Origin of the sequence: Amycolatopsis mongoliensis (genome assembly GCF_030285665.1) — a bacterium.
In the GTDB taxonomy this organism is placed as follows: domain Bacteria; phylum Actinomycetota; class Actinomycetes; order Mycobacteriales; family Pseudonocardiaceae; genus Amycolatopsis; species Amycolatopsis mongoliensis.
Genome location: NZ_CP127295.1, coordinates 7,997,281 through 8,052,099 on the forward strand (window position 1 = coordinate 7,997,281; position 54,819 = coordinate 8,052,099).

Genomic DNA, 54,819 nt, shown 5'->3' on the forward strand with positions numbered 1-54,819 from the left:
GCCTTGATCTTCTCCGAGACGGGAGCGTCGTCGACGCCGGCGCACGCCGCGTCCACCACCGGGCGGCCGCCTTCGAGGGTTTCGGCCGCGGCGGCGGCGTGGCTGCCGTGGCAGAAGCGGCATTCGTTGCCGTTCGACACCACGGCCGCGATCAGCTCGCGCTCGCCGATCGTCAGCGTGCTCGGCCCGCGCAGGAGGGTCTGTGCCAGGTGGTTCAGCGGCACCGCGGTCTCCGGGCGGTAGGCCATCAGCGCCCGGATCCCGGGTAGCTGGGGGTCGAGCGGGATGTGCGGCATCGGTTCCTCCTCGCGGGGGTGACGATCTTCCCGTGGAGTCTTTCGGGTGGCGGCGGCCCGGCCAACCTCCGCGTTGCGCAACCGGGCCGCCGCCGAAAGGCTCAGCCGACGGTGAAGTCGTCGGCGTAGAGGGCACTTTGGCCGTACCAGCCGTGGACGTACACCGTGCCGCGGCGTACCACGGCGAGAACGTCTTCAGGGTTGGATCAGACCACTATCGACGTCAAGGTCTAGACCACTAAACCGGCCGGACGGCGGCACGCGTTGCTCATTCCCCAGTGGACCGCCGATGACGGCGAGTGAGCAACAATCGGATACAAAAACGTGCCAACTCCTGCGGTCTGCCGGTAACGTGCGCGTCCATGCGGGTGAAATGGGGGATGAATGGACAACGCAGAGTGACCAAGCCGTGGCGTGCGGCCCCGAAGGCCGCCCTCTCCAGCCCGCTCACACTGATCGTCGCGGCGGTGACCTCACTGCTCGCCTGCTTCCTCGGCACCGCCGCGATCCTGCAGGCCTCCGCGGCCGGCGGCGCGACGATCGCCTACCAGACCGGGATCACCTGCCCCGACAGCTACGGACCCGGGTTCGGCAAGGGCAACATCCCCGTCCAGGACATCCCGGCACTGACCGGCGCGGTGCAGCGCCACGCACCCGCGCACGGCTTCGGCCCGCCGGTCGTCGGCCAGTACACCACCGTCCTGCCCGGCACCCAGTTCAACGGCGACCCGAACTACAAGATCCGCCTCGCCTACCGCGACCAGGCCGGTCTGGACAACCTGACGCTCCAGCAGGGCACCCGCGCGCCGGGGCTGTGGCTGGGCAACGTCGTCGCCGACGCCGAGCACATCGGCGTCGGGACGAAACCCAGCATCCAGGGCATCGGGCTGCCGCCGGTCACCGGCATCTACCGCGACCTGCTCGACCCGCCGCCGCGCTGGTGGTGCTCGCAGCAGTCCGGCGCCGTCGTCGACCGGCTGGCCAACGACCCCATCGACTCGATCGTCTTCGCCACCGACCGCAAGACCTTCGACGACACCGTCAAGGCCCTCGGCCTGACCAGGCTGCAGTACTTCCACATCTCGTTCTACGAACCGGCGCCGACCACGCTCAGCGCGGCCGAAGACCTCCTGCAGCGCTCCCGCGACCTCATCGCCGACGTCCGCGCGGACCTCACCGCCCAGGGGCTCGGGAACCTGGTCGCCGCCGACGTCCCGACGTTCGACCGTTCGGTGCAAATCGCCCGCCAGGCCCAGGACAACGTGTTCGTCTCGATCCTGCCGCTCGCGCTGATCAGCGTCCTGGTCGGCTGCGCCGGCCTCGGCACCGTCGCCCTCCAGTGGTACCAGCGCCGGCACGCGCAGCTGCGGCTGCTCGCCGCCCGCGGCAGCGGCCCCGGCGCCCTCGGCGGCCTCGCCGTCGCCGAACTGGGCCTGCCGATCCTGCTCGGCGGCGCCCTCGGCGCGGTCGCGGCCCGGCTGCTGCTCGGCGTGTACGGCCCACCCGGCACCCCCGACCCCGAAGCGGAGCTGCGCGCCGGTGCCGTCGCGGCGGGCGTGCTGGTCGTGTCGTTCGCGCTGCTGGCCCTGGTCGTCGCCGTCCGGGCCCACCGGGAGTTCGAACTCGGCCGCATCCGCCGCGAAGGCAACCGGATGCGGCTGCTGGGCTACTTCCCGTGGGAGCTCGCGACGGCCGGCATGGCGTGGCTCGGCTGGACCCGCCTGGCCCACTACAGCACCGGCTCACGGCTCGGAAATCCATTACCCCAGGTCGACCCGCTGGCCCTGACCTACCCGGTGTTCGTCGTGCTGACCGTCGGCCTGCTGACCGCCCGGCTGGCGTGGCTGGCCCTGCACGCGTCCCACCGGACGCGGATCTGGTCGCGCCCGGCACTGCAGCTGGCGATCCGGCGGCTGGCCGGCGCCCGCGCCCCGGTGACCGGCGTCCTGGTCATCGGCACCCTCGCCATCGGCACGCTGGCCACCGGCATCGGCATCGCCAACGGCCAGGAAGCCGCGCTCGACACGAAGTCGTCGATCTTCGTCGGCAGCAACGCCCGCCTCGACACCGACAGCCCGATCGGGATGGGCACCGTCCCGATGCCCGCCGCACTGGCCGGCACCAGCACCGTCGTCGGCGAGCTGACCGGCACCGGCAGCGTCGTGCTGGTGGTCGACCCCGCGACCTTCACCCAGGGCGCCGCCGTCGGCGACATCCCGGCCGGCGACCTCGACGCGCTGCTGCGGCAGATCTCGCAACCGGACCCGAAGGGCACCCCGGTGATCCGCATCGGCCACACCGCCAAGCAGCGCCCGCAACTGCCGGACGGACTGCGCGACGCCGTCCCGGTCGCCGACCTGCCGGTGTTCCCGATGGTCGGCACCTCACCCGGCTACATCGTCTCCCGCACCGCGCTCGACCACGGGCAGCTGGACCGGATCCCGAAGTGGAGCGTCCTCACGACCGCGACGATGGCCGACGCCACCGCCGCACTGCGCGCCGCGGGCGTGTTCATCCCGAACCGGACCAGCCGCGAAACCGCCCTGGACGGCCTGCCGTTCTTCGTCGTGTCGTGGACGTTCTCGTTCGTGGCGCTGCTCGGCGCGGTCCTCGGGGTCGTGGCGATCCTCGCGCTGCTGGTGGCGGTCGAGGTCCGGCGGCGGCAGAACGCCCTCGCCGGAGCGCTCGTGCTGCGCATGGGCATGCGCCCGCGGACGCTGCTGGCGAGCCACCTGATGGAACTGGGCGCCCTCAGCGGACTGGCGATCATCGTCGGCGTCGTGTGCGGGATCTCGGTGGCGGGACTGTCGGTGCCGCGGTTCGACCCCGCGACCTTCCTCGCCCCACGCTCGGAACTGCCCGACCCGCTGCCGTTCGTGCTGACCGTTCTCGCCGTCGGCGTCCTGGTCGTGGGCCTGGCCGGCTGGATCGCGGTGCGCTCGGTGCGCACCGCCCGGACCGCGGAGCTGATCCGTGCCTGACAAACCGATCTTCTCCCTCCGCGGCATCGGCGTCGACTACCCGACCCCGGCCGGGATCGTCACCGGCGTCGACGACGTCACCTTCGACGTCCCCGCACGCGGCATGACCGTCTTCGCCGGGCCGTCCGGCTCCGGGAAGTCGACCCTGCTGCGCGTGCTGGGCCTGTTCGAACAGCCCGCCCGCGGCACGCTGACGTTCCAAGGCGCCGACGTCCGCAAGCTCAAGCACCGCGAACGGCGCGCGCTGCGACGCCACCACCTCGGACTGGTGTTCCAGAACCCGTCCGACAACCTGCTCGGCTACCTGTCGGTGGCCGAGAACCTGCGTGCCGCGGCCGAAGCCGCCGGAACCGACTGCGCCGCCGACGACATCCTCGGACAGCTCGGCCTGCACGGCACCGGCGACTGGAAGATCTCCGCGCTCTCGGGCGGGCAGCAGCAACGGCTCGCCTTCGGATGCGTACTCGCCGCGCGCTCGACGGTGATCCTCGCCGACGAACCGACCTCCCAGCTGGACGAAGCGTCGGCCGACCTCGTACTGGACACGCTGCAGTACCTGGTGGACCAGGACTTCGCAGTACTGGTCGCCTCGCACGACGAACGCCTCATCGACCTCGGCGTGCGCGTGGCCCGGCTGCACAAGGGCACGCTCGAAGGCATCGAAGAACGGGAGCCCCAGCCGTGACCGAGTCCCTCCTGGAAGCCGTCGGCCTGCGCCGCAGCTTCACCCACCCCAGCGGGGACATCGAGGTCCTGCGCGGGCTCGAACTGCGCGTCGGCGCCGGCGAGCTCGTCACGGTCTCGGGCCGCTCCGGTTCCGGCAAGAGCGCCCTGCTGGCACTGCTGTGCGGGTTCGACTCCCCCGACTCCGGCTGCGTGCTGCTCGACGGCGTCCCGATCAGCGGCGCCCCACCGTGGCACACCTGCGCCGTCCTGCCGCAGGCCCTCGGGCTCGCCAACGAGCTGACGATCGCCGAGAACGTCGCCCTCCCGCTGCGGCTGCGCTCGGACGTCCCCCGCCCCTCCCCCGCGGCGATCCACGAGCGGGTCACCGAACTCCTCGGCGAACTGGGCATCGGCGAACTCGGCGACCGCTACCCCCTCGAAGTCTCCTTCGGCCAGCAACAGCGCGTCGCCCTGGCCCGCGCGGTCGCCGGCCGGCCCCGGGTCCTGCTCACCGACGAACCGACCGCCCACCTGGACGCCGGCAGCACACCCCGGGTCCTGCGGCTGCTGCGCCGCTGCGCGTCCGAAGGCGCGGCCGTGATCGTCGCGACCCACGACGACGAAGTGCACCGCATCGCCGACCGCCGCGTCCGCCTCCTCGACGGAGTGCTCACCGCGCTGCTGGACTAACCGATCAGGAATCGAGAAGCGCTGGTCAACGGCCGCGAATAGCGTCGACGCCGTACCGCACCACCGACTTCAGGAGCACCACGATGAGCACCCAGGGGATCAAGACCGTTCTCCACCCCGTCACCGACCTGACCGCCGCCAAGGCCGTCTACACCGCCCTGCTCGGCATCGAACCCCAGGCCGACGCGCCCTACTACGTCGGCTACGACACCGAGGGCCAGCACATCGGCTTGGTGCCCAACGGCGCGCAGCAGCAGGGCATGACCGGCCCGGTGAGCTACTGGCACGTCAGCGACATCGCAGCGAAGCTCGCCGAGGTCACCGCCGCGGGCGCGAAGGTCAAGGACGAGCCGAAGGACGTCGGCAACGGCCGCTTGGTCGCGACCTTCACCGACGCCGACGGCAACGTCCTCGGCCTCCTGCAGGACCCCGCCTAGTCCAGCGCGGTCGCCCGGCTGACCTCCTCCCAGGCGGCCAGGTCCGCCGCCAGCGCCCGGTGCTGAGCGCGGATCGCCTCCACGGCGTCCGCGCCCAGCGCGAGGTGCAGCGGCGCGTCGGCACTGCCGACCGCCCGCACGATCGCCGCGGCCGCCTTGGCCGGGTCGCCCGGCTGGGTGCCGTCCATCGACTCGACCGCGTCCCGCGTCCCCGACGTCGACACCGCGTAGGCGTCGATCGTGCGGGAGCGGTGCATCCGGTCGCCGCCGAACTCCGTGCGGAACGCACCCGGCTCCACGATCAGCACCTGCACCCCGAACGGCTTCACCTCTTCGGCGAGCGCCTCGGACAGGCCTTCCAGCGCGTACTTCGCCGCGCTGTAGGCACCGAACCCGGGCATCGACAGCTGCCCACCCATCGAGCTGATCTGCACCACCGTGCCACCACCCTGCGCCCGCAGGTGCGGCAGCACCGCCTTCGTCACCGCCACCGCCCCGAAGAACATCACCTCCATCAGCGCGCGCAGCTCCTCCAGCGTCAGCTCCTCGACCGCGCCGACCGAGCCGTTGCCGGCGTTGTTGACCACCACGTCGATCCGGCCGAACTCCTCGAGCGCGGTCTTCACCGCCGCGTCGACCTGACCGGCATCGGTGACGTCCAGCGCCGCCGTCCGGACCCGGTCCCCGCCACGATCCCGCAGGTCGGCCAGGGTCTCCGGGCGCCGCGCGGTGGCCAGCACCCGGTCACCCGCGGCCAGCGCGGCCAGCGCGATCTCCCGGCCGAACCCGGCCGAGCAGCCGGTGACCAGCCAGACGCGGCCGTCGGTGTTCGTCATCTTCGCGTTCCTCCCAGTGGTTTCCTCCCCGCCATCCTGGGGACGATCACCACCGCACCGCCAACACCGATCTCCTGCCGGGGCTACAGTCCGAGCCTGTGACCCCCAAGTTGCGCCAGCTTCGCTACTTCGTCGCCGTCGCCGACGAAACCAGCTTCACGCGCGCCGCCGCCGGCCTGCACATCGCCCAACAGTCGCTCTCCCAGCAGATCACCGTCCTCGAACGAAGCCTGGGCGCGCGGCTGTTCGACCGCGACGCGCGCGGGACCCGCCTCACCGCCGTCGGCGAGCTCTTCCTGCCGGAAGCCCGCGCGGTCCTGGCCCGCGCCGACGAAGCCGTCGCGACGCTCGGGCGGGCCGTACGCGGCGAAATCGGCACCGTGCGCCTCGCGTTCCTCACCACCACGGCGAACTACCTGCTGCCGCCGATCGTCCGCGCCGTCCGCGAACGGTTCCCCGACCTCACGGTCACGACGGCCGAAGCCTCGATCGCCGAACTCGTCGACGGCCTGCGCGAACGCCGCTTCGACCTCGCGTTCACCCGGCCGCCCCTGGTCGAAGGACTGACGTCCCGCACATTGCTGACCGAAGAAGTGTGCGCCGTCCTCCCGGCCGACCACCCGCTGGCCGGGCGCACATCGCTCAAGCTGGCGGACCTGGCCGGGGAACCGTGGGTCCTGACCCCGCGCAGCAGCTGGGAACCCTGGCACCGCAGCTACGACGCCGACTTCGCCGCCGCCGGCTTCACCCCGCGCGTCGTCCAGCGAGCCGCCACCGTGCAGGGACTCCTGGGTCTCGTCGCGGCCGGGGTCGGCGTCACGAGGCTGACCCGCTCGTCGCACAGCCTGCGGCGCAGCGGCGTGGCGTTCGTGCCCCTCGAGGACGACGTCGCCCGGACCGAACTGGTGTGGGTACCCGGCCACGACAACCCGGCGGTCCCGGTGATCGCGGACGTCGCCGCCGAACTGGCGGCGACCACCGACCTGACCGAAGCGGGCTAGCGCCTCGCCGGAATCGCGTGGGATGCCCGCTCTCGCCGGGTTCACATCGAAAGTTGATCGACAAGCCCATTTGGTTGACGAGCATCCTCACCTTTTCTTGTTGACGCCCAACCGGCAACGCCAATAGCCTGTGCAATGTCAACGAATGAATTGCTTCGTTCTGGGGAAATCGGTTTCAGCGAAGGAGCCGCGGGATGAACTCGCCCGAAGTCCGCCCACCCTCACTGGAAGACGGCGGCGCCGCGCTGTTCGCGTGGGTCGACGAGATGCGCGAGAACCACCCGGTCATCGAGGACGACGACGACACCTGGCACGTATTCCGGCACGCCGACGTCCGCCGCATTTTCACCGATCACCAGACATTCTCCTCCGACCCGGGATTGCTGCTCCCGGACACCGCCGAAGCCGTCCGCGGCAATATGGCCGCCGTCGACCCGCCGGTCCACCACCGCCTCCGGAAACTCGTCAGCAAAGCCTTCACCCCGAAAGTCGTCGCCGACCTCGAACCGCGGATCGTGACCGCCACCGACACCCTCATCACCGAAATGGCCGAACGGGACGACCCCGACCTCATCCGGGACCTCGCCTACGCACTACCCGTCGTGGTCATCGGCGACCTGATCGGCATCCCACCCGAGGACCGCACCCTCTACCGCGGCTGGGCCGACGCCCTGCTCGCCGGCGGCGGCCCCCAAGAAGACGGCACCTCGCTGACCGAAGTCATGGAGAACTACCTCTCCGCCCTGCTCGCCCAACGCCGCCGCACTCCCGAAGACGACCTCTTCAGCGCCCTCGCCCACGCCGAAGTCGACGGCGAACACCTCGCCGACCACGAGGTGCTCAACTTCGCCTCCCTGCTGCTGGCCGCCGGCCACATCACCACCACCATGATGCTCGGCAACACCGTGCTGTCCCTGCACGAGTTCCCCGAAGCCGCCGCCGCGGTCCGCCGCGACCCCAGTCTGGTACCCAGCCTCCTCGAAGAGGTCACCCGTCACCGCCCGCCGATCATGCGCCTGCTGCGGATCAGCACGACCGACGTCGAACTCGGCGGCGTCACCATCCCCGCCAAATCCATGGTCACCCCCTGGGTACTCGGCGCCAACCGCGACCCCCGCCACCACACGCGCCCGGCCGAATTCGACCCACGCCCCCGCAAGCAAACCAACCTCGCCTTCGGCGGCGGCGTCCACTTCTGCCTCGGCGCCCCGCTGGCCAGGCTCGAAGGACGAGTGGTGTTCGAACAGCTGCTGGACCGCTTCGCCGACATCCGCGTCCGCGACGGCGTCCAGGTCGGCTACCCCTCACCGATGATCTTCGGCGTCCGCGAGCTGCCGGTCGAACTGGTCCCCCGCCACACCATCGCGCGCTCGGCGTGACCGGTGACGCACCCCCGCCCGATCACTGATCCGTAGACTCGACGACGATGCGACGTCTTCGGTGGTACTGGGGGGCACTGGTCCTCGCGTGCGTGGTCCTGCTGGCCGGCTTGTTCGTCTTCTTCGGCTCCGAAAGCAAACTCGGGCAACCCCAGCCACGGCAGGGCCCACCGGGCACCGGGCCGCTCACCGTCGTCGCGATGGGAGACAGCACTGTCTCCGGCGAAGGCGCCGGCCAGTACACCGCCACCACCAACGGCCAGGGCGGCAACTGGTGCCACCGCTCCCCCAACGCCTTCGTGGACAAGATCGCCATCCCCGGCATCACCGCGCACGTCAACCTCGGCTGCTCCGGCGCACCCGCCGAACAGGTCGCGCTCGGCGACGTCAAGCAGTGGACCGAGCCTTCACAGGCGCAGCAGCTGGCCGCGCTGGTCAAGGACCACCGCGTCGCCGCGGTGGTCATCGCCGTCGGCGCCAACGACGAGCCGAAGTTCTCCAACCAGGTGACCGACTGCTTCAAGGCGTGGTTCAACGTCGGCGGCCCACCCTGCAGCACCGCACTGAAGCAGACCTGGCAGTCCAAAGTGGACGCAATGGTGCCGAAGGTCGCCACCGCCGTGTCGGACGTCAAGAAGGTGCTGGCTTCCGCCGGGTACGTCCCGGCGGACTACCAGCTGATCCTGCAGTCCTACGCCGCCCCGATCGGACCGGACCTGCCGGAGGACCTGCGCAGCCTCAACGGCTGCCCGTTCCGCGTCGAGGACCTGCGGTGGATCTCCCAGACCGGGATCGGCGTGCTGTCGGCGGGCCTCAAGTCGGCCGCCCAGCAGACCGGCGCGCGGTTCCTGGACCTGGCGAAGGCAGGGGTCAAGCACGAGGCGTGCAGCGGCGGCGCCAACCCGGCGACGGAGTGGTTCACGCGGCTGACGCTCCAGCTGGCGGACCTCGGCCAGGCCGACCGGGCGGGCCACGCGCTGCAGGAGTCGTTCCACCCCAACGCGGCCGGCCACGCGGCGATCGCGAACTGCCTGACGGAGTTCATCGCCGCCCGCGACGGCAACGCGTCCTGCCTCGCGGGCGCGGACGGCAAGCTGCACGCGGCCCCGGAGGTCGTGGCGCGCTGACTCCCCTCGTCTTTTGCGGCTTTGAGGGTGACATATGCGCTTACCGGACCGCTGTTTTCCTACCTGGACCCACGGTATAGGTCGTTATACATTCAGAGATCGAGAGCTGCTCGCAGCGCGATGTCGATGCGCTCCTGGACGTCCAGGTCGATCTCCGCGATGCGCTCGTCGAACCACGGCCGGTAGAGCCGGGTCAGGTTGAGCGTCGACACCCAGTACCGGGCGTCGATCGCCACGCCGAGGATGTCCTGCGGGTCGCGTTCCAGGAGTTCGGTGCCGAGCAGCCAGGGGCGCTCGGACTCGTTCACCCCGTCCGAGGACAGCAGCACCACCGTGCGCTGCCGGGCCGGTTCGGTCGGGGGGTGGTACGTCCAGACTTCACCCCTGCGCACGCAGATCCTTTTCCGCCGCGCTGCGCTCGGCCTCGTCCGACTCCGCGAAGACCGGTTCCGGCTTCTGCGGGGTGTATCCCGTGCGAACCGCCTCGCGCCGGGCCGCCTTCGACAGCCAGGACGAGACCGAAATCCCGTGTGCCTTCGCGGCGCGTTCGGCGAATTCCAGCGCGCCGCTGTCCAGCGAAAGAGTCACCTTACGTGTTGCCATACCTTTTACCGTACCAGCGCCCCGGCCGCCGGGCGGGGCGCCGGGGTCAGAACGTCGGCGAACGTCCCTCGAACGGCGTAGAGAGCACCACCGTGGTCCTCGTCGACACCTTCGCAGCCTCCCGGATCCGGCGCAGCAGGTCCTCCAGGGCCAGCGGCGACTGGACGCGCACCAGCAGGATGTAGGACTCGTCGCCGGCCACGGAGTAGCACGACTCGATCTCCTTGATGTGCTGGATCCGCTGCGGGTAGTCGTCCGGCGCCCCCGGGTCGTTCGGCGTCAGCGAGATCAGCGCCGTCAGCGGCAGCCCGATCTGCTCGCCGTCGAGCCGCGCGGTGTAGCCGAGGATGACCCCGCGCTGCTCGAGGCGGCGCACCCGCTGGTGCACCGCCGACACCGACAGCCCGACCCGTTCGGCGAGGTCGGTGAAGCTGCGCCGCCCGTCGGCCGCGAGTTCCTGGACGATCGACTGGTCCAGCGGTTCCAGTCCGCCGAGCGTCATGCGTTCAGCACGACGAGCTCGTGCGGCTGGTTGTTGACGGACTCGACGCCGTCTTCGGTGACGATCACGATGTCTTCGATGCGGGCGCCCCACCGGCCCGGCTGGTAGATGCCCGGCTCGACGCTGAAGGCCATGCCCGGCTCCAGCGGCAGCGCGTTGCCGGCGATGATGTACGGCTCTTCGTGCACGTCCAGGCCGATGCCGTGGCCGGTGCGGTGGATGAAGTACTCGCCGAAGCCTGCCTCGGTGATGACGTCGCGGGCGGCCGCGTCGATCGCCTCGGCGGTGACGCCCGGCTTCACCGCGGCCACCGCGGCGGCCTGGGCACGCTGCAGCACCGCGTACGTCTCGGCCACGTCGGCGTCACGCGGCGTGCCGACCGCGTAGGTGCGGGTGGAGTCGGAGTTGTAGCCGGCCGGCAGCGGGCCGCCGATGTCGACGACCACGACGTCACCCTTCTCGATGACGCGGTCGGAGACGTCGTGGTGCGGGCTCGCGCCGTTCGGGCCGGACCCGACGATCACGAAGTCCGCCTGGACGTGGCCCTCCTCGACGATGGCCGCGGCGATGTCGGCGCCGACCTCGGCCTCGGTGCGGCCGGGCCGCAGCCACTCGTGGACCCGGGCGTGCACCCGGTCGATGGCCGCGCCGGCGTCCCGCAGCGACGCGACCTCCGCGGCGTCCTTGCGCATCCGCAGCTCCCGCACCACTGGCCCGGCGAGGGTCTGCTCGGCCGCACCGAGCGCACTCCGCAGGGCGAGCACGTGCAGCGCCGGGGTGAAGTCGCTGACCGCGACACGGCCGGGCTTGCCGAGCCGGTCCGCGACGAGCTCGTACGGGTCGACGCCGTCCACCCAGGTGAGCAGCTCGACGCCGAGCTCGTCGGTCGGCACGTCGGCGTAACCGGGTGCCTCCAGCTTCGGCACGACCAGCGCGGGAGTGCCGTCGGCCGGGATCACGAGGGTGGTGAGGCGCTCGAACGAGCCGCCGGCCTGGCCGATGAGGTAGCGCAGGTCGGAGCCGGGCGCGATCAACAGGGCGTCGGTGTCCGCGGCGGCCGCGGCGGCGCGGGCGCGGTCCAGGCGGGCGCGGAGTGCGGCGGCGTCGGGGGCGGGCGTGTGGAGGGAACGGCGCGACATGAAGCCGAGCCTAGCCGGGTGGCCCGGGTGATCGGCTCGCCCGGGGCCACGACATGCCGGTCCGGCACCGCTCCCCCGGCCGCACCTGCGGGCATGCCGGATCGGGCGGCGCCCCGCCCGGCTCCCTCCCTCTCCCCCGGTGCTCTTCTTCCGCACCGCGGGTGCGTGGCGCATCCCCCGCGACGGCCGGGCGTGGCAGGCTGAGCGGGTGACCGGACCCCTTGCCCTGCTCGACTCCGCGAGCCTCTACTTCCGTTCGTTCTTCGCCCTGCCCGACTCGATGCGCGCCGCCGACGGCACGCAGGTCAACGCGGTGCGCGGGTTCGCCGACACGATCGCGCGGATCCTCACCGACCGGCACCCGTCGCGGCTCGTCTGCTGCCTCGACGCCGACTGGCGGCCGAAGTTCCGCACCGACCTGCTGCCCAGCTACAAGGCGCACCGGGTGGCCGAGGAGACCGGCGGCGGCAGCCCCGACGTCGAAGAGGTGCCCGACACGCTCACCCCGCAGGTCCCGATCATCCTGGACCTCCTGGAGGCGTTCGGGTTCGCCACGGCGGAGGCGGCCGGCTACGAGGCCGACGACGTCATCGGCGCGCTGGCCACCCGCGAGAAGGACGCCCCGGTCGAGGTGATCACCGGCGACCGGGACCTGTTCCAGCTGGTGCGCACCGAGCCGACGCCCACGTCGGTCATCTACGTCGGCAAGGGCTGGGCCAAGGCCGAGGTGCTCGGGCCGGCCGAGATCGCCGAGCGCTACAGCCTCCCCCGCGAGACCGCCGGACCGGCGTACGCGGACATGTCCATGATGCGCGGCGACCCGTCCGACGGGCTCCCCGGCGTCGCCGGCATCGGCGAGAAGACCGCGGCCAAGCTGATCACGCAGTTCGGCTCGCTCGACGCCCTCCTCGAAGCGTCGGCCGCGAGCGATCCCCGCGTCCCCCTCAAGACACGGCTGCGGCTCGCCGACGCCGCCGACTACCTCGCCGTCGCGCCGACCGTGGTCCGGGTCGCCGTCGACGCGCCGGTGGAGCAGTCCCGCCCCGACACCGTGCCCGCGACACCCGCCGACCCGGACCGCGTCGCCGAGCTGGCCGAGCGGTGGAACCTCGGCAACTCCGTCGAGCGGCTCCTCAAGGCCCTCCCCGGCGCCTAGAAGAACGTGCCGCACCACGGCGCGGCGAGGGTGGTGAACAGCTCGTCGGCACGGGCGGCCGCGGCCGCGTCGCGGACCTCGACACGGCCGGCCTGCGCCAGCTCGGTCGCACTCCACTGCCCCAGGTACAGCATGCCGAGGGTGTCGACGTCGAGCGCCAGGTCCGCGGCGGCGTCCGTGCGGCGGGCGCCACCGGGAGAGACCTCGTAGTGCCCGGTGTTGGCCGGCAGCATCCGGTCGGTCACCGCGAGCACGACCGGATCGGCCGCCCGGTACGTCCGGGCGCCGAGCGCGGCGGCGACGTCGACCGGCCGAAGCCACAGGTCGTCCTCGATGTCGGTGGTGCGGGCGTGCCGGTGGTCGGCCAGCATCAGGGCCAGCGGCTCGTCGACCGGACGGTAGCGGGCCCGCACCCCCGAGACGAGGTCGACCGACAGCAGGAACCGCCAGAGCGCGGCCCGCGCGACCGGGTCCGCGGCGTGCAGCTCGCGGACCTTCAGCACGGCCCCTTCGTCGGGCGACTCCAGGGTGCGGCGGTCCACGGTGTCGTACACGACGAACCCGTCGTCGCCGTCAGGTCCACTGTGGACGACCACGACGTGGCTGCCGTGCGGCCCGGCGATGCGGTCGTGCGCGATCGGCCACCACCCGGCGGGCCGGCCGATCATCCCGGCCCGGTGCAGCCCGATCCGCCGGTACAGCGCGGGAATCTCCTTCACGGCCTCCTCCGGCGTGAGCATCCGGACGTCCCCGCCCACCGGCACGCGCTCGTGGAGCCGGGACGCGGGCACCGGCAGCCACACCGTCTTGCCCAGCGCGGCCGAGCCGTAGCCGAACCGGCCGTAGATGGTGGGTTCACTGGCGTGCAGGGCGGCCAGGGGGATCCCGCGCGCGGCGAAGTCCTCCAGCTGTGCCGCCATCATCGCGGTGAGGACGCCGCGGCGGGTGCGGTCGGCGCGGACACCGACGCCGTCGACCGCACCCAGCGGCAGGACGGCGCCGCCGGGGACCGCGATCTCGGTGTCGAAGGCACTGGCGATCCCGATCGGCGTGTGGCCGTCGAACGCGCCGAACTTGTGCGCCGCGGGCCACGAATCCCCGTACCGCGCCCAGGACTCGTCGCTGATCCGGTCGCTGTGCAGCGAGCGGCCCAGCAGGTCGAACGTGGCGCGGCGCTCATCCTCGGCCACGGGCCGGACGTCGAAGTCGGTCATGGCGCCGATCCTGCCGTCCGGCCCCGGCCGAGGCATCCCGATTTCAGCCGCCGGCTCAGAAGTGCGTGCCGCTCCACGCCGCCACCCGTGTCCCGAACAGCACGTCGGCGTTCGCCGCGGCTTCCGGGTCACGGACCTCGATCCGGCCCGCATCGGCCAGCGCGGACGGCCGCCACGTGCCGAAGTGGACCATCGCGAGAGTCGTGACGTCGAGACGAAGCCCGGCCGGCTCGCCGGTGCGCTCGGCACCGCCGGCAGTGATCCGGTACCTGCCGCTGTTGCCGGGCAGCAGCGGATCGGCCACCTCGACGACGACCGGCGCGGCGGTCCCGTACTCGCGGGCGGCCAACGCCGCCGGGACGTCGACGAGCCGGACCCAGTGCTCGTCGCCGATCCGTTCGACGGTGCTGCGGCGGTGGTCGGCGAGGATCAGCTCGATCGGCTCGTCGAGCGGACGCGCCTCCGCGACGATCCGGTCGACCAGGTCGATGCCCAGCAGGAACCGCCACAGCCCGGCGAACGCGGCCGGCGTACCCGGGAACAGGTCCACCAGGTGCAGGCTCTTCGTCCACGGGTGCGCCTGCAGACCGTCGACGAAGTAGGTGGCGAAGCCGTCGGGCCCGTCCGGCCCGTGGTGCACGGCCGCCTTGACCGGCTGGGGGTTGCGGCGCGCCTGGCCCTCGTACAGCCGCCACAGCACCTCCGGCCGGGACATCGCCCCGGGACGGCGCGGCAGGCTGTCGTAGACGCCCGGAAGCACCTTCAGCGCCTCGTCCAGCTCCAGCAGCTGCACCTCGCCGGTCGCCGGCGCATCGGGGTGCAACCGCGCGCGGTGCCGGTCGACGGAGTAGGTGCGGTACCGCGTGGCCAGCCCGTAGCCGAACCGGCCGTAGATCGGCGCCTCGGACGCGAGCAGGCTCGCGAACACGACACCACGCCCGGCGAAGTCCTCGAGCTGCGCGGCCATCATCGCCCGGAGCACACCCCGGCGGGTCCGGTCGGCCCGCACCGCGACCCCGGTGACCCCCGCCATCGGCCGCCGCGCACCCCCGGGAACCGTCAACTCGGCGTCGAACGAGCGGGCCGTGCCGATCAGGTCCGGGTCGAACGCGCCGATCGTCCCGCCGGGCTGGAACACGCGGGACGCGTGCTCCCAGTCCGTGTCGTCGCTCGGCGGCACGTGCAGGCTCGCGCGGAAGAGGTTGCTCGCCGCGCGGTGCTCACCGGGGTCCAGCGTCCGGATCTCGAAGTCGCTCATCCCCGGATCATCTCCGGAAACGACGAGGTCCGGCCACCGCAATTCTGCGGCGACCGGACCTCGTGCACACAGCTACTTCGTGGCGGGCGGGGAAACCTCGTAGTTCCCGCCGTCACCCTTCACCGTGATCGGGATCTGCTGCGGCTTGCCCGCGATCGTCGCGGTGCACTCGAACTTCGCCCCGTCCTCGACCTTCTGCTCGGCCGGGCAGGTCACCCCGGTGACGCCGTCGATCTTGTAGGTCTCGGTGAGCAGCTTCTGCACGTCGGTCTGCATCTGCGTGTTGTTGAAGACCTGCGTCTTGAAGAACCCGGGCGCCACGAACCCGAGGATGCCGACCACGGCCACCACCACGACCAGCGCGACGATGCCGATCAGCAGGCCCTTCTTGGACTTCGCCGGCTGCTCCCCCTCCGGTGCACCCTGGCCGGGGAACTGCTGCTGGCCGTAGTCGTACTGGCCCTGCGGCGGCTGCTGTCCGTACTGAGGCTGCTGCTGCGGGCCGCTCTGCGGGTACGCCCCGCCGGGCTGCTGCCCGTACTGCGGCTGCGCCTGCGGGCCGCTCGGCGGATACCCGCCGCCGGGCTGCTGCCCGTAGGGCGGCGGCTGCTGGCCCCACTGCGGCTGCTGCGGCGGCGTGTACCCACCCGGCTGCTGGCCGTACGGCGACGGCTGCTGGGGCTGCTGCGGCTGACCACCCCACTGCTGCTGGTTCGGGTCGTACGAAGGCGGCTGCTGCCCCCACTGCGGCTGCTCCTGCGGGCCGCTCGGCGGGTACGCGCCGCCCGGCTGCTGCCCGTACTGGGGCTGCTGTGGGTCGTTGCCGCCATACGGCGTGCTCATCGTCTGCCTCCGCCTGCTTCGCTCATCTCGCTGTCCACCCCGAAACCGCCGTAAAGCCGCGTACACACGGTCTTGCAGGCGATCCAACCACAGGTCGGAGCCGAGCACACGTGTCCACGCCCTCCGCCCGCCCCACCGGCGAGCAGGCCTAACACGGAGTTCACGCGGCGCCCGCGGCGACGACCCCCCGCCGCAGCGCCTTCACCGCCTCGGCCGCCGCCGCACCCACCGGATCGCCCTTGCCGAGCACGTCGCGGATCTGGTCGAGCAGGTCGATGACCTGACGCGACCAGCGCACGAAGTCACCCGCCGACAGCTCCTGCCCGTTGGCCTCGGCCGCCGTGAGCACCTTCTCCAGCGACTCGCCGCGCGCCCAGCGGTAGACCGGCCACGCGAACCCCGCGTCCGGCTCCCGGGTGCGGTCGAGCCGGTGCCGCCGCTCGTCCTCGGTGAGGTCCACCCACAGCTTCACCGTCTCCTGCCACGCCTCCGGCACCGCGCCGCCGGGCAGCCGCGGCTCCCCGGCGGTGTCCCGGCGAGCCTCGAAGACCAGCGTCGAAACGACCGCGGCCAGCTCGGCCGGACCGAGCCCGCGCCACACGCCGTGCCGGATGCACTCCGCGGCCAGCAGATCGGACTCGCTGTAGAGCCGGGTCAGGCGCCGGCCGTGCTCGGTGACGCGGTCCTCGCCGTCACCCGCCGACTCCGGCCCGAGGTACCCGCGTTCGCCGAGCAGCGCCAGGATCCGGTCGAACGCCCGCGCCAGCGAGTGCGTCGTCGCCGCGACCTTCCGCTCCAGCTGCTGGGTTTCCGCCGCCAGCCGTTCGTACCGCTCGACCCAGCGCAGGTTCGCCTCGCGCTCGGCCAGCCCGTGGCACGGGTGCGCCCGCAACGCCCGCCGCAACGCCGCCAGCTCACCGTCCTCGTTCGCTCCGGACCGCCGCTTCTGCCTGCCCGGCAGCGAAATCCCCGCGTTGCGCAGCGTCGAAGCGATGTCCCGGCGCGTCTTCGGCGACCGCAGCTCGATGTGCTTGGGCAGCTTGATCCGTCCCAGCGCCTCGACCGGCGCCGGGAAGTCGGCCACCGACAACGGACCCGACCACCGGTCCTCGGTCACCACGACCGGACGCGGCTCGCGGATCGGGTCGAGCCCCGGGTCGACGACCACCGCCAGCCCCGCCCGCCGGCCCGCCGGCACCGCGATGACGTCACCCTTGCGCAGCTTCTCCAGCGACTCCGCGGTCCCGGCCCGCCGGGTCGCCGTGTTCTGCCGGGACAACGCCTTCTCCCGCGTCGAGATCTTCGCCCGCAGCTCCACGTACTCGAGCATCTCGTCGAAGTCGCCGGTGATGGCGGCCGCATACCCCTTGAGGGCTTCCTTGTTCCGCTCGATCCGGCGCGCCGTGCCGACCACCGACCGGTCGGCCTGGAACTGCGCGAACGACTGTTCCAGCAGCTCACGGGCCTCCGCCGCACCGACCTGGGCGACCAGGTTCACCGCCATGTTGTAGCCGGGCCGGAACGACGACCGCAGCGGGTAGGTCCGCGTCGAGGCCAGCCCGGCGACCTGCTTCGGATCGACCCCCGGCTGCCACGCGACGACCGCGTGCCCCTCGACGTCGATCCCGCGCCGCCCGGCCCGGCCGGTCAGCTGGGTGTACTCCCCCGGCGTCAGGTCGACGTGCGCCTCGCCGTTGTACTTGACCAGCCGTTCGAGCACGACCGTGCGGGCCGGCATGTTGATCCCGAGCGCGAGCGTCTCGGTGGCGAAGACGACCTTCACCAGACCGCGGACGAACAGCTCTTCGACGGTCTCCTTGAACGCCGGCAGCAACCCGGCGTGGTGCCCGGCGATCCCGCGCTCCAGCGCCTCCCGCCACTCCCAGTAGCCAAGCACGCCCAGGTCGCCCTCGGGCAGCTCCGACGTGCGCTCCTCGATGATCCGGCGGATCTCCTCGACCTCGCCCGGCCCGTTGAGCCGCAGGCCCGACCGCACGCACTGGCCCACGGCGGCATCGCACCCGGCCCGGGAGAAGATGAACACGATCGCCGGCAGCAGCCCCGCCCGGTCCAGCTGCTCGACGACGTCCACCCGCGACGGCGGCCGGAACCGCGGCATCCGCGACGGCGCGCCCCGGCGCCCGCGCGGCCCGCGGAGCCCGGCGGGCGCGTACTGGCGGCCGATCTCTTCGGTGCGGCGCAGCAGGGTCGGGTTGATCCGCAGCTCGGCGCCCGGCGCGTGGACGTCGTCGCCGGCGAACAGGTCGAGCAGCCGGTTCCCGACGAGCATGTGCTGCCAGAGCGGTACCGGCCGGTGCTCGTCGACGACGACGGTCGTGTCGCCGCGGACCTCGACCAGCCACTCGCCGAACTCCTCGGCGTTGCTGACCGTGGCCGACAGCCCGACCACGCGGACGTGCTCCGGCAGGTGCAGGATCACCTCTTCCCACACCGCCCCGCGGAACCGGTCGGCGAGGTAGTGGACCTCGTCCATGACCACGTAGCCGAGGTCGATGATCGTCGAGGAGCCGGCGTAGAGCATGTTGCGCAGCACCTCGGTGGTCATCACGACCACCTGCGCGTTGCCGTTGATCGAGGTGTCCCCGGTCAGCAGGCCGACGGCATCCGGGCCGTACCGGGCCACCAGGTCGCCGTACTTCTGGTTCGACAGCGCCTTGATCGGCGTGGTGTAGAAGCACTTTCGGCCCTCGGCCAGCGCCAGGTGCACGGCGAACTCGCCGACGATCGTCTTGCCGGCTCCGGTCGGCGCGCAGACGAGCACGCCGTGACCGCCCTCGAGGGCCTCGCACCCGCGGATCTGGAACTCGTCGAACTCGAAGGACGCTTCCGCGGCGAAGCGCGTCAGCTGGGGGTACTTCCCTCGACGCGAGGAGGCCGCATAGGCCTCGGCCGGGGACTGAGAAGGGCTACTGGCCACCTCGTCAGGGTTTCACATCCCCCTGACGGTCCGCACGCGGCGTGACCGACGGCGGTGGTCGTCCTTGCGGGTTCTTCTTCGGGCTTGCGGCCGAGTGACGGCTACAAGCCCGAACATCGCCATGCCGTATAGGGCGTTATACACCGATCATCCGGCGGAACCGGCCCCGGGTGGGCCACGTCGGAGGCTGCATGACGGATCCGTGCCCCAGCTGCGGGCTGGTGGACCAGGTGCAGCACGTGCCCGCGGTCTACCAGGGCGGCCACTCCTTCTTCCGTGGCCAGGGCCCGGCGGTCGCCGTGCCCACCGGCGACGGGCTCGGCTACACGAGCAGCCAGGTCAGCGGGGTCTCCGTCACCGCGGTCGCCCGCGCGCTGGACCCCTTCCCTCCCCCGCGCCGCAGCGGCGGGCTGCTGGCGGCGGTGATCGTGCTGGCGATGGCCGGGAGCTGTTTCCTGCTGCTGCCGTTCTCGGCGTTCGACGACCCGCCGCCGGGCGGGGCGGGGGCGCGGGCGCTGGGCATCGCGGTGATCTCGCTGCCGGCGGTGGCGATCTACGTCGCGACCGGCGTGCTGATCTGGCTGTACGTCCGGCGGGTCCGCGCCCACCGGCGGCAGCGGCGTGGGGTTCCGGCCGCGACGCAGCTGTGGGAGCAGGGCTGGTTCTGTCACCGCTGCGGGGGTGTGTACTTCGCGGACGCCCGCGCCGAGCGGCTGCTGACGCCGGCGCACTTCCGGCAGCTGGTCGCGCGGGCCGGCGGCTACGACCGTTAGGCCAGGACGGTCAGCGCGCCCGGGACGCAGCTGACCGTCACCGGCACGCTCCCCTGCGGCTCGCCGTCGGCGTAGGCCGGCCAGTCGTTGCCCGTCAGCGAGACCGAGCGGGCGCGCAGGGTCCGGACCGCGGGGTGCGTGAGGTGCTTGCCCGTGCGCAGGCCCGGCAGCATGCGGATCAGGCCGCGGCGGGTCATGTCCCCCACCACCGTCACGTCGAAGACGCCGTCCTCCGGGTCCGCCGTCGGGCAGATCGGGACGCCGCCGCCGTAGAAGCGGGTGTTGCCGACCGCCACCAGGGTCGCGTCGAGCTCGAGGCGGTCGACGCCGGTGTCGACCACCACCGGGCGGGGGCGGAACGCCGCCAGCTCGGCGAGGATCGCGACGTCGTAGCGGCGCGGACCGGACGGCCAGCGCATCCGGTTGGCGCGTTCGTTGACGCCGGCGTCGAAGCCCGCGCACAGCACCGTCGCGAACCACGTGGCACCCACGCGGCCGAGGTCGATGCGCCTCCGGGCACCCGACCGGAGCGCCGCCACCAGGGCGTCGACCGCGGGCAGCGGCTCGCCGGGGACGCCGAGGGCGCGGGCGAAGTCGTTCCCGGTGCCCGCCGGGACCAGGCCGAGCGCGACGCCGTGGTTCGCGCAGAACTGGACGCCCTGGTGGGCGGCGCCGTCGCCGCCGAGCACGATCAGGACGTCGAGGCCCGCGTCGTGGGAGGTCCGCATCAGCTCGCGGGACTCCTCGACGGAGTTGGCGACCAGCACGTCGAGGCGGTCGACGGCGGTGCGCAGCCGCTCGGCGACGGTGTCCGCGATCCGGGCGGCCGCGCCGTGCCCCGAGGCCGGGTGGACGGCGAGCGCGGCGTGGATCCCCACTACGTGACGTCGTCGGTGCTCGAGCGGCCGCCGGACGCGGTCGGCGTGGACGGCTCGTCGTCGATCTTGCTCGGTGTGTAGTCGAACGGCGCGGCTTCGTCGTCGGCGAGCTGGTCCCAGCCCTCGTCCGCGCGCTCCCGGTCCTTCTTGCGGTCGTGCAGGCGGGCGATCTGGATGGACAGCTCGAACAGCACGGTCAGCGCGCCGGCCAGGCCCAGCATCGAGAACGGGTCCGAACCCGGGGTGACGAAGGCGGCGAAGACGAACAGCGCGAACACGATGCCGCGGCGCCACTTCTTCAGCTGCCGGTACTTGACCACGCCGACGCGGTTGAGCATCACCACGAGCAGCGGGAGCTCGAAGCTGATCCCGAAGATGATCAGCAGCGACAGCATGAACGAGATGTACTTGTCGGCGGTCAGCGCCGTGACGAACTCGTCCTGGCCGAAGCCCATCAGCAGCTGCAGGGCGTGCGGGAACAGCATGTACGCCAGCACCGCGCCGGCGGCGAACAGCACGGACGCGAACCCGACGAAGGTCAGCGCGTACTTGCGTTCCTTGGAGTACAGCCCGGGCGCGATGAACGCCCAGACCTGGTACAGCCACGCCGGCGAGAACAGCACGGCGCCGGCCGCGAGGCCGACCTTCAGCTGGATCATGAACGCTTCGAACGGCACGGTCTGCAGCAGCTGGCAGCCCTGGTGGCCGTTGAGCCGCCGATCCGGCGGGATGGCGCAGTAGGGGTCCTTGACGATCTCGCCGAGCGACGGGATGGGCCCCACCTTGGTGCTGAACCAGAAGAAGCCGAGGATGCCGCCGACGACGACGGCGAGCAGCGCGAAGCCGAGCCGGCGGCGGAACTCGTAGATGTGCTCGATGAGCGTCATCGTGCCGTCGGGGTTGGTGCGACGGCTGCGCTTGCGCCGCTTCGACCGGCGGCTGGTGCCGTTACCGGAGGCGGGTTCCGCCACGGGATGTTCCGTTCTCGTCGGTGTCCGCCGGAGCGCGCCGGGCCGGCGCGCTCCGTGGACCAGGGACCGGGTGGCGCGAGGCCGTCAGCTCGCGTTCTTCTGCGGCTGGTCGGCGGCCTGCTGCTTCTTCAGCTCGTCGAGCTGCCGCTGGAGGTCCGCGACCTGCTGGTCGGTCGCGGCACTCGGGGTCGCCGGAGCGGGCGTGGCCGGGATCTGCTTCGTCTCGACCGGCTCGGCGTCCTCGTGCGAGGCGCTCTTGTCGCCCGCGAGGTCCTTGGTCTCGGCCTTGAAGATCTTCATGGACTTGCCGATCGACCGCGCCGCATCGGGAAGCCGCTTGGCCCCGAACAGCAGCACGACGAGCAGCACCAAGATGATCAAATGCCATCCTTGCAATCCGTTGGCGAACAAGATGGCCTCCTATCTGCGTCTGGTAGGGATGTTACTGGTTTTCCGGTTTCCGGCGGCGCTGCGCGAAGGCGACGCGCAGCGCGGCCGACCGGGCGCGGACGAGCCCCACCCGGTCCTGGGTGTTCGTAGCCACCATGCTTGCGGTCTGCTTGAAACCACGCAAGACCTTGGCGGTTCGCACCAGCAGGACGACGAGCAGCAGCAGGCCGATCGCGACGAGCACGACGGTGGGCAGGTACGGCACGTCGATCACCCTAGTGGTCGCAGGTTGACGGAAGGTGACGGGCTCGGGCCACCGCGTCGGCCGCACGGCGTCCGACGTCGGACGCGAGGTCGGCCGGGCTCTCCACCAGCGCTTCTCCGCCGAGTCCCAGCACGAGGCGCACCATCCAGGACTGGTCGGCGTAACGCATCCGGATCCGCAGCCGGCCGCCGTCGAGCTCGTCGAGCTCCTCGCAGGGGTAGTACTCGGCTACCCAGCGTGCATCCGGGTCGAGGACCAGCACCGCCTCCCGCTGATCGGGACGCTCGCGGAAAACACCCTCGGAGATATCGGTGGGGTGGGCGTGGGCCGGTGGGCGCGAAGGCTCTTCCAGGACCGTCAGCTCGTCGATCCGGTCGAGCCGGAACAGCCGGACGCCCTCGGCGCGGCGGCACCAGGCCTCGAGGTAGCCGACGGCCTGGACGATCAGCAGCCGCATCGGGTCGACCGTCCGCTCGGTGATCTGGTCCTTGGACGCGGTGTAGTAGCGGATCCGCAGCGCCCGCCCGTCCCGCAGGGCCCGGGCGACCTCCTCGCGGGTCCGCGCGGTCTTCTTCCCCTCGCGCACCCCGCCGCCGACGACCACCCCGGCGGGCTGGGCCTGCCCGGCCGCGGACTCGATCTTGGCGATCGAGCGGCGGACGGCGTCGCCGTCGAGCACGCCCGGCGTCTCGGCCAGCGCCCGCAGCGCGACCAGCAGCGCCGTGGCCTCGCCGCCGGTGAGCCGCAGCGGGCGGTTCATCCCGGCGTCGTGGGTGACGACGATCGTGTCGCCCTCGAAGGACAGGTCGATCAGGTCGCCGGGGCCGTAGCCGGGCAGCCCGCACATCCACAGCAGCTCGAGGTCCTTGCGCAGCTGCCTCGGCGTGACGTCGAAGTCGTGCGCCGCCTCGTCGATCCGGATGCCCGGGCGCGCGAGCAGGTAGGGCACGAGCGCGAGCAGTCTCGGCATCCGGTCGGTGGACCCGCTCACCGGGCGCTCCCCTGCCGGGCCACGACGGCTTCGAGCCGGTCCTGGACGGTCTTGGCCAGCACGTCGGGTTCGAGCACCACGACGTCGGGGCCCTGTGCGGTGATCCAGTCGGCCGCCGACTCCGGGAAGTAGAGCCCGATCTCGACGAGGTCGCCCTCTTCGCCGTCGATCGTGCAGCGGCCCAGGACCGTGCCGCGGCGGCGGACCCCGGCGGCCCGGCCGTCGGCGACCCAGAGCCGGGCGGTGGTGACCGGGGCCGGTTCGGACGCCCCCGTCACCGACACGAGCTTGAGCAGGTTGACGCCCTCGGGACGCTGCACCGCGCCGGGCTTGCCGACCGGGTGGACCTTGCCGGTGACGCGGGAGAGGCGGAAGCAGCGGGTGGCGCCGCGGTCGCGGTCGTGCCCGACGACGTACCAGCGGGCCCGCCACGACACCACGCCCCACGGCTCGAGGGTGCGCATGATGCGTTCCGGCGAGCCGCTGCGGCGGTACTCGAAGCGGACGGCCTGGCCGTTCTGCACCGCGGCCAGCAGCGGCCCGAACGCCGGTTCGGCGCGCACGCGCGGCTCGACGACGGTGGGTGCCTGGTCGTCGACCTCCAGGCCGGCGGCGCGCAGCTTCACGAGCGCGCCCTGCGCCTGCCCGGTCAGCTCCGGGGAGTCCCACAGCCGGGACGCGAGCGCGACGGCGGCGGCCTCGTCGGGGGCGAGGTCGATCTCGCCGAGTTCGTAGTCGCGGCGGGCGATGCGGTAGCCCTCGATGGCGTCGAAGGCGGAGTTGCGGCCGGTCTCCAGCGGGATGCCGAGCTCGCGCAGCTCGGTCTTGTCCCGCTCGAACATCCGGAAGTAGGCCTCGTCGCTGGCCGCGTCGCCGTATCCGGGCACGATGCCGCGAATCCGCTCGGCAGTGAGGTACTGCCGGGTGGACAGGAGGGCCAGCACCAGATTGACCAGCCGTTCGGCGCGTGCGGTGGACACCCGGTAGAGCCTAGCCCGCGCCGCCCGGCCCGATCGTGAGGTCCGGGGTGCGCGCGTCGTAATCGGTCCTGGCGGCGGCCACGGCGTCGAAGTTCGCCTCGGCCCAGTCCTTGAAGCCCGCCATCAGCGCGCGGAGGCTTTCCCCCAGCGGCGTAAGGGAATAGTCGACGCGGACGGGCACCGACGGGGTCACCTCGCGGCGCACCAGGCCGTCCCGTTCTAGCACCCGCAGGGTCTGGGTGAGCATCTTCTGGCTGACCCCGGCGATGCGCCGCGAAAGGTCGCTGTAGCGCTGCGGGCCGTCACCGAGCGCGACGAGGATCAGGCTGACCCACTTGCCGGCGATCTCGTCGAGGAGCTTCCGGGTGGGGCAGGCCGCGAGATAGGCGTCGTAGGCGGCCTTTTCGGCCAGCCGCCGCTGTTCCGCCGTGCGCGTGGGCACCGGGCGAACCTCCTCGTGCGGTGGGCACCTTCGGGTGCGTACTTCCCGTTGGAGAGTAGCTCCCCATACGTTCGCGAGGAAGGTCCGATCCCGGGAAGGAGACGAAGATGCGTGCGATGGTGGTTCGCCGGTTCGGTGGTCCGGAGGTCCTCGAGTCCGTCGAGGTGCCCCTGCCGGAGCCCGGGCCCGGGCAGGTGCGGATCCGGGTGGCGGCGGCCGCGGTGAACCCCGTGGACGTCGCGACCCGGGCCGGGATCCTGACCGTGGCCGGCGTGATCCCGCCGCGGGAGGTGCTCGGCCTGGGCTGGGACGTCGCCGGCGAGATCGACGCCGTGGGCGAGGCGGCCGGGTTCCGCGTCGGCGATGCCGTGATCGGGCTGCGCGACCGGATCGCCGCCCCGCTGGGCACCTACGCCGAGCAGGTCGTGCTGGACGCCTCGGCCGTCGCGCCCGCGCCCGCGGGCTTCTCCCCCGCCGAAGCCGCCACCCTGCCGCTCAACGCCCTCACCGCCGCCCAGGCGCTCGACCTCGTCGAAACCGACGGAACGGTGCTGGTCACCGGCGCGGCGGGCGCGGTCGGCAGGTACGCCGTCGCCCTCGCGCACGCCCGGAAACTGCACGTCGTCGCCGTTGCCTCCGAAGCCGACGAGGCCGCCGTCCGGGACTTCGGGGCGGATCGGTTCGTCCCGCGCGGCCCCGGCCTCGCCGATCGGGTGCGGGCCCTGGTTCCGGGCGGGGTCGACGCCGTCCTCGACCCGGCCCTGCTCGGCCTGGACGCCCTCGATGCCGTCCGCGGCGGCGGCGAGTTCGTGGCCTTCGCCGCCGGGGCCGCGCCGATTCCGCTGCGCGGGATCCGCGTACGCACCGTCTGGATCCGCGCGGACGGCGCCCGGCTGGCCGAGCTCGCCGCGGCCGGGACCCTCCGTCCGCGCGTCGCCGGCGTGCTGCCGCTGTCGCGGGCCGCCGAGGCCCACGAACGGCTGGCCGCGGGCGGATTGCGCGGCCGGCTCGTGCTGACGCCGTGAATCCTCCCTAGCCTGGGCGTCATGGATGATCGTGTTCTTCTCATCACCGGTGCCTCGCGCGGCCTCGGCGCCGCGACCGCGCGGCTGGCCGCCGCCTCCGGGTTCAAGGTCGCCCTCGTCGCGCGCCAGGCCGAATCCGTCGCCGCGCTGGCGGCCGAGCTCGGCGAAGACCGGGCGATCGCGCTCGGCGCCGACGTCGGGGACTGGCCGAGCATCTCCGGCGCCGTCACGCAGGCCGTCGAGCGGTTCGGGCGGCTCGACGCCGCCTTCGCCAACGCCGGGATCGGCGTCGGGACCTCGTTCTTCGGCGACGACGACCCCGACCCGCGGGCGTGGGAGGAGATGGTCCGCACCAACGTCCTCGGCGCGGCCTACACCGCCCGAGCGGCCCTGCCCGCGCTCCGGGAGTCGGCCGGGCACCTGCTGATCACCGGTTCGGTCGCCGGCCGCTACATCCGCAACGCCAGCCTGTACTCGGTGACGAAGTGGGCCGTCACCGGGATGGCGGGCGCGATCCGTGAGGAGGCCGTCGGCACCGGCGTGCGGGTCACGCTGATCAACCCCGGCATCACCGACACGGACATTCTCGACGACAACCAGCGCAAGAAGCCGAAGCTGGACGCCGACGACATCGCCCGCGCCGTGCTCTACGCGCTCTCGCAGCCGCCGTCGGTGGACGTCAACGAGATCATGGTCCGCCCGACCGGCCAGGTGCTCTAGCGGCTCAGGCGAGCCACGCGCCCCTGGGCACCACTGGCCCAGCAGGCCGCACCGGCGCAGTCGACGCTGTCGAAGCTGCCGGTGTCGAACGACGTCCAGTGCCGGCCGCCGTCCGGGCTGTAGTCGCTGCCACCGGGGCCGACGGCGAGAACTCTCCGGCCGCGCCAGGCCAGCCCGGAGCGGTACCCGGCGGGGTACTGCTCCGGGGTGCGCCAGGTGCGGCCGCGGTCCCTGGTCAGCGCGACGGCCGGGCCGGGTGCCGTCGGGTTGGCGTAGTCGCCGCCGATCGCGATCCCCTCGCCCGGGGTCCGGAACGCGACGGCGAACACACCGGCGGACGGGCTGCTCGGCAACGGCGTGTCGGAGGCCGTCCAGTGGCGGCCGCCATCACCGGAGTGCAGGACGCGGGCGGTCGCGCCGCCGCCGGTCGCGAGCCAGGCGTCGAACGGGCCGGCGGTGGTGATGCACTGGCCACTGGCGGCGAAACCGGCCTCGCCGGGCAGTGCGGGCGGGAAGCCGCTGTCGGGGACCGGGCGCCAGCTGCGGCCGCCGTCGAAGGTGGCCTGGACGCGGAACTTCCCGTCGACCGGGTCGCTCATCGCGAGCCCGCGCCACGGGTCGAAGAAGGCGAGGCAGTCGTAGAACGCCGCCGCTTCGGTGTTCTGGAACGTCTGGCGCCAGTGCGCGCCGCCGTCATCGGTCCGGTAGACGCGCGAGTCGGTGCCGGGGCCGATCGAGAGGGTCACGGCGTGGTCGGCGTCGAAGGCCTCGATGTCGCGGAGCTCGAGCGTCCCGGCGCCGGGCGGCCCGACGGACTTCCAGCTCGTCCCGCCGTCGGTCGTGCGCAGGACGGTGCCCTGCGTGCCGCTGACCCACGCGACGCGGGCGCTGAGGGCGGACAGCCCGCGGAACTGGGTCTTGACGCCGGTGGGCTTCAGCTCCCACTGGGGCCGGTGCTCCCCCGCCGACGCGGGCACCGCGACCGAGACGAGCAGGGCGAACACGAGCAGCACGACACGCATGCGGCGATCCTGCCGCACCGGGGAACCGACTTTCGTCGCGTCCCGGAAGCCGTGAATGGCACATTGAGGGACTTCAAGTCCCTCAATGTGCCATTCACGGACCTGCCTAGAGCGAGCTGATCAGCCGTTCCACGCGCTCGTCGACCGAGCGGAACGGGTCCTTGCACAGGACCGTGCGCTGTGCCTGGTCGTTCAGCTTCAGGTGCACCCAGTCGACCGTGAAGTCGCGGCCCGCGGCCTGGGCGGCGGCGATGAAGTCGCCGCGCAGCTTCGCGCGGGTCGTCTGCGGCGGGGTGTCCTTGGCGGCCTCGATCTCGCCGTCGTCGGTGACCCGGCGGACCAGGCCCTTGCGCTGGAGCAGGTCGAAGATGCCCCGGCCGCGGCGGATGTCGTGGTAGGCCAGGTCGAGCTGCGCGATCCGCGGGCTGGACAGGTCCAGGTCGTGCTTGTGCCGGTAGCGCTCGACCAGCCGGTGCTTGATCGCCCAGTCGATCTCGGTGTCGATCTTGCCGAAGTCCTGCTGCTCGACCGCGTCCAGCGCCCGGCCCCACAGCTCGACGACGCGCTCGTTCGCCGCGGTCGAGCCGTTGTCCTTGAGGTGCTGGACGGCGCGGGCGTGGTACTCGCGCTGGATGTCCAGCGCCGAGGCCTCGCGCCCGCCGGCGAGGCGCACCTGGCGGCGGCCGGTGAGGTCGTGGCTGATCTCGCGGATCGCCCGGATCGGGTTGTCCAGCGTGAAGTCGCGGAACTGGACGCCGGCCTCGATCATCTCGAGCACGAGGTTCGCGGAGCCGACCTTGAGCATGGTCGTCGGCTCGGCCATGTTCGAGTCACCGACGATGACGTGCAGGCGCCGGTAGCGCTCGGCGTCGGCGTGCGGCTCGTCGCGGGTGTTGATGATGGGCCGCGAACGGGTCGTCGCGCTCGAGACGCCCTCCCAGATGTGTTCCGCCCGCTGGGAGAGGCAGTAGACCGCGCCGCGCGGGGTCTGCAGCACCTTGCCCGCGCCGCAGATCAGCTGCCGGGTCACCAGGAACGGCAGCAGCACGTCGGCGATCCGGGAGAACTCACCCGCGCGGGTCACCAGGTAGTTCTCGTGACAGCCGTAGGAGTTGCCCGCGGAGTCGGTGTTGTTCTTGAACAGGAAGATGTCGCCGCCGATGCCCTCGTCGGCCAGCCGCCGCTCGGCGTCGACCAGCAGGTCCTCGAGGATCCGCTCCCCGGCCTTGTCGTGCGTGACCAGCTGGACCAGGTCGTCGCACTCGGCCGTCGCGTACTCGGGGTGCGAGCCGACGTCGAGGTAGAGCCGGGAGCCGTTCGACAGGAAGACGTTCGATGAGCGTCCCCACGAGACGACTCGCCGGAACAGGTAGCGCGCCACCTCGTCGGGCGAGAGCCTGCGCTGTCCGTGGAAGGTGCACGTGACCCCGAACTCGGTCTCGATGCCAAAGATCCGCCGCTGCATGCCACCAGAGTAGGCGCTGGACCCCCTTCGACGGTGCGCCGTTCGGGCGTCGACACGCCCCCGGTGTGCCACAGACGGTGAAAACTCCCCGATTCAGGCACGATTGGAGCACTGCTCTTGACTACTTGGGGAAGGCGACTCCTTGACACACCAGCTCATCCAGGCCTTCCGGCGTGTCGGGCGCACTGACCGGGCCCTCATGCGGCGCAGCGCCGCCCTCCCGGCCACGAAGGCCGACGACGCGCTGATGGCGCTGTCCAGATCGGCGAACAAGTCCCGCCTGTGGTGGGGCGTCGCCGCGCTGCTGGCGGCACAGAAGGGCGCCACCCGGCGAGGCGCACTGCGCGGGGTCGTCGCGATCGCCGGGGCCAGCGCCGCGGCGAACCTGATCGGCAAGCCGCTGTTCCCCCGCCGCCGCCCGGCCGAGGAGGAGGTGCCCATGCACCGCCGCCTGCGGAAACGCCCGACGTCGTCGTCGTTCCCGTCCGGCCACTCGGCCTCCGCAGCGGCCTTCGCGACGGCGGTGGCGCTGGAGTCCCCGCGCGCCGGTCTCGCCGTGGCGCCCCTCGCGCTGGCCGTCGCCTACTCCCGCGTTCACACCGGCGTCCACTGGCCCTCCGACGTCGGGGTCGGCCTGGGCATCGGGGTCGGCGTGGGCCTGGCGACCCGGCACTGGTGGCCGCTGCACGACGACGTCCCGGCCCGCACCGCCCACGACGCGGACGCCCCCGAGATGGTCGACGGCGACGACATGCTGGTGCTGGTCAACCCGAAGTCCGGGATCGACGGCCAGGACCCCACCGAGGACGCCCGGCACGCCTGGCCCAAGGCCGAGATCCTCTACCCGGACCCCGACCAGGACCTGATCGCCCAGCTCGAGAGCGAGATCGACGCCCGCGGGACCGTCCGCGCGCTCGGCGTCGCGGGCGGTGACGGCACCGTGGCCGCGGTCGCCGCCGTCGCCGCGGAACGCGACCTGCCCCTCGCGCTGATCCCGGCGGGCACGCTCAACCACTTCGCCCGCGACGTCGGCGTCAGCTCGATGCCCGACGCGGACGCGGCGACCGAGCTCGGCAACGCCGTCGGCATCGACCTGGGCGAGGTCGAGATCGAGGAGGGCGACGGCGGCACGGCGCACCGCTGGTTCGTCAACACCGCGAGCCTCGGCGGCTACCCGGAGATGGTCCGGCTGCGCGAGAAACTCCAGGAAAGGCACCCCAAGTGGCCCTCGGCCGCGATCGCGCTGGCCCGGACGCTGCGGCACGCCCGGCCGCTGACCGTGCGGCTCAACGGCAAGCTCACCCAGGTCTGGCTGCTGTTCGTCGGCAACGGCACGTACGCGCCGAAAGGCTTCGCGCCCAGCCGGCGGCCCGCGCTCGACACCGGCCTGCTCGACATCCGCTACCTGCGCGCCGACCTGCCCTACTCGCGGGCCCGGTTCCTGCTGGCGATGGTCACCCGCAGTCTCGCGGCCAGCCACGTCTACCAGGAGCTCGACCTGCCCGAGCTGGACGTCGAGCTGCTGGACGGGCACCGCCGCGTCGCCACCGACGGCGAGGTCGGCCCGCTCGGCAACCGGTTCCGCTTCCGGTCCCGGCCCAGCGCCCTGACCATCTACCGCCTTTAAGCACTCTTTACTTTTTCTCAACGAACCCACAGCGTCCCCTGGCTAGCGTCTTGATCGAGATGCGGGCGATCATGCCCGCGGCCAGGGGACGAGCGGGGATCAGATGGACGGGCACGGCCTGGCGAGCGGCATCCACCGGGCCGCCACCGACCCGGTGCTGCCCGGCGGCATCATCGCGCGCGCCCGCGACCTCGGGCCGTTCGAGTCGCCGCTCATCTGGCTCGCCCTCGCCTCGGCCGCGGTCGCGGTCCTGGCCGCAGTAGTCGCGTTGTGGCGCCGGCGCCGGGTGCGCCGGTGGGGCTTCACCGCCTTCGGTGTCCTGCTGCTGCTTGCGGCAGTCACTGCCCTGAACAGCTACGTCGGGTACGTGCGCACCTCCGACGACCTCGCGCGCCTGCTGCAGAAGGGTCCCGGCGTCGTCAACCTCGCCGGCCGCGTGCTCGACGACGGCCAGGAAGCACCGTCCGATTCGGCCGTCTCGCACCCGGGCGCGGGGGCCGCGGCCGCCGGTCAGCGGATCGACGTCGTGAACCTGCCCGACCCCGCGCACGGCGTCCCGTCGGGCAGCAACTACGTCGTCCTCCCGCCCGGCTACGACGCGAGCGCGGCCCGCCGCTACCCGGTCGTCTACCTGATCCACGGCTACCCGTTCGGCGGCCCCCGCGACTGGCTGACCTCCGGCGACGCCCCGGGCACCCTGCTCGCGCTGCAGCGCGCGGGCGTGATCGAGCCGATGATCGTGGTCAGCGTCGACCTGACGGCCGGCAACCCCGCCACGGACTGGGAGTGCCTCGACGTCCCCGGCGGCCCGCAGCTGGAGACGTACCTCGCCCGCACGGTGGTCCCGGCGATCGACCAGCGTTACCGCACCATCGCCGACCGCGGCCACCGGGCGCTGGGCGGCATGTCCGGCGGCGGTTTCGGGGCGCTCAACATCGGCCTGCACCACGTCGACGAGTTCGGCACCCTGCTGATCGCCCTCCCCTACGACGACCTCAACGACTCCGTCGGCGTCCTCGACGGCAACCGGGCCGCCATCGCCGCCAACACCCCGCGCCGCTACCTGCCGACGATGAACTTCCCCGCGCCGGTCTCGGTGATGCTGGCGGTGGGCACGGGCGCACCCACCGACGTCACGACGGCCCACCGGATCGCCGACGCGCTGCATGCCCGAGGCCAGGAGGCGGTCGTCCACGCCGAACGCGGCTTCAACCACACCTGGCACACGGCCCGCGCGACGCTGCCGTACCTGCTCGCTTTCGCCGACCAGAACTTCCGCGCCTCGCCGGCGACGTCCTGAGCCCGGGAGCCGCGGCTACGCTGACCGTTTCCGCGTGGGGGCCACCGAACCCGCTCCCGTCCACGGCGGTCCTGCTCGCCGCACGGCCGGCGACGGCGGCCTCCGGTACGGCGATCGCTTCGGTCCCGGCGCCACCTGAAATCCGGTTGTCGCGCACGCGATCCTGGAGCATGGACCTCGCGACGCACTACGCCACCGGCCCCGCCGAAGACGACCGGCTCACCCGCACCCCGCACGGCCGCCTCGAGTACCTGCGGACCCAGGAGCTGCTCCGCCGCTTCTTGCCCGGCCACGAACGCGTTCTCGACGTCGGGGGTGGCACCGGCGTCCACGCGGCCTGGCTCGCCGCCGACGGGCATTCCGTCCACCTCGTCGACGTCGTCCCGGCCCACGTCGCCCGGGCCGCGGCACTGCCCGGCGTCACTGCCTCGGCCGGTGACGCACGCGACCTCGACGCGGCCGATGCCTCCTACGACGTCGTCCTGCTGCTCGGGCCGCTCTACCACCTGGTCGACGCCGCCGACCGGGCTCGGGCTCTCGCCGAAGCCCGGCGCGTGCTGCGTCCCGGCGGCCTGCTCGCCGCGGCCGGGATCAGCCGCTACCTGTCCCTGCTGGAGACCGGTGCGGCCGGCACGCTCACCCCTGCCCGAGCCGACCCGGTCCGCGCGGTCATCGAGACCGGCGCCTACGACGGGCACGCCGGGTTCGTCCCCACCCACTGGCACACGGCCACCGAACTCCACGACGAAGTCGCCGCCGCGGGCTTCACCGGCACCGCCGTCTACGGCGTCGAAGGACCTTCGTGGCCCGCCCTCGACGCCGCGGGAATCGCCGGGTACCCGCGCCTGGCCGAGTCCGCGCTGCGCGCCGCCCGGATCGTCGAACGGGACCCGCGGCTCATCGACGCCAGCGCGCACCTGCTCGCCTTCGCCGGCACGGCAACTGCCGCATGACGAAGGCGGGGGCGCGGTCACCGACCACGCCCCCGCCTTCCGCGAAGCTCTACTCGCCTTCCGGCTTGCTCTCCGGCTCCTCGCCCTGCGGGTCCGGCACCGGCAGCAGCGAGTCCAGCACCGTGCCCGTCAACCGGCGGAACGAACGGCGCGGGCGGTCGCGGTCCAGCACCGCCACCTCCAGCTTGATCGGGTCGGCCTCGCCGTTCCCGTTCGCCGAAGACGACGAAGCGGACGAGGACGACGTCGAGGAACTCGACGAAGACGTCGTCGAGGACGTCGACGGCTGGGTCGGCGTCCGCAGCGCGGCCACCGCCACAGCCAGCGCCGCCTGCAGGTCCAGGCCGTCCTCGAACGTCTCCTTCAGCTTCGCCGCGATCTTCTCGTTCTGGCCGCCCATCACGATGTACTGCGGCTCGTCGAAGATCGACCCGTCGTAGGTCAGCCGGTACAGCTGGTCCTCCGCCGAGGTCGCCGCCACCTCCGCCACGCAGACCTCCACCTCGAACGGCTTCAGCTGCTCGGTGAAGATGCTGCCCAACGTCGCCGCGTACGCGTTCGCGAGCGCCCGCGCGCTCACGTCACGCCGGTCGTACTGGTAGCCCTTCAGGTCCGCGTGCCGGATCCCCGCCACGCGCAGGTTCTCGAACTCGCTGTAGCGCCCGACCGCGGCGAACCCGATCCGGTCGTAGATCTCGGAAACCTTGTGCAGGGTGGCCGACGGGTTCTCCGCCACGAACAGCACGCCGCCCGCGTACTTCAGCACCACCACGCTCCGGCCGCGCGCGATGCCCTTGCGCGCCAGCTCGGAACGCTCCCGCATCAGCTGCTCGGGAGAGGCATACAACGGCATCGTCACGGTGTGCGCTCCAGGTCTTTCGGTGTTCCAACGTTCACTGGTTCAGCCCCGGTCAGGAGAGCCGGCGCTGGTGGCGCTCGATCCGCCCGGCCACCACGGCTTCCGCGACGGCCGAGGTCTCCGACTCCGCCAGCTGCACGGCGCCGCGCTCCGCGGTGATCGTCACGACGCTCGGGAAGATCCGGCGCACCAGGTCCGGCCCGCCCGACGCGGTGTCGTCGTCGGCCGCGTCGTACAGCGCCTCCACCGCGACGCGCACCGCGCCCTCGACGTCGGCGTCCGGGTCGTGCAGCTTCTTCAGCGCGGATTTCGCGAACAGCGAACCCGAACCGATCCCCGCGTAGCCGCCGTTCTCCTCGTACCGCCCGCCCGCGGCGTCGTACGAGACGATCCGCCCGGCGTGCTTGGCGTCCTCGGCCTCGAGGTCGTAGCCCACGAACAACGGGATCGCCGCCAGCCCGGCCATCGCCATCTCGAGGTTGCTCTTGACCATCCCGGCCAGCTTGTTCGTCTTGCCGTCCAGCGACAGCGAAACGCCCTCGATCTTCTCGTAGTGCGCCAGCTCCACGGCGTACAGCCGCACCATCTCCACGGCCAGCCCGGCCGTGCCCGCGATGCCCACCGCCGAGTACTCGTCGGTGACGTGCACCTTCTCGATGTCCCGGCTCGCGATCAGGTTCCCCGACGTCGCCCGCCGGTCACCCGCGATCAGCACACCGCCCGCGAACGTCAGCGCGACGATCGTCGTCCCGTGCGGCACGCCCAGATCCGCGGTGCCACCACCCACCCGCCGCTCCGGAAGCAGCTCCGGCGCCTGTACCCGCAAGAAGTCCGAAAACGACGACGTCGCCGACGAGAAGTACGCGGCCGGCAGCGCGGGACCCGAGATGCCCCTGGTGTTGTCCATACGTGCTCAAAAATCCCATCTGTGCGGGCCGCGGCTCCGCGCCCGACGACCCCGGCCCACCCGGACCACGGTCACCACCACGCGGAACCCCGGCCGCCGGCTGAACGGTCGGCTGGGGCGCAGCGCCCCGAGCGGCTACTGGCCGCCCTTCTGCACATAGGCCCGGACGAAGTCCTCGGCGTTCTCTTCGAGCACGTCGTCGATCTCGTCGAGGATCGTGTCCACGTCCTCGCCGAGCTTCTCGCGCCGCTCCTGACCCGCCGCGCCGGTGTCGTCGAACTCTTCGTCAGAGTCGTCGCCGCCGTGCTTTTCGATCTTTTCCTGGGCCATCTCGCCTCCCGGTGTGGCTGATGTTTCCTAGCCTACCCAGCGGCCCCGACATTCGGGGTCACGCCGCGATCGCTGGTGCGTCCCGCCTAGTCCGAACCGGTGAGCGCCTCCACCAGGTCTTCCGCCGTCGCCGACTCGTCCAGCAGCTTGCCGACGTGCGCCTTCGTCCCCCGCAGCGGCTCCAGCGTCGGGATCCGCACCAGCGACTCCTTGCCGACGTCGAAGATGACCGAATCCCACGAGGCCGCCGCGATCGAGGTCGCGTACTTCTCCAGCGCCCGGCCCCGGAAGTAGGCCCGCGTGTCCGACGGCGGCGTCGTCACCGCGGCCAGCACCTCTTCCTCCGTCACCAGCCGCTTCATCGACCCGCGCGTGACCAGCCGGTTGTACAGGCCCTTCGCCAGCCGCACGTCCGAGTACTGCAGGTCGACCAGCCGCAGCCGCGGCGCGCCCCAGGCCAGGTTGTCCCGCTGCCGGTAGCCCTCCAGCAGCCGCAGCTTCGCCGGCCAGTCCAGCCGGTCCGCGCACTCCTGCGGGTCGCGCGCCAGCGCGTCCAGGATCTCGCCCCAGACCCGCAGGACCTCCTTCGACGCCTGGTCGGCGTCCGTGCGCTCCAGGTTCTGCGAGGCGATCTCGTGGTAGGCGAACTGCAGGTCCAGCCCGGTGTACTTCTTGCCGTTCGCCAGCGCGACCTGCGCCTTCAGCGTCGGGTCGTGGCTGATCTGGTGCACCGCGCGCACCGGCTCGTCCAGCTTCAGGTCGTCGAACCGGATCCCCGACTCGACCAGGTCCAGGATCAGCGCCGTCGTCCCGACCTTCAGGTACGTCGAGAACTCCGACATGTTCGCGTCACCGATGATGACGTGCAGCCGCCGGTACTTGTCCGCGTCCGCGTGCGGCTCGTCGCGGGTGTTGATGATCCCGCGCTTGAGCGTCGTCTCCAGGCCGACCTCGACCTCGATGTAGTCCGCACGCTGGGAGAGCTGGAACCCGGCTTCTTCGCTCTGCTGCCCGATCCCGACCCGGCCCGAACCGGTCACCACCTGCCGCGACACGAAGAACGGCGTCAGCCCGGCGATGATCGCGGTGAACGGCGTCGACCGCGCGCACAGGTAGTTCTCGTGCGTGCCGTAGCTCGCGCCCTTGCCGTCGACGTTGTTCTTGTACAGCTGCAGCTGTGGCTGGCCGGGGACGGACGCCGCCTTCAGCGCGGCCTCCTCCATCACCCGCTCGCCGGCCTTGTCCCAGATGACCGCGTCCCGCGCGTTCGTCACCTCGGGCGCCGAATACTCCGGGTGCGCGTGGTCGACGTACAACCGCGCCCCGTTGGTCAGGATGACGTTCGCCGCGCCCAGGTCCTCGACGTCCGGGTCGTGCCCCGGCCCGCCGGGGCCGGTCAGGTCGAACCCGCGCGCGTCCCGCAGCGGGGACTCCACCTCGTAGTCCCACCGCGCCCGCCGGGCGCGCGGGATGTCGGCCGCCGCCGCGTAGGCCAGCACGACCTGGGTCGAGGTGAGTACCGGGTTCGCCGTCGCGTCGCCCGGCACGGAGATGCCGTACTCGACTTCGGTTCCCATGATCCGCCGCATGTCCACCACCCTACGGGGTCGTCCTAGTGGAACGATGCACCCATGCCAGGCAGTGACGAACTCGTTGCCCTCTATGACCAGGCCGGCTCCGTCGTCGGCACGACCACCCGCGCCCGGGTCCGCGACGAGGGCCTGTGGCACGCCGCCGGTGTCGTACTGGTCCGTTCGGGTGATGGAAACGCCGTCTACGTGCACCTGCGCACCGCGGTGAAGGACGTGTTCCCCTCGACCTGGGACTGCTGGGCCGGCGGCGTGGTCGCCGCGGGCGAGTCACCGGCCGAGTGCGCCCGCCGCGAACTGGCCGAAGAGCTCGGCGTCCACGGGGTGGAACCCGTTCCGCTGTTCACCAAGGTCTACGACGACGGCCGCAACCGCTGCCACAACTTCGCCTTCGAGGTCCGCTGGGACGGCCCGATCCAGCACCAGGCCGAAGAGATCGTGGAGGGCCGCTGGATCCCTCTCGAAGACCTCCGCGCCTGGGTCGACGACCCGGCACCCGAACTCCCGTTCATCCCCGACGGCCGTGAAGGCGTCCAGGAATGGTTCCGCCGTTACGGCTGAGCCACGAGCTTCGCCGCCATCGCGGGCAGCAGCCGCTTCGCCGCGTCCACGGCCCGCGTCTCGGTGCTCGCCGAGACGGTCAGCCCGGACACGAGCTTCCCCTTCGCCAGCAACACCGTGCACGTCTTGCCTTCGCACCAGGCCCGCTGCCGGTCCACGCCGGCCTGCGCCGGGACGCTCACCGTCTTGCCCGTGCAGTCGGCGGCCGCCACGGCCTCCGCAGCCGTCTCGTCCGGGTACGCCGCGACGCGGTGGCGCAGCATCGAACCGCTGGGGTAGTGCCAGGACGCCGTCCGGCTGCTCGCCGACAAGCTGTCCGTCAGGCACCCCGACGCCTCGGTCGAGCCCGGCTGCACGCCTTCCTCGGCGACGTCCGCATCGGACAGCAACGCCCGTTCCGCGAGCAGGCCCAGGTCGGGCGCGGGCTGCGGTGCGGGGGCCGCCTTCGCGGGGCTCACCGGCGCTTCGGTGACCGAGACCGGCGCCGACTGCGGAGCCGGATCGTCGTAGTACGTCTCGAGGTTGTTCGGGTCGGGCCCGTCGCAGCCGGTGAGGCCGACCAACGCGACCGCGGCCAGGGCGACCACCTGCCGATGACGCACTTGCTCCGGCCTCCTGTCGTCCGCGTGTGCCTGCGAAGGGTAGTGCAGTGGCTCAGTCCCACGCCAAGGAGGACCGGTGTCGCCAGTACTCCCCCGGATTCTCCGCGAGGCCGGCCAGCTCGGCTTCCTCGTCCGTGCTCAGCGCAAGCGTGGTGGCCCGCAGGTTGGCCTCGAGCTGAGCCGGGCTCGCCGGGCCGATGACGGCGGTACCGGCCCACTCCTGCGCCAGCACCGCCGCGACGGCGACGGCGTCCGGCCCGGTGCCGTGGGCCGCCGCGATGTCGCGGACGGCCTCCGGCGCTTCGACCGCGAGCCGGCCGTTGGCCAGGGTTTCCTTGACCAGCACTCGCTTCCCGGCCGCGTGCGCCGCGGCGAGGGCCGGCCCGGCGGACCGTTCCAGGACGTTCCACGTCGACTGCACCGCCGAGAACACCGGCCGCCCGGCCACCTCCAGCGCGAACGCCCGCTCGATCGCGTCCGCCTGCGCCGGCCCGGACGTCGAGAACCCGACCGCGACGCCGTTCGCGGAAAGCTCCGCCAGCGCCTCGATCAGCGGCTCGTCGGTGAACAGCGGACTGTCCGCAGTGAGCGAATGCACCTGGTAAAGGCCGACACGATCCCCCAGCAGCGCCAGGGTTTCCGCCCACTGCGCGGCGAACCGCGCCGCCGAGTGCTCCTTCACCTCGTGCACGTCGGCGTCGAGCCGCCAGTCCCCCACATACGCGTAACCCCACTTGCTGGAGACCTCGACGCCGTCGTGCCCGCGCTCGGCGAGCCAGCCGGCCAGGAACTCCTCCGAGCGCCCGTAGGACCGGGCGACGTCGACGTGCCGGACCCCCGCGGCGTAGGCGGCGTCGAGCACCGCGAACGTCGCGGCACGCATGGACTCGACGTCCCGCTCCGGCGGCAGCGCGCCTTCGCGGCCCAGGTTGATGTAGGCGGGCCGGCCCAGCGCGGCCAGGCCGAGCGCGATCCGCTCCACGGGCGCGCTCATGCCGTCTGCTTGTGCCGGAGGATCGCCAGCCACTGGTCGGAGTTCTGGGCCTGGCGGTGGAGCTTCTCGAGGCGCGCGGCCGGGGCCCGGACGTACCCCTTGCCGAAGACCGGCGCGATCTGCCGGAGACTCGCCCCGCCTTCGCGGGCGGCGAGCAGCGCCCAGTCGGAGGCGTCGGCACAGGCGGCGGAGGCGCGGCGGAGCTCCCCGAGGATGTCGATGAGCTCCTGGGCGCTCACCTCCCCCGCCTGGACGGCGGCGGCCGTCGTCTCCAGCCAAGCCAGGACGTCGGATTCGGTGATGGGCGCGCGAGGGCGGCGGGTTTCTTCGCTCACGGCCAGTGAGTATAGGTCGTTATACGACCATATACTCGGCAGCAGCCATGACGACACGCACCGAATCCCAGCCGGACGTCGAGCAGCTGCTCGACGTCTTCAAGGCGCTCGCGAACCCGGTGCGGCTGCAGGTGCTGCAGTGGCTGCGGGAGCCGACGCGGCACTTCCCCGTGGAGCGGGCCATCGCCGACCCGGTCGAGGTCGGTGTGTGCGTGAGCCACATCCAGGAGAAGCTGGGCCTGGCGCAGTCGACCGTCTCGGCCTACATGGCGTCACTGCAGCGCGCCGGCTTGGTGCGCGCGACCCGCGTGGGCAAGTGGACGCACTACAAGCGCGACGAAGCCCGGATCGCGGAGTTCGTGGCCGCGCTCGGCCACGCCCTCTGACCTCTCCCCTCCCCTGTCACGGCGGACACCCGGTTGACTCATATCGTAATTCTGCGATACTTCGATTCATGGGTACGATCGAGAACATGCGGCTCGGCCGCTACGGGATCTGGACGTTCGACTTCGAGGACCAGCCGGCCGGCCTGATCCGGGACTCCGTGCAGGAGCTGGAAGAACTCGGCTGGCCGGCGGTCTGGATCCCGGAGAGCAACGGCCGGGAAGCCCTGACGCACGCCGGGTTCCTGCTGTCGGCCACCGAGCGCCTCACCGTCGTCAACGGGATCGCGCGGATCTGGTCGCGCGAGCCGCGCTGGACCCGCGGCGCGGCCCTGCTGCTGGCCGACGCGTACCCGGACCGCCACCTGCTCGGTCTCGGCCTCGGCGGCGGGAAGCCCGGAGAGAAGCCGCTCCGGGCGATGAACGACTACCTCGACGCCATGGACGCCGTCACGAGCGCCAACCCCGAGCCACGGACCCCGATCAGGCGCCTGCTCGCCGCGTACGGCCCGAAGATGCTGGAGCTGGCGCGGGACCGGTCGGCGGGCGCGCACACCTACCACGTGACGCCGGAGCACACCGCCCAGGCGCGCGAGCTCCTGGGCGCCGGGCCGTTCCTCGGCGTCGAGCACGCCGTGCTCTTCGAAACCGACGCGCGCAAGGCGCGGGAAGTCGCCCGGGGCCACCTGCACCGGTACCTCACCTCGAAGTACAACGTCGCGAAGTTCCGGCGGCTCGGCTACGCGCAAGCGGACATCGACGGCGGCCGCGGCAGCGACCGGCTCGTCGACGACCTCGTCTTCTGGGGTGACCTCGACACGATCACCGGCAAGCTGAACGCCCACCTCGACGCCGGCGCCGACCACGTCGGCATCCAGGTGATCGGGGTCGAACCGGGCACTTCGGCCATGCCGCACTGGCGCCGGCTGGCCGAAGCGCTGCTACCCGCCGGCGTCGCCGCGTAGGCCGAACCGCGCGGTGCAGTGCCAGACGCGCTTGAGCACCTGGGGGTCGTGCCGGCCGGCGCGGACGGCGTCGCCGATGACGCGAGCGTCGAGCCGGCCGTCCCGCGCGATTTCCTGGCCGGCCCGCACGACGTCCTCACCCCGGAAGTCGGCGTGCTCCGCCAGGACCTCGACCGGCAGCCGGAACCCGTGGTGCCAGAAGGTCGGGAACGGCAGCCCGGCGGCCGCCGCCTCGACGTCGGTACCCCGGAACGCCGGATCGAGCACCAGGGCCTCGACGTCGGTGGCGAGCCGGAGCGGGCCGTGGACGTGGGCCTCGATGTGGTCGTCCAGTTCGTCCTGTGTGTCCTCCTCGGCGAGCGGCAGCAGCGGCATGCGCTCGGCGGTGCCGAAGTCTTCCGGCTCGGCGGAGCTGTCCGGGTAGCAGAACGTCGTGCGCGTGAGCACCTGCCGCTTCAGCCGGAAGTGGGACGAGCCGAACCGGACGGAGCCGCCCGCCGGGCGGCGGCGGTAGTTGAGGGAGCCGTACTTGGGCCGGGCCGACGGCGGCAGGTCGTCGTAGGCGCCGCCGAACATGCGGTGCTCCCAGCGCCGGCGAGCGCCGCCGGCGTGCGCGGTCAGCCCGCCGTTGCTCGTGCCCGTCTCGAACTGCGAGCGGTAGACGCCGTCCGTGACGAGGTGCCGCAGCAACGGCACCTCCCCCACCAGGCGGTCCGGGTGGAAGTGCACGGTGACGTCCAGGTCGCCGGGCAGCCGCGGCCCCGCCACTCGGCTCCCGATGTGCTCGACCGCTCGTCGCCACGGTTCTGTCCCCCGGACCATGGACGGCATCGTAACCCGAGACGTATAGGTCGTTATACAAATAGCGAAGGCCGAAAACCGCTGGCCCCGGGGCCGGTCCGCGAGCTTGACTGCGCCCATGCGGTCGGGTGGATTCGGCGTCACGGTGCGGTTCGCGCTGCTGGCCGTCGTCTGGGGTGCGAGTTTCCTGTTCATCAAGGTGGGCCTGGGCGGGCTCTCCCCCGGCCAGGTCGCTCTCGCGCGGGTCGCTCTGGGCGTGCTCGCCCTGGCCGTCGCGCTGCTCCTGCGCCGGCGCCCGCTCCCCCGTGATCCCGTGCTGTGGGGCCACCTCACGGTCGTCTCGGTGCTGCTGTGCGTGGTGCCGTTCCTGCTGTTCTCGTGGGCGGAACAGTACATTTCGTCCGGTCTGGCCAGTATTTTCAATGCGACGACGCCGCTCATCACGATGCTGCTGGCCGCCGCGGCGCTGCCGGAGGAGCGGTTCACGCCACCGCGCGTGCTCGGCCTGTCGCTCGGTTTCCTCGGCGTGCTCACGATCGTCGGGGTGTGGCACGGCGTCGACGTCTCGCACCAGCTGACGGCGCAGATCGCCTGCCTCGGCGCCACGACGTGTTACGGCGCGTGTTTCGTCTACATGCGCCGGTTCGTCTCCCCGCGTGGAGTGGACCCCGTTGTCGTCGCGTTCGGTCAGACGGGGTCGGCGACGGTGATCCTCGGCTTAGTGGCACCGGCGGTCGCGGCCACCCCGGTCCACCTGGACCTCGCGGTGGTGGCGAGCATGGTGGCGCTCGGCGTTTTCGGCACGGGTATCGCGTATGTCTGGAACGTCCGCATCATCGCCGCCTGGGGCGCAGCCAACGCGGCGGCGGTGACTTACCTCACACCGGTGGTCGGGGTACTGCTCGGCGTGCTCGTGCTGGGCGAACCGGTGAGCTGGAACCAGCCGGCTGGCGCGCTCCTGGTAGTGCTGGGCATCCTCGCGGCCCACGGCCGCCTGCGAGCGCGGCGCACGACCGAAACCGAGGAACTCGTCCGCCGCTGAACACGACGATGGGGCGGTCGCCGAAGCGGCCGCCCCATCGGTTCGCGCTGTTACAGGTACTGACCGGTGTTCGTGGCGGTGTCGATCGCCCGCCCCGAGTCCTGGTTCTTGCCGGTGACGAGCGTGCGGATGTAGACGATCCGCTCGCCCTTCTTGCCGGAGATCCGGGCCCAGTCGTCCGGGTTGGTGGTGTTGGGCAGGTCCTCGTTCTCCGCGAACTCGTCGACGATCGCGTCGAGCAGGTGCTGCACGCGGAGACCCGGCTGCTTGGTCTCCAGCACCGACTTGATCGCCGACTTCTTCGCCCGGTCCACGATGTTCTGGATCATCGCGCCCGAGTTGAAGTCACGGAAGTAAAGGACCTCCTTGTCCCCGTTGGCGTAGGTCACCTCGAGGAACCGGTTCTCGTCGCTCTCCTCGTACATCCGCTCGACCGTGTGCTGGATCATCGCGTCGAACGTCGCCTTGGCGTCGCCGCCGAACTCGGCGAGGTCGTCGGCGTGGATCGGCAGGCCTTCGGCCAGGTACTTGGAGAAGATGTCCTTCGCGCCTTCGGCGTCCGGACGCTCGATCTTGATCTTGACGTCGAGCCGGCCCGGCCGCAGGATCGCCGGGTCGATCATGTCCTCACGGTTCGAAGCACCGATGACGATGACGTTTTCCAGGCCTTCGACACCGTCGATCTCGGAGAGCAGCTGCGGGACGATCGTGGTCTCCACATCGGACGAAACGCCCGATCCACGGGTCCGGAAGATCGAGTCCATCTCGTCGAAGAACACGATCACCGGGGTACCCTCGGAGGCCTTTTCCCGCGCCCGCTGGAAGATCAGGCGGATGTGCCGCTCGGTCTCCCCCACGAACTTGTTGAGCAGCTCGGGACCCTTGATGTTCAGGAAGTAGGACTTCCCGTCCTCGTTCTCGCCCCGTGCGGCGGCCACCTTCTTGGCCAGTGAGTTGGCCACGGCCTTGGCGATGAGCGTCTTGCCGCAGCCCGGCGGGCCGTAGAGCAGGACACCCTTGGGCGGCCGCAGCTGGTACTCCTGGTACAGGTCGGCGTGCAGGAACGGCAGTTCCACCGCGTCGCGGATCTGTTCGATCTGCCGGGTGAGGCCACCGATGTCCTCGTAACGGACGTCGGGCACCTCCTCCAGCACCAGGTCCTCGACCTCCGCCTTCGGCACGCGCTCGTACGCGTAGCCGGCCTTGGAGTCGACCAGCAGCGAGTCGCCCGGCTTGAGCGGCTGCTCGGCCAGCAGATCGGAGAGCAGGACCACCCGCTCCTCGTCCGCGTGCCCGACCACCAGCGCGCGAAGGCTGCCGCCCTCGACGTCGGCGGCGAGCACCTCACGCAACGCACACACCTCGCCGGTGCGTTCGAACCCGCCGGCCTCGACCACGGTGAGCGCCTCGTTGAGCCGCAGCGCCTGGCCGCGACGCAACGACGAGAGCTCGACCGCGGGTGAGACCGACACCCGCATCTTCCGGCCGGCCGTGAAGACGTCCACCGTGTTGTCCTCGTACGCCTCGACGAAGACGCCGTACCCGGACGGTGGCTGGGCCAGCCGGTCGACCTCCTCACGCAGCGCGAGGAGCTGTCCTCGTGCTTCACGCAGGGTTTCGACCAGTTTGGTGTTGCGCTCGGTGAGCTGGCTCACCCTTTCCGAGGCCTCGGCGAGCCGCTGTTCGAGAACTCGGTTCTGCCGTGGCGAGTCGGTCAGTTTGCGGCGCAGCAGCGCCACTTCCTCCTCGAGAAAACGGATCTGCCGAGCCTGCTCGTCCGCCGTCGTCCCAGCTCCGGATGTTGCTGAAGGGTCGGCCTCCTCGCGCCGACCTCCGGGAAGGTCATGATGCATCGGGCACCTCCTCGGAGTGCTTTTCATTCCACGGTACCGGCGATCACCGACAAGAAAAGGCCTTTCCGCATCACAAGATCGGCGCGTCGCGGTTTCCTCGCCTGGTCCAGCACGGACATTCCCGCAGCGCAAGCGGCCATTTCGGTGCCGTGGCCCCGGCGCGTCGCGGGTTCGTCCGGGCCAGGACGAACCAAGCACGTCGGGAGTACCCGGTCCCGCGGAGCGCCAACCCTGCCGAAGCCGGGCAATTCCGGCCAGTTCCGCCCTAACCGCGCGGCGGCCTCGCGCGATGGCTAGCATCGGGCCGACGTCGGCCGCCCGAAGGCCGGGTCCGGAGTCGAAGGAACGCGAGGGGGCACCACCCATGACCTACCCGCCGCAGCAACCGGGCGGCTACGGCCAGCAGCCCGGCGGCTACGGGCAGCAGCCCGGGCCGTACGGCCAGCAGCCTGGTGGCTATCCCCAGACCGGACCGCAGCCCCAGCCGGGCTACGGCGGCACCCAGCAGTTCGGCCAGCCCGATCCGTACGGTCAGCCGCAGCAGGGCGGTTACCCGCCGCAGACGGGACCTCAGCCCCAGCAGGGCTACCCGCAGTACGGGCAGCAGGACCAGTGGGGCCGCCAACCGGGTGGTTACGACCAGCAGCAGGGCTTCGGCGGTCACGACCCGTACGGAGGCGGCGGTTTCGGTGACGCGCCCCCGCCCAAGAAGAAGAAAACCGGGCTCATCGTCGGCATCGCCGCCGCCGCGGTCGTCCTGGTCGGCGGGGGCGTGACGTGGGCGGTCCTCGCCAACGGCGACGACAACAACGCCGCGGCCCCGCCCGCCAGCAGCAGCTCCGCGGCGCCGACGTCCGCACCGAAGACGTCCGCTTCGAAACCCCGGGCCACCTCGCCCACCCGGCCGTCGACGACCGGCAGCAAGCCCGCCGGTGGCCCCGCCCCGGCCGGCAAGGGGAGCTCGCAGGAGCTGTTCGACACGACGATCTCCGCCTACAACGCGGGCGACGAGAAAGCGCTGGCCGACACCATCTGCCGGAGCGTCTTCGAGGGCACCACGGGCGACATCCCGAAGGTCACGGTGAAGCTGACCGGCGCGCCGCAGGACACCGGGGACAAGTCCACCGTGCGCTACTCGGCCACGGACGGCAGCAAGACCAAGGTCGGCACGATGTCGGCCCAGAAGGAATCCGGCCTGTGGTGCCTGTCCAACGTGCACGCGGACGGCTCGTGAGCCCGCGCCGGCGGTGAACCGCGCGCTCGCCGCCGGGCTCGTGCTGCTCGGCGTGGCCGGCGCCGGCGTGGTGCTGGGACTGCTGCTCGTCGCGCCGTCCGGCTCCGCGCCCGAGCCGTCGAGCCCGCCGCCGGCGCCCCGGACCCCGACTTCCGCCGCGCCGAGCGCGGTCGACACCGCGGCGGTGAACGTGCTGGCCAGGGCGATCGTCGACGCGATCACGGCGCACGACTCCGCCGCCTTCGGCAAGCTGACGTGCCGCCCGCAGAGCGCGGAAGCCCTGGCCGGGCTGCAGCGCACGTGGGACGCGGCGGGCCCGGTGAAGGCGACCCTGAAGGAGCCGCCGGAGGTCCGCGGCGAGTCCGCGACGGCGAAGGTGCACGTCGAAGCGGCGGGCGGGACGAAGGACACGCCCTTCCCGCTGCACAAGGAGAGCGGCCGCTGGTGCGTGCCGGGCTAGTGTCGCGCGTTGCGGCCCGGGCAGTCCCGGCCGCGATGCAGTGAATGACCCATTCACCTCGTCCGGCGACATGAATGACTCATTCATGTCGCCGGACCAGCCGCCGCGACCCTCGGCAGATCCAGGTCCGAGTCGCCCGACGCCGCCTTGGCGCGCAGGGCCAGGCCACTGTCGACGAACCTCAGACGCGCGACACTAGCCGCTCAGCCCTTGCCCTTGCTGGGCCGCCGCGAGACGCGCGGGGACACGGTGCCGTCCGCGAGCCGCCGGGCGGTGAGCAGGAACGCCGTGTGCGCGACCATCCGGTGGTCCGGGCGCACCGCGAGCCCCACCACGTGCCACGGCCGCATCAGCGTTTCCCACGATTCGGGCTCGGTCCAGCACTGCTGCTCGCGCAGGGACTCCGTGACGCGCGAAAGCTGCGTCACGGTCGCGACGTAGACCGTCAGCACACCGCCCGGCACCAGGTGGGCGGCCACGTTCGGCAGCTGGTCCCAGGGGGCCAGCATGTCCAGCACGACCCGGTCGACCTCGCCCTCGTGCGACGCCAGGTCGGCCACCGTGAGCGACCAGTTCGCCGGCTTCTCGCCGAAGAACTTCACGACGTTGTGCTCGGCGTGCACGGCGTGGTCTTCGCGGATCTCGTAGGAGTGCACGCTCCCGGCCGGGCCCACCGCGCGCAGCAGCGAGCACGTCAGCGCGCCGGAGCCGGCGCCGGCCTCGAGCACGCGGGCGCCCGGGAAGATGTCGCCCCACATCACGATCTGGGCCGCGTCCTTCGGGTAGATCACCTGTGCGCCGCGGGGCATCGAAAGGACGTAGTCCGGCAGCAGCGGGCGCAGCGCCAGGTAGGTCGAGCCGCCCGCGGACGTCACCACCGAGCCCTCGGGACGACCGATGAGGTCGTCGTGCGCGAGGCCGCCGCGGTGGGTGTGGTACTCACCGCCGTCGGCCAGCGTCAAGGTGTAGTGGCGCCCCTTCGAGTCGGTCAACTGCACCCGATCACCCGCGCGAAACGGTCCGCTGACCGACAACACTTCCTCCTGCTACCCCGAATGGCCGACGACAGATCTTCGCAGGCCGCCCGGGCCGTGGCCGCAGCGGGTCTCAGCGGATCCGGCGGTTCAGCGCGGCGCGCAGGTCGTCCCGGCGCAGCACGCCCGCCGGGCGGCCCTCGTCGTCGACCACCAGGAACTGCCACGCCGGGGTTTCGCGGACCCGTTCGACGACGTCCTCCCCCGGCTCCGAGGCCAGCAGCACCGTCTCGGCCCGGATCGGCTCGGCCGCGAGCTCGGCCGGCGCGTGCGGCGACGTGCCCGCGAGCCGCTCCGCCGCGCCCGTGTCGAGCAGCCCGGCCGCGACACCGTCGGCGCGGACGAGCACCACGCCCCGGCCCGCCGACGCGGCCAGCGCGTCCGACACCGGGCTCTCCGCGGGCAGCTGCAGCACCGGCCGCACGAGCTCGCCCAGCTCCAGTCCTTCCGGCCAGCTGCGGCGCGCTTCCGCGGCCAGCTCCGACCGGGCGCCGAGGATCACGAACCACGCCGTGACGACGCAGACGCCGAGGCGCAGCCACCGGTCCGGGCTCCCGGTCGCCAGCCCCCACAGCGCCCACACGAGCAGCCCCGCGGCCACGACGGCGCCGCCGGCGACCGCGGCACGCGTGCCCTTCGCGCGGATCCCCGTCGCCGCCCATACACCCGCGCGGACCAGCCGCCCGCCGTCCAGGGGCAGGCCGGGCAGCAGGTTGAACACGCCGACGGCGAGGTTCGCCACCGCGCACTCGGCCACCAGCATCCAGACCGCGCCGCCGGACGGGACGGCGAACATCAGCAGGCCGCAGAACCCGCCCAGCAGCAACGAGACCGCCGGGCCGGCCGCGGCGACCAGGCCTTCGTGGACGGGCCGCTTCGGCGTGCGGGCCACTTCGGACAACCCGCCCAGCAGGAACAGGCGCAGCCGCCGCACCGGGATCCCCAGCCGCAGCGCGGCCAGGCAGTGCCCGAGCTCGTGGGCGAGCACCGACAGGCCCAGCAGCAGCGCGAACGCGCCGGCCAGCAGCCACGACGTCAGCGTCGAGGCGTCCGGGAGCAGCCGCCCGACCAGCGGCGCGTACAGCACGACGACGACCAGCGAGCCGACCCACCAGGACGGCGCCAGCAGCACGGGCACCCCGGCGACCCGGAACAGCACGAGGCCGCCGTCCGAGAGGACGGCCTGCCGGGTGCCCCCGGTGCCCTGCTCACTGGTCGCGGCCATGCCGGAGAGCCTAGAGCCCCCGGTGTGGGGAGCGGGTGATCCGGTCCGGGTGGTGTCATCCGGCCAGGTACGCGTACCCGGCCGGACGGCACGCGTACCTGGCCGGACGACACGGCGGCCGGGGGTCGTGTCGGCCATCGCGGTGCGCGTGTCGTCCGCGGCGGTACCGGGGTTGTCCGGACCTGTCCGGGGTGGCGGGCGTTGCGGTCGCCGGAACTGTCGGACCCCGGCGTTACGCTCTGCCCATGCCCGACGCCGACACCGTCACCACCGACCCGCTCGCCGCCTCCGCCGTCGCCACCGAGGTGCGCCGGCGGCCCGCGTTGTCGCCGTCGAGGGCCAGCGACTTCAAGCAGTGCCCGCTGCTCTACCGGTTCCGCGCGGTCGACCGGCTGCCGGAGGTCCCGACCAAGGCCCAGCTGCGCGGCACGCTCGTCCACTCGGTGCTGGAGCGCCTCTTCGCGCTGCCGGCCGCCGAGCGCGTGCCCCCGCGGGCGCGGGAGCTGCTCGGCCCGGCGTGGACGGAGCTGTCCGAAGACCGTCCGGAGTGGACCGAGCTGTTCGACGGCGAGAAGCCGGACGACCACGCGGACTGGTTGCGGTCGGCGGAAAAGCTGCTGGACGCCTACTTCGAGCTGGAGGACCCGCGGCGGCTCGAGCCGGAGGCGTGCGAGCTGCACGTCGAGATCGAGCTCGGCTCCGGCGTCCTGCTGCGCGGCTACATCGACCGGCTCGACGTCGCGCCGAGCGGCGAGATCCGGGTCGTCGACTACAAGACCGGCGCCGCGCCCCGCGAAATCGGCGAGGCGAAGGCGATGTTCCAGATGAAGTTCTACGCCGTGGTGCTGTGGCGGCTGCGCGGGATCGTGCCGCGTCAGCTGAAACTCATGTACCTCACCGACGGCCAGTCGCTCGCCTACACCCCGGACGAAGCCGAGCTGCTCCGCTTCGAACGCACGCTGGAAGCCATCTGGCAGGCCATCCTCAAGGCGGGCAGGACCGGCGACTTCCGGGCGAACAAGAGCAAGCTGTGCAACTGGTGCGACCACCAGGCGCACTGCCCCGAGTACGGCGGCACGCCGCCGGCGTACCCCGGCTGGCCGGAGCCCGACGCGGGCGACGAGACGCCGCTGGACCGGGCCGACTGATGGCCGACGCGTTTTACGTCCCGCTCGGCGAAGGCCGGTTCTCCGCGACCGCCCACACCGCCGGGCCGTGGTCCGCCGACTCCCAGCACTTCGGGCCGCCGTCGGCGTTGCTGGTCCGGGCCCTCGAAAACGTCGAACCGGCGCACCCGGCGGAGCTGGCGCGCGTGACCGTGGAGATCCTCGGCCCGGCCCCGGTGGCCGAGCTCGCCGTGCGGGCCCGGATCGACCGGCCCGGCCGGTCGGTCGAACTGCTGCAGGCCGAGCTGGCGAGCGCGGAGAGGGTGGTGGCGCGGGCTTCGGCGTGGCGCATCGCGACGTCGGACACGGCCGAGGTCGCCACGGACGCCGGGCCGCTGATGCCCGCGCCGGACAGCGTCACGGAGTCGCCGTGGCCGGAGGGCTGGCAGGGCGGCTACCTCGACGCGGTGGAGTGGCGTGCGGTGCGCGGCGGCATGGACGTGCCCGGCGCGGCGGCCGTCTGGGCCCGCCAGCGCGTACCGCTGGTCGACGGCGAGGAGCCGAGCGGGCTGCAGCGCCTGTTCACGATCGCCGACTCCGGCAACGGCGTGTCGAACTACCTCGACCCGCGCAAGTGGTGGTTCATCAACTCCGAGCTGACCGTGCACCTGCGGCGGCCGCCGTCGGGCGAGTGGATCGGCCTGGACGCGGTCACGCTGGTCGGCGCGCACGGTGTCGGCACGGCGACCAGCATCCTGCACGACGGCGGCGGCCCGGTCGCCACCGGCGCGCAGGCGCTGATGGTGCGACCGCGACAGGCCGGGGGCGGATAGCCACCCACAACGGGCCCGCATCCAATAGCCTTCGCGGAACGACCGACATGAGGAGCGCTCCGGCATGCAGATCACCTCGGTGGTCAACCAGAAGGGCGGGGTCGGCAAGACCTCGCTGAGCGTCGGCACCGCGGCCGCACTGGCCGAACGGGGCCGGCGGGTGCTGCTGGTCGACCTCGACCCGCAGGGCCACGCGACGACCGAGATGCTCGGCCTGTCCGAGGTCCGCGGGGACGCGCCCACCCTGGCGAAAGCCCTGGCCAAGACGTGGAAGGGCCCGATCGAGGACCTCGTCGTCCCGCACCCGCGCAGCAACCTCGGCCGCGGCGGCGCGCTCGACGTCGTGCCGACCTCACCGGGGATGTTCGACCTGATCCGGCGGCTCGACTCGTTCCGCGTGCCCGGCTGGCAACTGGCGCGGGTCATCCAGTTCGCCAACTACGACCACTGCGTCATCGACTGCCCGCCCGCGCTGGACGTGCTGACGAACAACGCCCTCGCGGCGTCGCACGGCATCCTCGTCCCGGTCCAGCCGGACAAGACGAGCATCCGTGCGCTGCGGCTGCTCGCCGACCAGGTGCGGTACGTCGAGCAGACGGTCGGGCGGCAGCCGCTGTCGTGGTTCGGCCTGGTGCCGAGCCTCTACCGGCGGCCGATTTCGCACTACGCGGCCGCGGCGCTGCAGGAGATGTACGAGTTCGGCATCCCGATGCTCTCGCACCTGCCGCTGGGCGTGGTGATGAACGAGGCGGCGGCGCACGGCGTCCCGGTGACGACCTACGCCCCGGAGACGCTGCAGGCGCTGTCGTTCCGCGAGATCGCGGCGACCCTGGACGGCTACCTGGAGCAGAACCAGGCCCCCGCGGTGGTCCCGGCCGACGAGGAGTTCGTCTTCGAGGACTTCATCTCCGAGGTGGCGGTGGCGCGTAACGTCAACGACAACGGCGTCCGCAAGGGGCTCTACGACCTCCTGCCGAAGAAGCCCAACCGCCCCCGGTCGTGAGTGTTCAGGGCGGTTCTAACCGCCCTGAACACTCACGACGGCAGCTGGGTCAGAGGCGGCAGGACCGGATGTCCGAGGCCAGGATCGCCTTCGCGCCGACCTCGGCGAGCTCGTCCATGACCCGGTTGACGTCCTTGCGCGACACCATCGCGCGCACCGCCACCCAGTCGTCGTCGGCCAGCGGGGCCACCGTCGGCGACTCCAGGCCCGGCGTGATGGCGATCGCCCGCTCGACCAGCGTGCGCGGGCAGTCGTAGTCCAGCATCAGGTACTGCTGCGCGAACACCACTCCGCGCAGCCGCGCCGCGAGCTGGCTCTTCGCCTTGTTCTGCTCGGTGCCCTTGCGCTGCAGCAACACCGCTTCCGACACGCAGATCGGGTCGCCGAACGCGACCAGGTTGTGCTGCCGCAGCGACCGGCCGGACTCGACGACGTCGGCGATCGCGTCCGCGACCCCGAGCTGGATCGAGATCTCGACGGCGCCGTCGAGGCGGATCACCTCGGCCTCGACGCCGTGGCGGGCGAGGTCGTCGCGCACCAGCCGCGGGTACGACGTGGCGAGCCGCTTGCCCTGCAGGTCGGCCGGCTTCCAGTCCTGGCCCGCCGGGGCGGCGTAGCGGAACGTCGAGCCGCCGAAGCCGAGCGCCTGGATCTCCTCGACCGGCGCGCCGGAGTCGAGGGCGAGGTCGCGGCCGGTGATGCCGAGGTCGAGGTCGCCCGAGCCGACGTAGATCGCGATGTCCTTGGGGCGCAGGAAGAAGAACTCGACCTCGTTGACCGGGTCGAGCACCGTCAGGTCGCGCTGCTCATGCCGCTTGCGGTAGCCCGCCTCGCCGAGCATCTCCGTCGCCGCGGCGGCGAGGGCTCCCTTGTTCGGCACGGCAACACGCAGCATTTCGCTTTTCTCCTCGTTCTTCGAGCGACCCGTCACAGGTAGCGGTAGACGTCCTCGGTCGACAGGCCACGGCCGAGCATCAGAACCTGCAGGCGGTACAGCAGCTGGGAGATCTCCTCGGCGAGGCGCTCGTCGGACTCGTGCTCGGCGGCGATCCACACCTCGCCGGCTTCCTCCAGCACCTTCTTGCCCTGGGCGTGCACCCCGGCGTCGAGGGCGGCGACGGTGCCGGACCCGTCGGGACGGGTACGCGCGCGCTCGGCAAGCTCCGCGAACAGCTCATCGAAGGTCTTCACAGTCTGCAGATCCTTCCATCCCGGCCGGGTCACCGTCGCCCCGGGCCGGTCCGGGTGCCACCGATCTCACACTGATGTGGACATCGGTTCCCGAGGAATGGGACAGCCTTCGAAGTCGAGCAGGTACTGCTTCCGCTCCAAGCCACCGCCGTACCCGGTCAGCGAGCCGGTCGAGCCGACGAGCCGGTGGCACGGCACGACGATCGAAATCGGGTTCTTGCCGTTGGCCAGGCCGACCGCCCGCGCGGCCGACGGATTGCCGAGCAGCTGCGCCAGCTCGCCGTAGGACGCGGTTTCGCCGTACGGGATCTCGAGCAGCGCCGCCCAGACCGAGCGCTGGAACGGCGTGCCGCGGAAGGCCAGCGGAAGGTCGAATTCGCGCCGCTGCCCGGCGAAGTACTCCTTCAGCTGAGCCTCGGCGCGCACGAAGACCTCGCCGGCGCCACGCGCGCCGAACGTCGGCTCGGCGGGGCGGTGGCGCTGCTCGTGCATGTACAGCCCGCAGAGCGCGTCGTCCTCGGCGACCAGCGTCAGGGGTCCGCAGGGGCTGTCCACGACCGTGTGGGAACGCATGGGCATCTCCTAGGCGGCGGGCATCCGGTTGATCGGGTGGTCACCGGTGGCCCACAGGTGCTGGGTGGCGTAGGCGCGCCATGGGCGCCACGCCGCGGACCGGGAGACGACGGCGGCCTGCCCGCCGAGGCCGAGCTGTTCGGCGGCGTACTTGATGCCGAGGTCGGTCGGGAGGAACGCGTCCGGGTCGCCGAGGGCGCGCATGGCGATGCTCTCGACCGTCCACGGCCCGAACCCGGGCAGCGCGGTCAGCGCCGCCCTCGTCGCCTCCCAGTCGCTGCCCGCACCGAGGTCGAGCCCGCCGGTGAGCGCTTCGACCAGGGCGAGCAGCGTGCGACGGCGGCTGCGCGGCATCGCGAGGGTCTCCGGGTCCAGCGAGGCCAGCGCCTCCGGCGAGGGGAACAGGTGCGTCAGCCCGCCTTCGGGGTCGTCGATCGGCTCGCCGTGGGCGACGACCAGCCGGGCCGCGTGGGTCCGCGCCGCCGCCGTCGAGACCTGCTGCCCCAGCACGGCCCGCACGGCGAACTCGGCGCCGTCGACCGTGCGCGGGACCCGGCGGCCCGGCGCGGCCTCGACCAGCGGCGCGAGCAGCGGATCGGTGGACAGCTGGCCGTCGACGGCGACCGGGTCGGCGTCGAGGTCGAGCAGCCGGCGGCAGCGGCTGGTGGCGGCCGGCAGGTCCCGCAGGTCGGTCAGGCTGAGCCGGCACGCGATGTGGCCGTCCTCGGGCCGCAGCGCGAGGATGCCGTGGCCGTGCGGCAGCCGCAGCGTCCGGCGGTAGGCGCCGTCGCGCCACTCCTCGACGCCCGGCACGCCGGTCGCCACGAGGTGCCCGAAGAGGTTGTCCGGGCAGAGCGGCTTCCGGTAGGGCAGCCGCAGCAGGATCGCCCCGGCCGACGGCTTGCCCTTCGCCCGGCTGCGCAGCTCCGTCGGCGAAAGCGCGAAGACTTCGCGGACGGTGTCGTTGAACGACCGGATGCTGCCGAAGCCGGCCGCGAGCGCCAGCTCGGTCATCGGCAGGGTGGTCGTCTCGATGAGCGTCCGCGCGGTCTGCGCGCGCTGGGCCCTGGCCAGGGCGAGCGGGCCCGCGCCGAGCTCGGCGAACACCTGGCGTTCGACCTGCCGGACGCTGTAGCCGAGCCGGGCGGCGAGACCGCGGACGCCTTCGGTGTCGACGACGCCGTCGGCGATCAGCCGCATCGCCCGCGCGACCAGGTCGGCGCGCTCGTTCCACAGCGGAGATCCCGGGCTGGCGTCGGGGCGGCAGCGCTTGCAGGCGCGGAACCCGGCCTGCTGCGCGGCCGCGGCGCTCGGGTGGAAGCTCATGTTCTGCCGCTTGGGCGGCACCACCGGGCAGCTGGGCCGGCAGTAGATCCGGGTGGTCAGGACCGCGCAGTAGAACCACCCGTCGAACCGGGCGTCCTTCGCCTGCACGGCCCGCACGCACCGTTCGAAGTCCTCGTGCACGCCCCCAGCATCGCCGACCCCGCGGGCCGGGGCTAGCGGAAATGCGACAGGGCCGTGATCAGCCGAGCAGGGCCGCCAGCGCCGGCCCGTCGATCCCGACCAGCGAATCGCGGAACACGCGCCGCTCCCCCGTCCCGACCGGGACGTCGTTCGGGATCACCAGCACCGTGCAGCCGGCCGCGACCGCCGACGCCGTGCCCGGCGGCGAGTCCTCGACCGCCACGCACTTCTCCGGCGCGACGCCGAGCAGCTCCGCCGCCTTGAGGTACGGGCGCGGGTGCGGCTTGTTGAGTCCCTCGACCTCGTCACCGCACACCGTGACGTCGAAGAAGTCCCGCCCGATCGTGTTCAGCGCCAGCTCGGTCAGGTCGCGCTCGGTGGAGGTGACCAGCGCCGAGCGCAGGCCCACCTCGCGCACCGCGGTCAGCGCCTCGCGGGCGCCGGGGCGCCACGGCAGCTCGTCGTCGAACAGCCCCGCCGTGCGCCGGCGGATCTCCTCGCCGGTCGACGCGACCGCCTCGGGGGTCACGGAGCGGCCGACGACCTCGAGCAGGTAGGCCGACGTGTCGTCCATGTTGGACCCGACGAGGGTCATCCGCTGTTC

58 protein-coding genes (2 of these 58 cut by a window edge) are annotated in these 54,819 nt (G+C 72.2%); 23 read left to right on the forward strand and 35 right to left on the reverse strand.

Annotation, left to right across the window (positions count from 1 at the left end; genetic code table 11):
- Nucleotides 1-296, reverse strand: the 5' portion of a protein-coding gene (locus tag QRX60_RS38320) for a carboxymuconolactone decarboxylase family protein (RefSeq protein ID WP_285996346.1). 238 nt of this gene lie to the left of the window's left edge; only the first 296 of its 534 coding nucleotides appear in the window; it begins with the start codon at nucleotides 294-296; its stop codon lies beyond the left edge, outside the window.
- Between the two features lie 398 nt (nucleotides 297-694).
- Here QRX60_RS38320 and QRX60_RS38325 point away from each other — a divergent pair, with 398 nt between their 5' ends.
- From QRX60_RS38325 to QRX60_RS38340, 4 genes are all read left to right on the forward strand, one after another.
- Nucleotides 695-3,277: an FtsX-like permease family protein gene (locus QRX60_RS38325; protein ID WP_285996347.1), complete on the forward strand. Its 2,583-nt coding sequence runs from the start codon at nucleotides 695-697 to the stop codon at nucleotides 3,275-3,277.
- Complete coding sequence (locus tag QRX60_RS38330; protein ID WP_285996348.1) at nucleotides 3,270-3,962, forward strand: ABC transporter ATP-binding protein; 693 nt, start codon at nucleotides 3,270-3,272, stop codon at nucleotides 3,960-3,962. Before QRX60_RS38325 ends, QRX60_RS38330 begins: the two co-directional genes overlap by 8 nt.
- The gene (locus tag QRX60_RS38335; RefSeq protein WP_285996349.1) at nucleotides 3,959-4,633 is read left to right on the forward strand and encodes an ABC transporter ATP-binding protein; all 675 of its coding nucleotides are present in this window, start codon (nucleotides 3,959-3,961) and stop codon (nucleotides 4,631-4,633) included. Before QRX60_RS38330 ends, QRX60_RS38335 begins: the two co-directional genes overlap by 4 nt.
- A gap of 83 nt (nucleotides 4,634-4,716) precedes the next feature.
- The gene (locus QRX60_RS38340) at nucleotides 4,717-5,070 is read left to right on the forward strand and encodes a VOC family protein (protein ID WP_285996350.1); all 354 of its coding nucleotides are present in this window, start codon (nucleotides 4,717-4,719) and stop codon (nucleotides 5,068-5,070) included.
- Here QRX60_RS38340 and QRX60_RS38345 read toward each other — a convergent pair.
- Entirely contained in the window at nucleotides 5,067-5,906 is an 840-nt protein-coding gene (locus tag QRX60_RS38345) for an oxidoreductase (protein WP_285996351.1), read from the reverse strand. The two genes, QRX60_RS38340 and QRX60_RS38345, sit on opposite strands and share 4 nt — an antisense overlap.
- A 98-nt stretch (nucleotides 5,907-6,004) precedes the next feature.
- On the opposite strand from QRX60_RS38345, the gene QRX60_RS38350 reads away from it, so the two are divergent.
- From QRX60_RS38350 to QRX60_RS38360, 3 genes are all read left to right on the forward strand, one after another.
- The gene (locus tag QRX60_RS38350; RefSeq protein WP_285996352.1) at nucleotides 6,005-6,907 is read left to right on the forward strand and encodes a LysR family transcriptional regulator; all 903 of its coding nucleotides are present in this window, start codon (nucleotides 6,005-6,007) and stop codon (nucleotides 6,905-6,907) included.
- Nucleotides 6,908-7,101: 194 nt separating this feature from the next.
- Entirely contained in the window at nucleotides 7,102-8,286 is a 1,185-nt protein-coding gene (locus QRX60_RS38355; RefSeq protein WP_285996353.1) for a cytochrome P450, read from the forward strand.
- Nucleotides 8,287-8,333: 47 nt separating this feature from the next.
- Entirely contained in the window at nucleotides 8,334-9,413 is a 1,080-nt protein-coding gene (locus QRX60_RS38360; RefSeq protein WP_285996354.1) for a GDSL-type esterase/lipase family protein, read from the forward strand.
- 92 nt (nucleotides 9,414-9,505) lie between these two features.
- Here QRX60_RS38360 and QRX60_RS38365 read toward each other — a convergent pair whose 3' ends face one another.
- From QRX60_RS38365 to QRX60_RS38380, 4 genes are read right to left on the reverse strand one after another with little or no spacing between them, the layout of a single operon-like run.
- On the reverse strand, nucleotides 9,506-9,805 hold the full coding sequence (locus tag QRX60_RS38365; protein WP_247023286.1) for a hypothetical protein: 300 nt from the start codon (nucleotides 9,803-9,805) through the stop codon (nucleotides 9,506-9,508).
- Entirely contained in the window at nucleotides 9,792-10,016 is a 225-nt protein-coding gene (locus QRX60_RS38370) for a hypothetical protein (protein WP_285996355.1), read from the reverse strand. Before QRX60_RS38370 ends, QRX60_RS38365 begins: the two co-directional genes overlap by 14 nt.
- 46 nt (nucleotides 10,017-10,062) lie before the next feature.
- A complete protein-coding gene (locus QRX60_RS38375) occupies nucleotides 10,063-10,518 on the reverse strand; it encodes an Lrp/AsnC family transcriptional regulator (RefSeq protein WP_285996356.1) in 456 nt (151 codons plus the stop codon).
- Nucleotides 10,515-11,657 carry a M24 family metallopeptidase gene (locus QRX60_RS38380; protein WP_285996357.1) on the reverse strand — a complete coding sequence of 381 codons (1,143 nt, stop codon included), beginning with the start codon at nucleotides 11,655-11,657 and terminating at the stop codon, nucleotides 10,515-10,517. The genes QRX60_RS38375 and QRX60_RS38380 overlap by 4 nt, the downstream gene beginning before the upstream one ends.
- Nucleotides 11,658-11,865: 208 nt before the next feature.
- On the opposite strand from QRX60_RS38380, the gene QRX60_RS38385 reads away from it, so the two are divergent.
- Nucleotides 11,866-12,813, forward strand: a complete 948-nt coding sequence (locus QRX60_RS38385; RefSeq protein ID WP_285996358.1) for a 5'-3' exonuclease — start codon at nucleotides 11,866-11,868, stop codon at nucleotides 12,811-12,813.
- Here the strand turns inward: QRX60_RS38385 and QRX60_RS38390 are convergent.
- From QRX60_RS38390 to QRX60_RS38405, 4 genes are all read right to left on the reverse strand, one after another.
- Nucleotides 12,810-14,027, reverse strand: coding sequence for a GNAT family N-acetyltransferase (locus QRX60_RS38390; protein ID WP_285996359.1), 1,218 nt, complete (start codon nucleotides 14,025-14,027; stop codon nucleotides 12,810-12,812). The two genes, QRX60_RS38385 and QRX60_RS38390, sit on opposite strands and share 4 nt — an antisense overlap.
- A 55-nt stretch (nucleotides 14,028-14,082) precedes the next feature.
- Nucleotides 14,083-15,285 carry a GNAT family N-acetyltransferase gene (locus tag QRX60_RS38395; RefSeq protein WP_285996360.1) on the reverse strand — a complete coding sequence of 401 codons (1,203 nt, stop codon included), beginning with the start codon at nucleotides 15,283-15,285 and terminating at the stop codon, nucleotides 14,083-14,085.
- A 72-nt stretch (nucleotides 15,286-15,357) separates the two neighbouring features.
- Entirely contained in the window at nucleotides 15,358-16,128 is a 771-nt protein-coding gene (locus tag QRX60_RS38400) for a DUF4333 domain-containing protein (RefSeq protein WP_285996361.1), read from the reverse strand.
- A gap of 160 nt (nucleotides 16,129-16,288) precedes the next feature.
- Complete coding sequence (locus QRX60_RS38405; RefSeq protein WP_285996362.1) at nucleotides 16,289-19,066, reverse strand: DEAD/DEAH box helicase; 2,778 nt, start codon at nucleotides 19,064-19,066, stop codon at nucleotides 16,289-16,291.
- Nucleotides 19,067-19,257: 191 nt separating this feature from the next.
- Here QRX60_RS38405 and QRX60_RS38410 point away from each other — a divergent pair, with 191 nt between their 5' ends.
- A complete protein-coding gene (locus tag QRX60_RS38410; RefSeq protein WP_285996363.1) occupies nucleotides 19,258-19,839 on the forward strand; it encodes a hypothetical protein in 582 nt (193 codons plus the stop codon).
- Here the strand turns inward: QRX60_RS38410 and QRX60_RS38415 are convergent.
- The 7 genes from QRX60_RS38415 to QRX60_RS38445 all read right to left on the reverse strand — a co-directional run bounded on the left by QRX60_RS38415 (nucleotide 19,836) and on the right by QRX60_RS38445 (nucleotide 24,756).
- The gene (locus QRX60_RS38415; protein ID WP_285996364.1) at nucleotides 19,836-20,717 is read right to left on the reverse strand and encodes a diacylglycerol/lipid kinase family protein; all 882 of its coding nucleotides are present in this window, start codon (nucleotides 20,715-20,717) and stop codon (nucleotides 19,836-19,838) included. The genes QRX60_RS38410 and QRX60_RS38415 overlap by 4 nt on opposite strands.
- Complete coding sequence (gene tatC / locus QRX60_RS38420; protein ID WP_285996365.1) at nucleotides 20,717-21,688, reverse strand: twin-arginine translocase subunit TatC; 972 nt, start codon at nucleotides 21,686-21,688, stop codon at nucleotides 20,717-20,719. The genes QRX60_RS38415 and tatC overlap by 1 nt, the downstream gene beginning before the upstream one ends.
- Nucleotides 21,689-21,772: 84 nt before the next feature.
- Nucleotides 21,773-22,069, reverse strand: a complete 297-nt coding sequence (tatA, locus tag QRX60_RS38425; protein ID WP_408630165.1) for a Sec-independent protein translocase subunit TatA — start codon at nucleotides 22,067-22,069, stop codon at nucleotides 21,773-21,775.
- Nucleotides 22,070-22,130: 61 nt separating this feature from the next.
- On the reverse strand, nucleotides 22,131-22,343 hold the full coding sequence (locus tag QRX60_RS38430; RefSeq protein ID WP_285996367.1) for a bacteriophage holin: 213 nt from the start codon (nucleotides 22,341-22,343) through the stop codon (nucleotides 22,131-22,133).
- A gap of 10 nt (nucleotides 22,344-22,353) precedes the next feature.
- Nucleotides 22,354-23,334 (reverse strand): helix-turn-helix transcriptional regulator, encoded by a 981-nt coding sequence (locus QRX60_RS38435; RefSeq protein ID WP_285996368.1) that lies wholly within the window; start codon nucleotides 23,332-23,334, stop codon nucleotides 22,354-22,356.
- Nucleotides 23,331-24,314 carry a helix-turn-helix transcriptional regulator gene (locus QRX60_RS38440; protein ID WP_285996369.1) on the reverse strand — a complete coding sequence of 328 codons (984 nt, stop codon included), beginning with the start codon at nucleotides 24,312-24,314 and terminating at the stop codon, nucleotides 23,331-23,333. Before QRX60_RS38440 ends, QRX60_RS38435 begins: the two co-directional genes overlap by 4 nt.
- Nucleotides 24,315-24,324: 10 nt before the next feature.
- Complete coding sequence (locus QRX60_RS38445) at nucleotides 24,325-24,756, reverse strand: winged helix-turn-helix transcriptional regulator (RefSeq protein ID WP_285996370.1); 432 nt, start codon at nucleotides 24,754-24,756, stop codon at nucleotides 24,325-24,327.
- A 107-nt stretch (nucleotides 24,757-24,863) separates the two neighbouring features.
- Here QRX60_RS38445 and QRX60_RS38450 point away from each other — a divergent pair, with 107 nt between their 5' ends.
- Nucleotides 24,864-25,781, forward strand: coding sequence for an NADP-dependent oxidoreductase (locus QRX60_RS38450; protein WP_285996371.1), 918 nt, complete (start codon nucleotides 24,864-24,866; stop codon nucleotides 25,779-25,781).
- 21 nt (nucleotides 25,782-25,802) lie between these two features.
- Entirely contained in the window at nucleotides 25,803-26,501 is a 699-nt protein-coding gene (locus tag QRX60_RS38455) for an SDR family oxidoreductase (protein WP_285996372.1), read from the forward strand.
- Here QRX60_RS38455 and QRX60_RS38460 read toward each other — a convergent pair.
- Nucleotides 26,498-27,523, reverse strand: coding sequence for a WD40/YVTN/BNR-like repeat-containing protein (locus QRX60_RS38460; protein ID WP_285996373.1), 1,026 nt, complete (start codon nucleotides 27,521-27,523; stop codon nucleotides 26,498-26,500). The two genes, QRX60_RS38455 and QRX60_RS38460, sit on opposite strands and share 4 nt — an antisense overlap.
- Before the next feature lie 106 nt (nucleotides 27,524-27,629).
- Complete coding sequence (gene pafA, locus QRX60_RS38465; RefSeq protein ID WP_072478837.1) at nucleotides 27,630-28,988, reverse strand: Pup--protein ligase; 1,359 nt, start codon at nucleotides 28,986-28,988, stop codon at nucleotides 27,630-27,632.
- Nucleotides 28,989-29,187: 199 nt separating this feature from the next.
- Here pafA and QRX60_RS38470 point away from each other — a divergent pair, with 199 nt between their 5' ends.
- The 3 genes from QRX60_RS38470 (at nucleotide 29,188) to QRX60_RS38480 (ending at nucleotide 32,868) form a co-directional block, all read left to right on the forward strand.
- A complete protein-coding gene (locus QRX60_RS38470) occupies nucleotides 29,188-30,615 on the forward strand; it encodes a bifunctional phosphatase PAP2/diacylglycerol kinase family protein (RefSeq protein WP_408630166.1) in 1,428 nt (475 codons plus the stop codon).
- 103 nt (nucleotides 30,616-30,718) lie between these two features.
- A complete protein-coding gene (locus QRX60_RS38475) occupies nucleotides 30,719-31,915 on the forward strand; it encodes an alpha/beta hydrolase (protein WP_285996375.1) in 1,197 nt (398 codons plus the stop codon).
- Nucleotides 31,916-32,085: 170 nt separating this feature from the next.
- On the forward strand, nucleotides 32,086-32,868 hold the full coding sequence (locus tag QRX60_RS38480; protein WP_285996376.1) for a class I SAM-dependent methyltransferase: 783 nt from the start codon (nucleotides 32,086-32,088) through the stop codon (nucleotides 32,866-32,868).
- Nucleotides 32,869-32,917: 49 nt separating this feature from the next.
- On the opposite strand, the gene prcA is transcribed toward QRX60_RS38480, so the two are convergent.
- The 4 genes from prcA to dop all read right to left on the reverse strand — a co-directional run bounded on the left by prcA (nucleotide 32,918) and on the right by dop (nucleotide 36,553).
- Nucleotides 32,918-33,727 (reverse strand): proteasome subunit alpha, encoded by an 810-nt coding sequence (gene prcA, locus QRX60_RS38485; protein WP_285996377.1) that lies wholly within the window; start codon nucleotides 33,725-33,727, stop codon nucleotides 32,918-32,920.
- A gap of 52 nt (nucleotides 33,728-33,779) precedes the next feature.
- Entirely contained in the window at nucleotides 33,780-34,634 is an 855-nt protein-coding gene (gene prcB / locus QRX60_RS38490; RefSeq protein ID WP_285996378.1) for a proteasome subunit beta, read from the reverse strand.
- Nucleotides 34,635-34,769: 135 nt separating this feature from the next.
- Nucleotides 34,770-34,964 (reverse strand): ubiquitin-like protein Pup, encoded by a 195-nt coding sequence (locus QRX60_RS38495; protein WP_285996379.1) that lies wholly within the window; start codon nucleotides 34,962-34,964, stop codon nucleotides 34,770-34,772.
- 86 nt (nucleotides 34,965-35,050) lie between these two features.
- Complete coding sequence (gene dop / locus QRX60_RS38500) at nucleotides 35,051-36,553, reverse strand: depupylase/deamidase Dop (protein ID WP_285996380.1); 1,503 nt, start codon at nucleotides 36,551-36,553, stop codon at nucleotides 35,051-35,053.
- 42 nt (nucleotides 36,554-36,595) lie between these two features.
- Between dop and QRX60_RS38505 the strand changes: the two genes are divergently transcribed.
- On the forward strand, nucleotides 36,596-37,114 hold the full coding sequence (locus QRX60_RS38505; protein ID WP_285996381.1) for an NUDIX domain-containing protein: 519 nt from the start codon (nucleotides 36,596-36,598) through the stop codon (nucleotides 37,112-37,114).
- Here QRX60_RS38505 and QRX60_RS38510 read toward each other — a convergent pair.
- Genes QRX60_RS38510 through QRX60_RS38520 form a run of 3 tightly spaced genes read right to left on the reverse strand, consistent with a single transcriptional unit; the run spans nucleotide 37,105 to nucleotide 39,045 of the window.
- On the reverse strand, nucleotides 37,105-37,716 hold the full coding sequence (locus QRX60_RS38510; RefSeq protein WP_285996382.1) for a hypothetical protein: 612 nt from the start codon (nucleotides 37,714-37,716) through the stop codon (nucleotides 37,105-37,107). The genes QRX60_RS38505 and QRX60_RS38510 overlap by 10 nt on opposite strands.
- A gap of 52 nt (nucleotides 37,717-37,768) precedes the next feature.
- Nucleotides 37,769-38,710 (reverse strand): aldo/keto reductase, encoded by a 942-nt coding sequence (locus QRX60_RS38515; RefSeq protein ID WP_285996383.1) that lies wholly within the window; start codon nucleotides 38,708-38,710, stop codon nucleotides 37,769-37,771.
- Entirely contained in the window at nucleotides 38,707-39,045 is a 339-nt protein-coding gene (locus tag QRX60_RS38520) for a hypothetical protein (protein ID WP_285996384.1), read from the reverse strand. The genes QRX60_RS38515 and QRX60_RS38520 overlap by 4 nt, the downstream gene beginning before the upstream one ends.
- A 47-nt stretch (nucleotides 39,046-39,092) precedes the next feature.
- On the opposite strand from QRX60_RS38520, the gene QRX60_RS38525 reads away from it, so the two are divergent.
- Nucleotides 39,093-39,431: an ArsR/SmtB family transcription factor gene (locus QRX60_RS38525; RefSeq protein WP_285996385.1), complete on the forward strand. Its 339-nt coding sequence runs from the start codon at nucleotides 39,093-39,095 to the stop codon at nucleotides 39,429-39,431.
- Between the two features lie 68 nt (nucleotides 39,432-39,499).
- Complete coding sequence (locus QRX60_RS38530) at nucleotides 39,500-40,393, forward strand: TIGR03620 family F420-dependent LLM class oxidoreductase (protein WP_285996386.1); 894 nt, start codon at nucleotides 39,500-39,502, stop codon at nucleotides 40,391-40,393.
- Here the strand turns inward: QRX60_RS38530 and QRX60_RS38535 are convergent.
- Complete coding sequence (locus QRX60_RS38535) at nucleotides 40,370-41,215, reverse strand: DUF3626 domain-containing protein (RefSeq protein WP_285996387.1); 846 nt, start codon at nucleotides 41,213-41,215, stop codon at nucleotides 40,370-40,372. The genes QRX60_RS38530 and QRX60_RS38535 overlap by 24 nt on opposite strands.
- Nucleotides 41,216-41,312: 97 nt before the next feature.
- On the opposite strand from QRX60_RS38535, the gene QRX60_RS38540 reads away from it, so the two are divergent.
- Nucleotides 41,313-42,236 (forward strand): DMT family transporter, encoded by a 924-nt coding sequence (locus QRX60_RS38540; protein ID WP_285996388.1) that lies wholly within the window; start codon nucleotides 41,313-41,315, stop codon nucleotides 42,234-42,236.
- 50 nt (nucleotides 42,237-42,286) lie between these two features.
- Here the strand turns inward: QRX60_RS38540 and arc are convergent, their stop codons facing one another.
- Entirely contained in the window at nucleotides 42,287-44,089 is a 1,803-nt protein-coding gene (arc, locus tag QRX60_RS38545; protein ID WP_091311455.1) for a proteasome ATPase, read from the reverse strand.
- Between the two features lie 364 nt (nucleotides 44,090-44,453).
- Here arc and QRX60_RS38550 point away from each other — a divergent pair, with 364 nt between their 5' ends.
- Both QRX60_RS38550 and QRX60_RS38555 read left to right on the forward strand, forming a co-directional pair.
- On the forward strand, nucleotides 44,454-45,323 hold the full coding sequence (locus QRX60_RS38550; RefSeq protein ID WP_285996389.1) for a hypothetical protein: 870 nt from the start codon (nucleotides 44,454-44,456) through the stop codon (nucleotides 45,321-45,323).
- A 13-nt stretch (nucleotides 45,324-45,336) separates the two neighbouring features.
- Nucleotides 45,337-45,783 (forward strand): hypothetical protein, encoded by a 447-nt coding sequence (locus QRX60_RS38555; RefSeq protein ID WP_285996390.1) that lies wholly within the window; start codon nucleotides 45,337-45,339, stop codon nucleotides 45,781-45,783.
- Nucleotides 45,784-45,986: 203 nt separating this feature from the next.
- Here QRX60_RS38555 and QRX60_RS38560 read toward each other — a convergent pair whose 3' ends face one another.
- Both QRX60_RS38560 and QRX60_RS38565 read right to left on the reverse strand, forming a co-directional pair.
- The gene (locus tag QRX60_RS38560) at nucleotides 45,987-46,817 is read right to left on the reverse strand and encodes a tRNA (adenine-N1)-methyltransferase (protein ID WP_285996391.1); all 831 of its coding nucleotides are present in this window, start codon (nucleotides 46,815-46,817) and stop codon (nucleotides 45,987-45,989) included.
- A gap of 73 nt (nucleotides 46,818-46,890) precedes the next feature.
- Nucleotides 46,891-48,042, reverse strand: coding sequence for a site-2 protease family protein (locus tag QRX60_RS38565; protein ID WP_285996392.1), 1,152 nt, complete (start codon nucleotides 48,040-48,042; stop codon nucleotides 46,891-46,893).
- 245 nt (nucleotides 48,043-48,287) lie between these two features.
- Between QRX60_RS38565 and QRX60_RS38570 the strand changes: the two genes are divergently transcribed.
- From QRX60_RS38570 to QRX60_RS38580, 3 genes are all read left to right on the forward strand, one after another.
- Nucleotides 48,288-49,190, forward strand: a complete 903-nt coding sequence (locus QRX60_RS38570; RefSeq protein WP_285996393.1) for a RecB family exonuclease — start codon at nucleotides 48,288-48,290, stop codon at nucleotides 49,188-49,190.
- Nucleotides 49,190-49,981, forward strand: a complete 792-nt coding sequence (locus tag QRX60_RS38575) for a thioesterase family protein (RefSeq protein ID WP_285996394.1) — start codon at nucleotides 49,190-49,192, stop codon at nucleotides 49,979-49,981. Before QRX60_RS38570 ends, QRX60_RS38575 begins: the two co-directional genes overlap by 1 nt.
- A gap of 64 nt (nucleotides 49,982-50,045) precedes the next feature.
- The gene (locus QRX60_RS38580) at nucleotides 50,046-50,984 is read left to right on the forward strand and encodes a ParA family protein (RefSeq protein WP_285996395.1); all 939 of its coding nucleotides are present in this window, start codon (nucleotides 50,046-50,048) and stop codon (nucleotides 50,982-50,984) included.
- A 49-nt stretch (nucleotides 50,985-51,033) separates the two neighbouring features.
- Here QRX60_RS38580 and hisG read toward each other — a convergent pair whose 3' ends face one another.
- The 5 genes from hisG to QRX60_RS38605 all read right to left on the reverse strand — a co-directional run.
- Nucleotides 51,034-51,879 carry an ATP phosphoribosyltransferase gene (gene hisG, locus QRX60_RS38585; RefSeq protein ID WP_285996396.1) on the reverse strand — a complete coding sequence of 282 codons (846 nt, stop codon included), beginning with the start codon at nucleotides 51,877-51,879 and terminating at the stop codon, nucleotides 51,034-51,036.
- A gap of 32 nt (nucleotides 51,880-51,911) precedes the next feature.
- Nucleotides 51,912-52,175 (reverse strand): phosphoribosyl-ATP diphosphatase, encoded by a 264-nt coding sequence (locus QRX60_RS38590; RefSeq protein ID WP_285996397.1) that lies wholly within the window; start codon nucleotides 52,173-52,175, stop codon nucleotides 51,912-51,914.
- Between the two features lie 66 nt (nucleotides 52,176-52,241).
- Nucleotides 52,242-52,748 carry a methylated-DNA--[protein]-cysteine S-methyltransferase gene (locus QRX60_RS38595; protein ID WP_285996398.1) on the reverse strand — a complete coding sequence of 169 codons (507 nt, stop codon included), beginning with the start codon at nucleotides 52,746-52,748 and terminating at the stop codon, nucleotides 52,242-52,244.
- 9 nt (nucleotides 52,749-52,757) lie between these two features.
- Nucleotides 52,758-54,215, reverse strand: a complete 1,458-nt coding sequence (locus QRX60_RS38600) for an AlkA N-terminal domain-containing protein (RefSeq protein WP_285996399.1) — start codon at nucleotides 54,213-54,215, stop codon at nucleotides 52,758-52,760.
- A gap of 58 nt (nucleotides 54,216-54,273) precedes the next feature.
- A protein-coding gene (locus QRX60_RS38605) for an HAD family hydrolase (RefSeq protein ID WP_285996400.1) crosses the window boundary here: on the reverse strand, nucleotides 54,274-54,819 show its 3' portion. 117 nt of this gene lie beyond the right edge of the window; the window shows 546 of its 663 coding nt (coding positions 118-663); its start codon lies off the right edge, out of view — the gene reads right to left on this strand; the stop codon is at nucleotides 54,274-54,276.

Bases quoted from the DNA above. Each gene is read 5' to 3' on its own strand.
- QRX60_RS38340 (WP_285996350.1), top strand. From the start codon at position 4,717: ATGAGCACCCAGGGGATCAAGACCGTTCTCCACCCCGTCACCGACCTG.
- QRX60_RS38345 (WP_285996351.1), bottom strand. From the start codon at position 5,906: ATGACGAACACCGACGGCCGCGTCTGGCTGGTCACCGGCTGCTCGGCC.
- QRX60_RS38355 (WP_285996353.1), top strand. From the start codon at position 7,102: ATGAACTCGCCCGAAGTCCGCCCACCCTCACTGGAAGACGGCGGCGCC.
- QRX60_RS38360 (WP_285996354.1), top strand. From the start codon at position 8,334: ATGCGACGTCTTCGGTGGTACTGGGGGGCACTGGTCCTCGCGTGCGTG.
- QRX60_RS38370 (WP_285996355.1), bottom strand. From the start codon at position 10,016: ATGGCAACACGTAAGGTGACTCTTTCGCTGGACAGCGGCGCGCTGGAA.
- QRX60_RS38375 (WP_285996356.1), bottom strand. From the start codon at position 10,518: ATGACGCTCGGCGGACTGGAACCGCTGGACCAGTCGATCGTCCAGGAA.
- QRX60_RS38380 (WP_285996357.1), bottom strand. From the start codon at position 11,657: ATGTCGCGCCGTTCCCTCCACACGCCCGCCCCCGACGCCGCCGCACTC.
- QRX60_RS38390 (WP_285996359.1), bottom strand. From the start codon at position 14,027: ATGACCGACTTCGACGTCCGGCCCGTGGCCGAGGATGAGCGCCGCGCC.
- QRX60_RS38395 (WP_285996360.1), bottom strand. From the start codon at position 15,285: ATGAGCGACTTCGAGATCCGGACGCTGGACCCCGGTGAGCACCGCGCG.
- QRX60_RS38400 (WP_285996361.1), bottom strand. From the start codon at position 16,128: ATGAGCACGCCGTATGGCGGCAACGACCCACAGCAGCCCCAGTACGGG.
- QRX60_RS38410 (WP_285996363.1), top strand. From the start codon at position 19,258: ATGACGGATCCGTGCCCCAGCTGCGGGCTGGTGGACCAGGTGCAGCAC.
- QRX60_RS38450 (WP_285996371.1), top strand. From the start codon at position 24,864: ATGCGTGCGATGGTGGTTCGCCGGTTCGGTGGTCCGGAGGTCCTCGAG.
- QRX60_RS38455 (WP_285996372.1), top strand. From the start codon at position 25,803: ATGGATGATCGTGTTCTTCTCATCACCGGTGCCTCGCGCGGCCTCGGC.
- QRX60_RS38460 (WP_285996373.1), bottom strand. From the start codon at position 27,523: ATGCGTGTCGTGCTGCTCGTGTTCGCCCTGCTCGTCTCGGTCGCGGTG.
- pafA (WP_072478837.1), bottom strand. From the start codon at position 28,988: ATGCAGCGGCGGATCTTTGGCATCGAGACCGAGTTCGGGGTCACGTGC.
- QRX60_RS38470 (WP_408630166.1), top strand. From the start codon at position 29,188: ATGCGGCGCAGCGCCGCCCTCCCGGCCACGAAGGCCGACGACGCGCTG.
- QRX60_RS38475 (WP_285996375.1), top strand. From the start codon at position 30,719: ATGGACGGGCACGGCCTGGCGAGCGGCATCCACCGGGCCGCCACCGAC.
- QRX60_RS38480 (WP_285996376.1), top strand. From the start codon at position 32,086: ATGGACCTCGCGACGCACTACGCCACCGGCCCCGCCGAAGACGACCGG.
- prcB (WP_285996378.1), bottom strand. From the start codon at position 34,634: ATGGACAACACCAGGGGCATCTCGGGTCCCGCGCTGCCGGCCGCGTAC.
- QRX60_RS38495 (WP_285996379.1), bottom strand. From the start codon at position 34,964: ATGGCCCAGGAAAAGATCGAAAAGCACGGCGGCGACGACTCTGACGAA.
- dop (WP_285996380.1), bottom strand. From the start codon at position 36,553: ATGCGGCGGATCATGGGAACCGAAGTCGAGTACGGCATCTCCGTGCCG.
- QRX60_RS38505 (WP_285996381.1), top strand. From the start codon at position 36,596: ATGCCAGGCAGTGACGAACTCGTTGCCCTCTATGACCAGGCCGGCTCC.
- QRX60_RS38515 (WP_285996383.1), bottom strand. From the start codon at position 38,710: ATGAGCGCGCCCGTGGAGCGGATCGCGCTCGGCCTGGCCGCGCTGGGC.
- QRX60_RS38525 (WP_285996385.1), top strand. From the start codon at position 39,093: ATGACGACACGCACCGAATCCCAGCCGGACGTCGAGCAGCTGCTCGAC.
- QRX60_RS38530 (WP_285996386.1), top strand. From the start codon at position 39,500: ATGGGTACGATCGAGAACATGCGGCTCGGCCGCTACGGGATCTGGACG.
- QRX60_RS38535 (WP_285996387.1), bottom strand. From the start codon at position 41,215: ATGGTCCGGGGGACAGAACCGTGGCGACGAGCGGTCGAGCACATCGGG.
- QRX60_RS38540 (WP_285996388.1), top strand. From the start codon at position 41,313: ATGCGGTCGGGTGGATTCGGCGTCACGGTGCGGTTCGCGCTGCTGGCC.
- arc (WP_091311455.1), bottom strand. From the start codon at position 44,089: ATGCATCATGACCTTCCCGGAGGTCGGCGCGAGGAGGCCGACCCTTCA.
- QRX60_RS38550 (WP_285996389.1), top strand. From the start codon at position 44,454: ATGACCTACCCGCCGCAGCAACCGGGCGGCTACGGCCAGCAGCCCGGC.
- QRX60_RS38565 (WP_285996392.1), bottom strand. From the start codon at position 48,042: ATGGCCGCGACCAGTGAGCAGGGCACCGGGGGCACCCGGCAGGCCGTC.
- QRX60_RS38570 (WP_285996393.1), top strand. From the start codon at position 48,288: ATGCCCGACGCCGACACCGTCACCACCGACCCGCTCGCCGCCTCCGCC.
- QRX60_RS38575 (WP_285996394.1), top strand. From the start codon at position 49,190: ATGGCCGACGCGTTTTACGTCCCGCTCGGCGAAGGCCGGTTCTCCGCG.
- QRX60_RS38580 (WP_285996395.1), top strand. From the start codon at position 50,046: ATGCAGATCACCTCGGTGGTCAACCAGAAGGGCGGGGTCGGCAAGACC.
- hisG (WP_285996396.1), bottom strand. From the start codon at position 51,879: ATGCTGCGTGTTGCCGTGCCGAACAAGGGAGCCCTCGCCGCCGCGGCG.
- QRX60_RS38595 (WP_285996398.1), bottom strand. From the start codon at position 52,748: ATGCGTTCCCACACGGTCGTGGACAGCCCCTGCGGACCCCTGACGCTG.